The sequence below is a fragment of the Bartonella sp. CL71SXKL genome (assembly GCF_042194935.1).
In the GTDB taxonomy this organism is placed as follows: domain Bacteria; phylum Pseudomonadota; class Alphaproteobacteria; order Rhizobiales; family Rhizobiaceae; genus Bartonella.
Genome location: NZ_JBHINI010000003.1, coordinates 57,672 through 115,342, shown reverse-complemented (window position 1 = coordinate 115,342; position 57,671 = coordinate 57,672). Strand labels below are relative to the sequence as shown.

Sequence of the window (57,671 nt, the reverse complement as noted above, 5' to 3'; positions counted from 1 at the left end):
CGATACTGAGTTTATCCGCGAAACAACTTTTTGGCCTCAACTGTGTTTAATCCAGCTCGCATCACCAAATGTCACAGTTTTGATTGATCCCATAGCACCAGATATTGATTTACAACCTTTTTTTGACCTTATGATCGATAAAAAAGTTGTAAAAGTTTTTCATGCTGCGCGCCAAGATATTGAAACAATTTATCATCTTGGAGGTGTTATTCCTTCCCCTCTCTTTGATACGCAAATAGCAGGATCAATTTGTGGATTTGGTGATTCTATCTCCTATGATCAAATTGTACAACGCTGCACGGGGCATCATCTTGATAAATCCTCCCGCTTTACAGACTGGAGTTACCGCCCTTTGTCTGAAAAACAACTGCTCTATGCACTTGCCGATGTAACTTACTTAAGAGATGTTTACCTGTTATTGAAAAAAAGGTTAGAAAAAAATCAACGTGCTCACTGGATGGACGATGAAATAACAATCCTTTTAAATCCTAAAACCTATGATATGCCAGAAGATGAAGCATGGAAAAAAGTGAAAGGAAAAATTAAAAAGCCACGTGAACTTGCTGTATTACAAAAGATAGCAGCTTGGCGGGAACGTGAAGCACGAAAATACAATATGCCACGTCGTCATATCATAAAAGATGAATGTCTTATAGAAATAGCAACCCAACAACCAAAAGATGAATCTGCATTAAAGCGGTTGCGCAGTCTTAATAAGAACTGGGATAAACTCTCAATTTCTCAATCATTAATCAAAGCTGTCCACGAAGGATTAGAGGTGGATCTTTCTACTTTACCCCCCATTCCTAAACATAATCCACTCAATGATACGACGGCCGCTGTTATCGATCTACTCAAAGTGTTATTAAAAATTGTTGCAAATGAAAACAGCATTGCCCCTAAAATTATTGCAACATCTAATGATTTAGAAAAAATTGCCAATGGAGGAATAAAGAAAAATATTCCTGCTATGAATGGCTGGCGCTATGAAATATTTGGTCAAAAAGCCGAACAACTGCTAAAGGGCCAGATAGGATTTTACTTTAACGATGGAAAAGTAAGCACAAAACAGCTTTAATTTACATTTTTATTTTAAAAATCCATTATGATACATATAATCTACATCAATTGGTATGCCCTATAGGCCAACGCAAATAGGATAAATAAAACCTACTTCTGACAAAGTTAAAAACTTAAATAGTAAACTCTTATTAAAAATGACAGATAAATCTTTATTAGATCAATCAAATAGCAATCTTATTAAGAAAATCTAAAAAAACAGACAGCTCCTCATTTAAAAGTTTTAAAAAGAAAAAGCTCTGATAATAAAAGCGTATTCATTACAAAAATAGTAGCCTAGCAATCGGAACAAACAAAGATATAATGCCTCACGTCACCATATCGTATTAAAAAAAACTACCGAGATTGCAATCTAACAATCAAAAAAGATCCAGCATAACAACTAAAATACCTAACAAAGGCAATATATTTATTTATAAAGATAATCTAGCGTTATTTATATTAAATTAGCCCCCGAATATCGTAAGTTTCTCTCATTCCATCTCAATAAGACTCATAAAGTTTTACATAAGAAATTATATTATAAAGCGCTGTTTTTTTTATAGATTAAACACATTTCAAAGGATTTAAAAATCATGGTTAATAAATAGTTATGATTTATTTTTATTTTTTATAGTGGAAGGATTTTATAATGACTGAAATGATATTCTTTTGCCAGACCGTGAAAGTGCAAAACTGTTTCATATGAGTATTTCAACATTCCGCCGTCATGTAACCAATGGATCTCTTCCAAAACCTTTAAAGTTTTGTTTTTTATCGCGTTGGTTACAATCGAATCTTATCAAGATAATCGAGCAAGCTAAACAGAAACGTTATAACGACGCAGCATAAAAGAAAATCTTTTCACGTAAAAATGGACAAGGCTTTTCATTTTCACATGAAGCTTATGAAGTGAAAAATCCATCCTGTGACGCAAATAACAGAATAAAAAATTATGTTTTCTTTTATGAATGCTCAGGGCATTACAAATGCCTTGCATGGAGTCTGGCTTGGGCGTTATGGAACAAGTCCTATTGTCCAGCTCGTGATGATAGATTGCCTAGTTTATCCCTTGTCAATGGCCCTATTATAAGACATAAAACACGAATAAATTAGAAAAAAATCAAAAAATTTCAAAAGCGAGAGGTTGTTTTATTATTTTTGATAACTTCTGTAATCGTCCAAGAGGACGTTCTCCTAATAACCCAGCGTAATTCTTTGGGATCTGCAGGATAATATGATCTGCTTTTTTATGCCACAATAAATGAGGTAAAATTCCTGCAACAGAAGCACTAAAAAGATGAGCAATACGCATAGTTTCGCCAAGAATACGTGCTTTTTCAATTATATTTTGAGTTGCTAATTGAAAAATGGGAAGAGATTCTTTATCAACCAATAAACTCGTATTGCGAAAAAAAACAGCAAGCGCTGCATAAAGGCGCCCTTCATGAGAAATTCCTGGATAAGATCCTAAAGCTATTTGATTTGCTGCTTCATTGCCTCGATAATCTGGATGTATACGCCAACCAATATCTGCAAGAAGACAAGCGGCTTGACGATAACGGCATTCATTTTCAGTTTCTGAAATTCCAAAAACTTCAAAAGCATTCGTCGTAAAATCAATGAGTTCTTCTGCTTGTTTTGGTGAACGTGCCCGTAAAATAGCCATTTCTGTGCATGCTGCAATGAGAGGATCTGAAAGCCGAATCGCCTGCGGCAAACGTGAATAAAGAAAACCTTCACGAACGCCAGCACCAGAAAAGATTATCTTTTCAAACTCCATACACTGAATGAGTTCAATAAGAACTATTGCCCCATAAGATAAAAGTTTTCGACGATTCTGAGAAACCGCTGCAATCCCTCTCATATTATCAATATTGCCACGTGCTACAAGACGTAAAAAGTTCTCCATTTCAACGGCATCAACTTCATAGCCATGCATAACAGGGAGCCGATAGTGTTTCATTGCCATATGGAGTTTTGCCAAATTACGCCATGTCCCCCCTACTGCATAAAAATAACGTGCTATACCTTTACGAGTACGAACAACAGACGATTTATAAAATTGCTCATGTACAATTTTTGTAGCTACAGCACTATCATTATTTGACATATACTGTAGCCTTAAACCACCCAATGGAAGAGTTATCCCTTCACCAACATCAGAATGATCAATATCAATCAGCTCAAGACTTCCACCACCAAGATCCCCAGAAATACCTTTTGGTTGATAAAAAGTAGACACAACTCCATATGCTGAATACATAGCTTCTTCACTTCCTGAAAGAAGATATATTTTATTTTGCAAAATATCTTCAGCATGCTGAATAAATGCTACGCCATTCTGTGCATCTCGTGCTGCTGCTGTTGCTAAAGTATAGACCTCATCTGCCCCAATCTGTCGACAAAGCGTACGAAACCGTTTCAGTGTTTGCAACGCCATTTTCATCGATTTTTCTTCTAAAAATCCCGTTTTTGCCACACCATGACCGAGACCACAAAGAATCTTTTCATTAAACAAAACTGTTGGTGATCGAACAAGCCCCTCATAAATAACCAACCGAACAGAATTTGAGCCAATGTCAATAACAGCAACAGGCTTACACCCTTTTAACCGACCTTGAGCATCTCTATATGTCATTGGATTTCAGTCTTTATGTATTTCGGCTTGTTGCCGATGCAACGCAACCAAGCGCGAAACAGAAGACTCAAAAGACTCATTTTCCCCCGCAAAACTTGTATTGGCCATAAAATACTCCTGCGCATTAAATAGACTTTCACCTATCTGCGGTGTAATACGTTTTGATGTTCCATCCTTAAGTATATCAAAGCTTTGTTGATTATCAATGATATTAGCTAACATAATCTGTAAAAGAATTTTTTGACGGACTATTTTATTAAAAACTGGAACCAATATTTCAATACGATAGTCCAGATTACGAGGCATCATATCAGCAGAGCCTAAGTAAACGATTGCATTTTCATTAGGCAAATCTTGACCATTCCCAAAACAAAAAATGCGACTATGTTCAAGAAAACGCCCGACAATTGATTTTACACGAATATTATCCGAAATTCCTAGAATACCAGGACGTAAACAACATATCCCCCGCACAACCAAATCAATTTGCACCCCTGCTTGACTAGCACGATATAAAGCATCAATAATTTCAGGATCTACCAATGCATTAACTTTCATCCAAATAGCAGCAAACCTTCCCTGTTGTGCGTAAACAATTTCTTCCTCAATATGCTCTAAAATACGACCACGCAATGTTAAGGGTGAAAAAGCAATCTTCATTGTTTCATTTGGACGCTCATATTGCGCAATATAATTGAACAATAACGCAACATCATGAGCGATATCATCATCTGTGGAAAAAAAAGAAAGATCGGTATAAGTTTTAGCGTTAATGGGATGATAATTTCCTGTCCCAAGATGAACATAAGAGCAAAGACGTTTTCCCTCACGTCTCACAACCAATGACATCTTAGCATGCGTTTTTAATGCAATAAAACCAAAAATAACTTGAACCCCAGCACATTCAAGATCTCGGGCCCAACGAATATTTGCTTCCTCATCAAAACGTGCTTTAAGTTCTACCAAAGCAGTCACAGACTTTCCCTGTTCAGCTGCTTCAATCAAAGCGCCAACAATTGGACTATCATTTGATGTACGATAAAGTGTTTGTTTGATTTCCACAACATCAGGATCGCAAGCAGCTTGACGTAAAAATTGGACAACAACATCAAATGTCTCATAGGGGTGATGAATCACAATATCATTTTCACGAATAGCCGCAAAACAATCCCCTTTATGTTTACGAATACATTCTGGAACACGAGAAATATAAGGAATAAATTTGAGATCATCACGAGGAATAGAAACAATTTCTGATACCGTATTAAGCGCTAAAAATCCATCAAGAATATTAATACAATTATCAGGAACAGCGAGACTATTCGCTATAAATTGACGTAAACTCTCTGGCATTTTTGCGTCAAACTCAACTCGAATAACCTGCCCACGGCGCCGCCTTTTAAGAGCAATTTCAAAAAAGTGAACAAGATCCTCAGCTTCTTCTTCTACTTCAATATCGCTATCTCGGATTACTCTAAATGTACCAATTCCTTTAACCTCATAGTTAGGAAATACATGTTTAATAAAAAGGCAAATAACATCTTCAGATGCAATAAAACGAAAATGATTGCCTTCTTGAGGAAGAAGAATAAAACGCCTTAAAAGCATTGAAATAGACAACAACACTGTGTGTGAGTTCTGATCAGTTTCTCCAGACAATTGAAGCGCAATAGAAAGCCCTAAATTAGGAATAAATGGAAAAGGATGAGTAGAATCAACAGGCAAAGGTTTTAAAACAGGAAAAATTGTCTCAAGAAAATATTTTTCAAGCCATAATTTTTCAATTTCTGAAAGATCATCAGAACAAATAATTTCAATATCATTCTTTTTTAATTCATCACGTAAAACATTCAATTCTCGTAGTTGGTGAGCCTGCAGCTTTAAAATCTCAGCTAATACAATATCAAGTTGTTCCTGTGGAGTGTGCCCATCTGCACTGCACGCTGTAACGCGAGCACGAATTTGAGCTGCCAGTCCTGCAACACGAACCATAAAAAACTCATCAAGATTTGCAGCTGAAATAGAAAGAAATTGTAGACGTTCTAATAAAGGATGTTTCGAATTAGCCGCTTCCATCAAAACACGATTATTAAATTGTAGCCATGAAAACTCTCGATTAATAAACCGTACCGGATTTTTCATTGTTATATTCGATATAGAAATTTTATTTACCACCCTCTGTTCCATATATCCTAAATAATTTTCTTTTATATTTTCTAAAATCCTTGACGAAATATCTCACATAACATTTGATAATATGTTATCATCATAATAATATATCAATGCTTAACTTCCCTCATCATTTTTCCATTTAATATTTAAAAATACTTGGAATTATTGCTATGCGCAAAGCACTAAAAGCTAAGACAACTATTCTAATATAGCATAAAAGAAGAGAAATTTGTCTTAAAAAGCATCTTGCATTATTATACGCTTTATTACAAACTCACGCCTATAAAATAGAAGAGCCCAATCATAGCTGATGAGAAAATTTATTCTGGAGTTTGTATGCCATGGCTGATCACAATATTCCTCATTTCCAAAATGACCTTGGATATAAAACAATCGAAATTGGTGTGAAAGAATTTATGTGTGTAGGCGCTACACAACCATTCGATCATCCTCATATCTTTATCGATATGGGAACAGCAGATGAGAAAATTTGCCCTTACTGCTCAACCCTTTATCGTTATGTTCCCTCGCTATCATACGATCAAACAAACCCAACAGGATGCTTATATAATCCAGAAAAGCTATTATAATTGCGTTTTTTGGCTTTCTTAATAACCCCTCTTTTCATTCTGCTTGTTTAATATGAAATCATTTGTGGAACAATCACCCATCATCGTTGGAGGAGGAATTGCTGGTTTAAGCACTGCTTTAGCACTCGCTCATAAAGGAATTGCAAGCACCATTATAGAAAAGTGTAAGCAACTTGAAACGATAGGCGCTGGTATTCAACTGACACCAAATGCAACATCTATTCTTGCTCGCTGGAAACTTCTTAACAAACTCTCTGAAGTCGCGACAATCCCATATTTTCTTGAGTTAAAAGATGGATTATCTTTAAAAATACATCTACGGGCTCATCTTATTAATCTAACAGAAAAATATTGGAAAGCCCCTTATATGACGATTCACCGCGCGGCTTTACAAAAAATTTTATATAATGCAGTGATTGAAAATCCTTTGATCAAATACAAAGCAGGCGAAACGATTGTATCTTCTACCCAATCTGCAACCAACATTAAAATCACGACAATAAAAACAGATACGGCAACAGAACAGCTTCATTCAACGCCCCTCCTGATCGGATGTGATGGCGTTTGGTCAACATTACGGCAACAATCTCCTTTTCATGAAAAAGCAAATTTTAGTGGCTTTATTGCTTGGCGTGCAACAACAACATTTGATAACCTTCCTCAAAACTTTCGTTCTTCATTGCAAAATATGAAGACAATTACGGCTTGGATGGGACCAAAAAATCATCTTGTTGTCTACCCCATTCAATCATCAGAAAAAATTTTTAATTTTGTCGCCATTACGCATGGAGAAAATTTAAAAGAAGGATGGGCCCATAAAGGAAATAAAGAAAAACTCAAATCTCTTTTTAAAGATTGGAATTCAAAAATCTTACAAATTTTCGATCATATTGATGAATGGAGTTATTGGCCACTCTTTCAAATGAAACAAAATCGTTTTATCGGTTTAGAGAGACAAGTATTTGTTGGCGATTGCGCACATGCTACCTTACCTTTTGCAGCACAGGGTGCCGCTATGGCAATCGAAGATGCTGCCACATTAGCAAAAGCACTTTCATTGAAAGATTTTTCATTAACGAAAGCACTTTCGCTTTACGAAACAACACGCACACCCCGTATTGCAGCAGTAAAAAAACGCGGAGATTTCAATAGATTAGCCTATCATGCAACCGGTCCCATAGCAATTGCACGCAATCTCATGATGAAAATTCGTACACCAGAGAGCATTATGTCAGATCTCAATTGGCTTTATATGTATGATGCGATGAATTCTATAAAAAATAATGATAAAAACTTATAAAATCCTTCCGACACTTTAAATATTACGAAAGAACGAGATTTTTTTTAATTTTATGACACTAAAAAAATATCATAATTCACTCAAATAAAAGCAATATTTTTCGAAACCTACAATCCGATTTTAAAAGCTCAATTTTTAGCTCTCCTAAAAGCAAAAACACCACTCAAAATCAGCTCCCATCTTTAATCTTTCTTTAACTCAATTCTACATCAACAACACCCTGAATTAATTTCATAGCATTTGCGACATGTGAATTTACCTTATATCGCTTAGGAAGCGCAATTTCGACTTCTCGCAATCCATCCTCTTGAATTAAAATAAGCCCCACCTCTCCATTCCCCCCAAGATTTAAGTTTTGTTCAATTTGTGGAAGCATATCAACTGTTTTTATAAAGAGACGCATCATTTTATGCTGTTGTAATGATTCATTTTCCAAAGACTGAATTGTTTCAATTCGCAAACTAACTCCTTCAGAACGATTTTCTGCGCTCACCGTAATAATAAAAGATTTTCCGGGTTCTAGCATCTCTTCATAATCCGAGAGTGCCTCAGAAAAGAGAACTGCTTCATATTGTCCACTTGTATCAGAAAAATGAATAATTCCCATTTTTTTACCAGATTTTGTTTTGCGCACGTTTTTTGCCACAACAGTTCCAGCAAGCCGTGCAGCCGTTGCTCCCCCTTTAACGGCATTGGCAAAATTACCCCAAGTCTGAATGCGTTTTTTGTTTAGAATAGCTTGATACTCCTCCAAAGGATGCGCAGAAAAGTAAAAACCTATAGCTTGAAATTCTCGATAAAGTTTCTCAGCCGGCAACCAAGGGGTTGTTTGCGATAAAATCAATGGTTCTTTTAATCCGCCTGCCATTCCAAATATATCAACCTGCCCGCTAGAATTGTCATCGAGAATACGAAGTGCACGCGCATGAAGGGTTCCAAGATTGGCTAATAAAACCTCACGTGCAATGTTAAAACAATCAAAAGCACCAGCACAAACTAAACTTTCCATCGCACGCTTATTAACAATACGAGGATCAACACGCGCACAAAAATCTTCCAAATCCTTAAAAATCTTATTCCCACGACAAGAAACAATATGATCTACAACAGTTTCTCCCACACCTTTAATGGCAGCAAGAGAATAATAAATACAGTTATCACCAACCTCAAAAACACGATGAGATGTTTGTATAGAAGGTGCAATAACTTCAATACCCAACCTTAATGCTTCACGCCGAAAATCATTGAGCTTATCTGTATTCGTCATATCATATGTCATTGAAGCAGCTAAAAACTCAACGGGATAGTTTGCTTTCATATAAGCCGTTTGGTAAGAAACAATTGCATAAGCAGCAGCGTGCGATTTATTAAAACCATAATCGGCAAATTTTGCTAAAAGATCAAAGATAATATCAGCTTGATCTTTATCCACGCCACCTGCAACAGCTCCATTGACAAAACGCGTACGCTGTTTTTGCATTTCAGCATGAATTTTTTTCCCCATAGCACGACGTAATAAATCAGCTTCTCCAAGCGAATAACCAGCAAGAACCTGAGCAATCTGCATCACCTGTTCTTGATAAACAATCACACCTTGTGTTTCTTTGATCAGATGATCTATTTTAGGATGAATAGAAGCAATTTCCTCTTCCCCATGTTTGCGTGCATTATAGGTTGGAATATTCTCCATTGGACCTGGACGATAAAGTGCGACCAGCGCAATAATATCTTCAATACGGTCTGGCTTCATTCCAATCAACGCCTTGCGCATACCAGAACTTTCCACCTGAAACACACCAACCGTTTCACCACGTGCCATCATAGCGTAGGTTGCTTCATCATTCAGAGGAATATTTGATAAATCTATTTTAATCCCCTTTCTGGCAACAAAATCGACTGCCATTTTCAAAACAGTAAGCGTTTTTAATCCAAGAAAATCAAATTTTACCAGCCCCGCCTGTTCCACATATTTCATGTTAAATTGTGTAACAGGCATATCAGAACGAGGATCACGATACATCGGGACAAGCTCCCAAAGTGGACGATCTCCGATAACAATCCCAGCAGCATGAGTTGAAGCATGACGATAAAGTCCCTCCAACTGAAGTGCTATATCTAATGCGCGGCCAACAACGGGATCTTTTTTCTTTTCCTCTTCAAATTTAGGTTCATCCTTAATAGCATCAGCCAATTCTACCTGACTTCCTGGCGTGGCAGGAATTAATTTTGTAAGATAATCCACCTGACGATAAGGAACTTCTAAAACACGCCCCACATCACGCAAAACTGCACGCGCCTGTAACTTACCAAAGGTAATAATTTGAGCAACTTGATCACGTCCATATTTTTTTTGAACATATTGAATAACTTCTTCGCGCCGCTCTTGACAAAAGTCGATATCAAAATCTGGCATCGAAACACGATCTGGGTTGAGAAAACGTTCAAAGAGAAGAGAAAACCGTAAGGGATCAACATCAGTAATCGTCAATGCATAAGCAACAAGTGAACCAGCACCAGAACCCCGTCCTGGTCCAACGGGAATATCATGAACCTTTGCCCATTTTATGAAATCTGAAACGATAAGAAAATATCCAGAAAATTGCATACGCGTAATAACTGAAATTTCATAATCAAGCCGCTGTTCATAATCTGCAATCGTATACCCTTCAGCCAACCCTATTGTTTCAAGCCGCATCTTCAAACCAGCTTTAGCCTGATTTAACAACTCACTATCTTCTATTTCTAAAGTAGTTTCTGAATTAGCAGATTGTTCTATAAAACGAGGCAATATCGGTTTTCGAAGAGGCGTGGCAATATGACAACGCAATGCAATTTCAACACTATTTTCCAAAGCTTCTGGAAGATCAGAAAACAGTGTAACCATTTCATCTTGTGACTTCAAATAATGATCTGGCGTCACACGTTTGCGATCTGGATTAGAGACGATTTGTCCTTCTGAAACAGCCATCAGCGCATCATGGGCTTCATATCCTTCTCTTTTCAGAAAAAAAGCTTCATTTGTTGCAACAAGAGGAATTTCATGCGCATAAGCCAATTCAATAAGATCAGCTTCTACTCTCTGATCATAAGAGCCATGCCGTTGTAACTCCACATAAAGACGATCAGCAAAAGATTTTTTCAAATAAATTAAGCGCTCAACAGCATGTTCTTTTTTCTCTTCTGCCAAAGAAAGATTAATAGGTCCTCCCTTTCCTCCCGTTAAAGCGATTATTCCTTCACTGTGTTCTGACAACCAATCAGCTTTAATATGAGGAGGATCAGTATCACATTTATCAAGATAAGCACGGCTAACAAGACGAACCAAATGAGCATAACCAGTTTTGCTAGCAGCCAAAAGAACAATAGAGCAGAAATCAGAAGAATTACGCCATTTAGCCAAACGTGAATGATCATTTTCATCACGAAAGTCAACAGTAAGCTGACAACCAATAATAGGTTGGACCCCATGAGAAAGACAATGCTGTGAAAATTCCAAAGCACCAAATAAATTATTGGTATCGGTAATAGCAACCGCTGGTGCATGATCTGAAATCGCCTGTTGAATAATTTGGGGGATTTTTAAAGCCCCCTCGAGCAAGGAATAAGCTGAATGCACTCTCAAATGAATAAAGCGAGGAAGAGAATTTTTGTTCTCTTGCATTTTATTTTTTACCACTCTCACAATTTCCCACTACAAAATCAATGCTAAACAGCACCCCTTATAAAAGAAAAAACTTCTGTTTATCATAACTTTAAAGCTATAAATTCATCATCATACATAGGAGAAATATCCCAATTTTATTAATATTTATAAGAGAGTTCTATCAAGAAAATGCTTCTATTCACAGCAAATAAACACCTAAAATAAAAAGAAAAACAATATACCTCATCTAAGCACTTTAATTTTTGACCCTTTAATTGTATTTTTCTTCCTAAAGTTCAATGTGTAAATAAAGCAACCTCCTCTTTATGACGTTATCCCCAAAAAGCTCTTCTAAAAGTCTAGAAAAAACAAAAAGGGCAGGTTAAGTTTGCTCATGCCTCCAAGTCTTCTTACCCCTCTTTTTAATTCTATTCGAACTCTTTCTGGTATTACACCTAAAGTCTATGGTTTATTGACCAAACTCTTAGATGTTAATCCTACACAACGAGAAGCAACCCTTATTGACCTTCTTCAATTAATGCCCCATTCCGTTATAGACCGCAGAATGCGTCCCAGCATTGCTTGTGCAACAGAAGGAGATACTGTTACGCTCGAAATTATCATCGATCAACATCAATCACCACCCCGTGGTCACAACCGAATTCCCTATCGAGTTATTGCCCATGATCACACAGGAAAAATAAATTTAGTCTTTTTTCATGCTCAACCTCTTTGGCTAAAAAAACAACTCCCCGAAGGAAAAAAAGTCATTATATCAGGAAAAGTTGAATGGTTTAATGGACAGCTTTCAATGGCGCATCCAGACTATATTGCCCCGAGCGAACAATCAAATCAGATACCTCTCATCGAACCTGTCTATCCCTCTACTGCAGGACTAACTGCAAAGACACTAAGACGTGCCATACAAAACGCTCTTGATTTTATTCCACTCCTCCCAGAATGGATAGATGAAAATGTGAAAAAGCAGCAAAATTTTCCTTCTTTTTCTGTTGCTTTACGCCGTATCCATGCGCCCATTAACCCCGACGATCTATCCTTAGAAAGTACAGCACGCAAACGTCTTGCCTATGATGAATTGCTCGCTTGTCAATTGGCACTAGGACTCGTGCGTTTGAAAACTAAATCTCTTGTTGGCACTTCTCGACCATCAACAGGAATTTATACTAAAAAATTGCTCAATATCCTCCCCTTTCAACTCACAACCGGACAAAAAAAAGCAGTAGAAGATATCGCAAATGATCTTGCTTCACCAGAACCGATGCTAAGACTACTTCAAGGTGATGTAGGCGCAGGAAAAACTGTTGTTGCATTGATGGCAATGGCACAAATTGCTGAAAATTCAGGACAATCAGCTTTAATGGCACCAACCGAAGTGCTTGCCAGGCAACATTTTGCCACCATCGCTCCTCTTGCCGAAAAGGTCGGATTACAAACAACCCTTTTAACAGGACGAGAAAAAGGAAAGTTGAGGACAAATATCGTGAATGATATTCTGTCAGGTCAAGTTTCTATTGTCATCGGAACCCATGCTCTCATACAAAACAGCGTTACTTATAATAATCTCGCTTTAACCATTATCGATGAACAACACCGTTTTGGTGTCCATCAACGTATCGCTCTTACAGAAAAAGGCAATAAAGCTGATATGCTGGTTATGACCGCCACACCCATTCCGCGCACACTCGTCTTAACAGCTTTTGGTGATATGGATGTCTCTAAAATTACCGAAAAACCAATGGGACGACAACCCATTACAACAGCAACGCTTTCTTTGAAACGTCTTCATGAGCTTATAGAGAGAATCGCAATTGCATTAGAAAAAGGAGAAAAGCTCTATTGGATTTGTCCTTTAGTAGAAGAATCGACAGCTCTTGATCTCACTTCAATTGAAAACCGCTTTGCATTTCTCCATGAGCGCTTTGGAGCACACGTTGGTATGATCCATGGAAAAATGTCTACAGCAGAAAAAGAAGCCGCTATGGCATCTTTTAAATGTGGAAATACACGTATTTTAGTTGCAACCACCGTCATTGAAGTGGGAGTAGATATTCCAGATGCTTCGATCATTATCATCGAACACGCGGAACATTTTGGCCTTTCACAATTGCACCAATTACGTGGACGTGTAGGACGAGGCGATAAAAAATCTTCCTGCATTTTGCTCTATAAAGATCCACTGACTAAAACAGCAGCAACACGCCTTAATATTATCCGCAATACAGAAGATGGTTTTGAAATTGCTGAAGAAGATTGGCGCCTACGAGGCGAAGGAGAACTTTTAGGTACAAAACAATCCGGAGTCCCTGAATTTCATATAGCAAACCTTGCAGTTCATAGCGATCTTTTGTCAATGGCAAGAAAATATGCTCGTTTATTTTTACAACGCGATCCTCATCTTTCTTCTGAGCAAGGACAAGCTTTACGGTTGCTCCTTTATCTTTTCGGACACAACGATGCTGCACGCCTCTTACGAGCAGGATAACAAAGACCCTCTAATAAAAAACTTAAATACCTCTCTGTTCAAATATGGTTTTCTCTCTTAGAATTACCCATAAATGATCTACGCAGTCTCTTAGCATCTTTATGCTTCATGAACGAATAACAAATCAACAGCACTATCTTCTCTCTCAATCTGAATTATTCTTGCATTAAAACAGTAGAAGCAATATTGCGTCTTTTTCTACCATTATATTCACATAACTGATCTATTTTTTGATAGGTAAGAAAATATTTTTCGTTTTATCGTAAAGGATTTAGAAAGAAAAAACTTTTCTTCAGTATTCTCGTTCAACAGAGAAAAATGAAAAATAAGTTTCATTATAAATCAATTTCTTACACTTGATTATTCTCCAAAAGATTCAGAAATATACTTTTATTCAACCGTGACTGATTTTGCTAAATTACGGGGTTGATCAACATCTGTTCCTAATAAAACAGCCGTATGATAAGCGATTAACTGAACAGGGAGTGCATAAATAATAGGAGAAATAAACTCTGGAACATCTGGCAAAGTGATCGTTGATAAAGTCTTAAGACAAGCTACTTCTGCTCCTTTTTTATCGGTTATTAAAATAATACGACCATTACGCGCTACCACTTCTTGCATATTAGAAAAAGTTTTTTCAAACCACCGATCATAAGGTGCAACAACAATAACGGGTATTGTCTCATCCACCAGAGCAATTGGTCCATGCTTTAATTCACCTGCCGCATAACCTTCAGCATGAATATAAGAAAGCTCTTTCAGTTTAAGGGCTCCCTCCAAAGCAATCGGATAAGAAGTTCCACGTCCTAGATAAAGAACACTTTTTGCATTTACCAAATCACGACAAATACATTCAATTTTTCTCTCTAGTTTTAAGACCTCATTTAAAATACGTGGAACTTCTGCCAACTGTTGAACCAGTTTCTTTTCCATTTGAGCCGAAAGATAGCCACGTTGTTTAGCAGCACTAAGTGCTAGTGAAGCAAGCGTTGCCAATTGACAGGTAAAAGCTTTTGTTGAAGCAACACCTATTTCCGGTCCGGCAAGTGTTGGGAAAATAAAATCAGCCTCCCTTGCCATTGTTGATTGCTCTACATTCACAATTGTTGCTGTTTTTACACCCCGCTCACGACAATAACGCAAAGAAGCCAATGTATCAGCTGTCTCACCAGATTGAGAAACAAACAGCGATAACACATCAGACGTTATAGGAGGTTCACGATAACGAAACTCCGAAGCAACATCATTATCAACACTTAAAGCGGCAAATTTCTCAAACCAATAGCGCGCAACTAGGGTTGAATAATAAGCCGTTCCACAACTCGCAAAAAGGAGACGATGAATATTTTTCCAATCAATCAAATTCTCAAGGGGTCGAACGACATAATTTCCAAGATCAAGATAATGCGCCAAATTATGAGAAATCACTTCAGGTTGTTCAAACATTTCCTTGTGCATAAAATGACGATGATTACCCTTAGAAATCAATAAAGCCCCTTCAAGTAATGTCGTCACAGGACGTTTTACCGGTTGATTATTAGCATCATAAATTGTAACACCCTCCCGTGTGAGAACAGCCCAATCCCCATCTTCCATATAGCTAATATAATCAACGAATGGTGCCAAAGCAATCGCATCTGACCCCACAAAAAATTCATCTTTTCCATAACCAATTGCCAGAGGTGGACCAGAACAAGCCGCAATCATAAGGTTATCTTCACCTTCGAAAATAAGAGCAATAGCAAAAGCCCCCTGCAGCCTTTTCCAACTGGTGCGTATGGCTTCTTGCGGAGAAAGACCATCTTTTAATGCACGCGTTATTAAATGTGCAATAACTTCCGTATCCGTCTCTGTTTCAAAGATACAACCATCCTCTATGAGTTCCTTTTGCAGTTCTACAAAATTTTCAATAATACCATTATGAACAATCGCAAGCTTTTCAGTCACATGGGGATGCGCATTGCGTTCAACAGCAATTCCATGCGTAGCCCAACGGGTATGACCAATCCCTAAACTTCCCTCCAGAGGTGTTTTTTTTAATTTTTCTTCTAAATGAACAAGCTTCCCCTCAGCACGTACACGATAAAGATGCCCATTATGGACCGTTGCCACCCCAGATGAATCATACCCTCTATATTCAAGACGTTTTAACCCCTCAACCAAAGAGGACGAAACACACCTCTTTCCAAGAATTCCAATAATTCCACACATTAAAAAGCTCCAACCCACATCTTAAGATTTAAATCTTATAAAACAATCCAACAGCCTTTATTTAAAACTATAAATAATAAAAATAATTCAAACATGGAGTACGGCAATCTTTAAGAATAAACCTCCCATCCATCGTTAGATTAACACGAAACAAAAGAATAAGCTGAAAATAATCATTTTTTCTGTTTGTTTTCTAACAAGCGCTCTCGAAATTTTGTCGCATAGCCCTCTTTTATAACCTGTCGTGCACGCCCAAAAGCCATACTGTTCATAGGAATATTTTCAGTAATAACACTTCCTGAAGCAACATAAGAGCCATCCCCTATTATCAATGGGGAAACAAGTGCCGTATTAGACCCAACAAAAGCATGATCACCAATCACGGTTTTATATTTGTTAAATCCATCATAATTGCAAGTAATTGTACCGGCTCCAATATTGGTATGTGCACCAATTTCAGCATCACCAATATAACTTAAATGATTGATTTTAGAAGATTCTCCTACCTTAGCTTGTTTGACTTCACAAAAATTTCCAATCTTTACGGACTTCGCCAACTCTGTTCCAGGACGCAAACGTGCATAGGGACCAATCTGTGCATCTCTACCAACCACAGCACCTTCGAGATAACTAAATGCATGAATAACCGCACCAGATTGTACTTTTACGCTTAACCCAAAATAAACATTTGGTTCTATCACCACTCCTGGTTCAATTTCTGTATCATAAGAAAAATAGAGTGTTTCTGGCTTTAAGAGTGTAACACCCGATAACATTAAATCGCGCGCTTTACGTTTTTGCCACAAAGAATCAGCCTCAGAAAGCTCAAGACCATTGTTAATTCCTACAATATCTTCAAAAGGAACTTCAACAACACGCACATCTAATCCTTTGCGTGTTGCAAGAGAAGCAATATCTGTTAAGTAATATTCTTTTTTCACATTGTTATTACCAACTTTCTCTAAAAGAGAAAGTGCATGTTTTCCACGCATAGCGAGTATTCCACCGTTACAAAAAGAAATCTTTTTTTCTTCATCGCTAGCGTCTTTTTCTTCTACAATTGCAATTAATTGACCATTTTTCTCGAGAAGACGCCCATAACCTGTTGGATTTTTGGTATGAAAACCTGCAAAAACAACATCTGCTCCATCAGCAAGCTGTGCACGCATTTGGTGCAATGAATCTTGCTGAATGAGAGGAGTATCCCCAAAAACAATGAGAACATCATCCACTTCCTTTTGCAAAGCTGAACGAGCAGACAAAACAGCATGAGCTGTTCCTAAACGCTCTTTTTGTTCAAAAATCATTACATCTTTTACAAATGACTGAACAACGTGCGTAACCTCCTTAGCACCAAATCCCACAACAACTGCTAATTGTGAAGAGCCTGCCAATTCTATTTGTTTTAGAACATGGCATATAAGAGGCAATCCAGCAATTTTATGAAGTACCTTAGGCAGAGACGATTTCATGCGCGTCCCCTCACCTGCGGCAAGAACAATAGAAAGACAACTTCTAACCATAAAAACACATAAGACTAACGAGAAAATCCAAAAAAATTCATAATATTGTGCCAACGAATATCTTCAATATAACCCAACGAAGGATAATGTTCTAAAAGCCAAAATGAAAGATCCTGCATAGAACCTGTTAAAAACAAAATCCCTGTAAGAATAAGAAAAACACCAATAATTTTTTCAACTTTTCCTAAATGAATACGAAAAGCTCCTAAAAATCGCATAAAACTGCTCGAAAATAAAGCTGCTAACATAAAAGGAATAGCAAGACCTAATGCATAAACCGCTAAGAGAACAGCTCCCTCTCCCACAGTTTCTTTTGTTCCAGCAAGCGTTATAATAGGACCTAAAATAGGGCCAATACACGGTGTCCAACCAAAAGCAAAAGCTAAACCGATAATATACGCGCCTAAAGGACCAGCAGGTGTTTTTTTGGTCTGAAAACGCGCTTCACGAAATAAAAAAGCGATTTTGAAAATCCCCAAAAAATTTAAACCAAAAATAATAATGACAATTCCAGCAGCAAGAGCAAACCAATCACGATAATAACCGATGAATTTCCCAATTGTGCTAGCACTGGCACCTAAAGCAACAAAAACAGTCGTAAACCCAAGAACAAAAGCAATAACAGAAGACAGTAAAGCCCAGCGTATAAAGACTTTCTCATCAGGCTTTTCTGAACGAAAATCATCAATACCAACCCCTGCCATATAGCACAAATAAGGAGGAACTAATGGCAAAACGCATGGTGACAAAAAAGAGAGTGCCCCAGCAAAAAACACACCAACTGTTGAAATTTCAATCAAAATTCATACCCCGTCTTTCATCATAGCTTACCCCCATGAACAACAATCAATCCACATCTTCATCAATTTGTTGCATATTTTGTTCATTCGCCACCACACTTATATCTTCATCATGACCAGAAACGACTGAAAAAACTTTCTGATAGATTTTATCTTTATTTTTAGCAATTGCAATATACTCTCCCTCCGCTAACACGAGTGAAACATACGCACCAACTGTTTCATAAACGATATCACCAGAATCATTGGCAAGAGACCAACTTGTATCTGCAAGCGCTTCCCCTCCTTCTTGCCGTACCAGTTTTAAGACAATCTGAGCGGCCTGATGTTCAAGAGTAACTTCTGTTATTTTACCAGCATCCACTTGAATATCCGAACGAGCCGTCGCATTAATGGAACCATAATGGGAAGCAACATGGTAGCGGCCAGCTTTTAAACGCACAACTGATTGGGGTTTAACATTTGATATAATCACTCCCGTATCATCATTTTCTTTTTCATCCTCATAAATGGTAAAACGGAGTTCCTTTTCATTCATTACGCCATTGAGCAGTGTTGCATTTAAAATGACACCACCAGCCTCAAGATTAAAGTTTTTTACAAGACTCTGCCCATTTTCTAAACGAATATGGCGCACAGCACTCATATGACCAAATGAGACATGAACAAGATAACTTCCTGGTTCGAGATCAAAACGTGCACTTCCCCCCTTATAGGTTGCCACTAATGGTAATTTATTATCAATCCCTAGAATAGGGGCATAAACCCGCCAGACAAGCCCTTTTTCAATATCCGGATGACTATTTGTTAATCGAGCATTCAAAATGAGTTGTGTTTGAGATGCTAAATTTTCGTTTTCCTGCTCTTGAGTCTTTACAATAAAACTCCTTGATTGTCCCTGCTGCTGATCTTGCCCTTCTCCTGCTTCAGAAAAAGCACAGTGGCTCCAAGTCAATAAAGCAAGCACCACGCACAACCATATACATCGGTGCACTATTTTTATAAGAATACCCATTTTTGCATTGTTGACCAACATGATCTTTTTTTCAAGAAACAATATCACACAGCCATCATTTTAAATTGAGAAACTTACACCACAACCACATGATGAAACAGCATTGGGATTGTGGATTTGAAAAGACTGCCCTATAAGATCATCAACAAAATCAATCTCAGCTCCTTCCATGAAAGGAAGTGATAGTAAATCAATAAACACAACTGCCCCGTCTTTTTTGAGAACGAGGTCATCTTCACACATTTCAGAAACCAAGTCATATTTATAAGAAAAACCAGAACACCCACCACCTTCAACAGAAATACGTAATGCTATTTTATCGGGTTCACGCAAAAGTATCTGTGCAATTTTTTTAGCAGCAACATCTGAAATTTTCACATTCATTTTATATATCCTTGCATTAAACCATCAAGAAAGAGTATCCCACACTCAAAGATCAGTTTATTTGTCATAAACCACTCTCAATTTTAAGATGATAATGGGCAGCTTGCAATGGATATAGGCAATATCAACTTCAATTACCAATCTCGAGCAGTGTACAGTGCTCATCCACAAACAAGCCGTGGTCGGTTATACCATGAAACGATGAGCACCACACGCTCACCTTTTCAACGAGATAGAGATCGTATTATCCATTCTAATGCATTTCGACGTCTTAAACATAAAACGCAAGTGTTTATTGCTGATGAAAGCGATCATTACCGTACTCGCCTAACCCATTCCATAGAGGTTTCTCAAATTGCAAGAACATTAGCCCGTGCCCTGTGTCTTGATGAAGACCTTGCCGAAGCCATTGCCCTTGTTCACGACTTTGGACACACACCCTTTGGCCATGCTGGAGAAGATGCTCTTAATGAAGCCATGGTACATTATGGCGGCTTTGATCATAATGCACAAGCATTACGCATTGTAACAAAACTAGAACAGCGCTATGCAAATTTTGATGGACTTAACCTTACATGGGAAACCCTCGAAGGACTTGTAAAGCACAATGGCCCCCTTTTAGGTCCCCACGCGAAGAATAAGGAGGTTCCTATCGATATTTTACAATACAATGCAAAGCAAGACCTTGCACTCGATTGTTTTGCAGGACTAGAAGCGCAATGTGCTGCTATTGCAGATGATATCGCATACAATGCGCATGATATTGATGATGGTCTACGTTCGCAATTTTTAACACTCGATCAATTTGAACATGTTTCACTAACAGCAGCAATATTAAAAGATATAACAGATGAGCATCCCCATCTCGACCAAACGCGTCGCGGTTACACACTTGTACGAAGACAAATAACAACCATGGTTGAAGATGTTATCAAACAGTCACAAAAAAATTTAGCACGCATCAAACCAACAAGCATAAACGATATTCACCAAGCAAAACAAACTATTGTCACCTTTTCACCAACAATGACCGTTTATGAAAAAGAACTAAAAAACTTTTTATTTAAAAATCTTTACTATCATGAACAAGTTCTTAGTCGTCGCAATGCAGCAAAATGCATTGTACAAAAATTATTCAATTGTTATTATGAAAATCCAAATACAATGCCTGAAAGTTGGCAGAGCAAAACAGTGCACTTAAAAAATCAAGAGTTAGCACGTTTGATTGCTGACTTTCTTTCAGGCATGACAGATCACTACGCTCTACGTGAATATCACCGTTTATTTGACCATACAGATAATTTCGTTTAATGGCTTTGGCATCATCATGGAAGCTAAATATGAATATCTTTAAAAACTTCGAAAAAAAAATTAAGAGATCAATTGAATTATCTGATCTAAAAGGAAAAAATGGAGAAGATCTAGATTTATCAAAAATCACTGTTGATCCTCCACGTGATTCCTCCCATGGTCATTTATCAACCAATGCTGCTATGGTGCTTGCAAAATCTATTGGAATCAATCCACGTGCACTTGCAGATAAAATCATAGAACTTCTTAAAAATGATCCCTCTATCGAAAATATAGATGTTGCCGGTCCTGGTTTTATAAACATAAAGCTTACAAAATTATTTTGGCAAGATGCTATAAAATCCATGCTTGAATTAGGCACTTCTTATGGTCGTATTCCAATGGGACAAGGAAAACGCATCAATGTTGAATATGTCTCAGCAAATCCGACAGGACCAATGCATGTAGGACACTGCCGCGGAGCGGTTGTTGGGGATGTTCTCTCCAATTTGCTGCAATTTACGGGCTATAACATTACAAAAGAATATTATATCAATGATGCTGGTCAACAAATCGAAGTCCTCGCCCATTCTGTACTATTGCGCTATCGTGAGGCTCTTGGGCAAAAAATTAATGAAATTCCAGAAGGGCTCTATCCTGGAGAATACTTGATCCCATTGGGTCAATCGCTTGCTCAAGAGTTTGGTGACCAACTCCTCACGATGGATAAAGATGAAGCCTTATCTCTTGTGAAAGAACGTGCAATTCATGCAATGATGTCCATGATTCGCGAAGATTTGGCTGCTCTTAATATTTATCATGATATCTTTTTCTCTGAGCGAATGCTTTATGCTGATAATGCACGCGCCATTCGTAACACCATCAACGACCTCACTTTAAATGGTTATATCTACAAAGGAAAACTCCCCCCTCCCAAGGGACAAAATACAGAAGACTGGGAACCAAGCGAACAAACTTTGTTCCGTTCAACAAATGTCGGTGATGACCAAGACCGTGTTTTAGTCAAATCTGACGGTTCTTACACTTATTTTGCTGCTGATGTTGCTTATTTTCGGGATAAATTTAATCGTCATTTTGATGAAATGATTTATATTCTAGGCGCAGACCATGCTGGCTATGTAAAGCGGCTAGAGGCAATGGCAAAAGCAATTTCTGGGGATAAGGCTAAATTAAGTGTCTTCTTGTGTCAATTGGTAAAACTTTTTCGCAACGGTCATCCTGTACGCATGTCAAAAAGAGCAGGATCTTTTGTCACTCTACGGGATGTTGTCGAAGAGGTTGGACGTGATCCTGTGCGTTTTATGATGCTATACCGTAAGTGTGAAGCACCTCTTGATTTTGATTTTGCAAAAGTAACAGAACAATCAAAAGATAACCCCATCTTTTACGTACAATATGCAAGTGCACGTTGTCACTCAGTCTTTCGTCAAGCACAAGAAGCGCTTCATATTAAAAGCTTTTCAAATGATACATTGATTGCCCATCTTCATCGATTAACAGATGACCATGAAATATTGTTAATACGCAAACTTTCTGAATATCCACGTATCATTGAACAGGCCGTAGTTCATAAGGAACCGCATCGATTAGCATTTTATCTTTATGACCTTGCCTCCAGCTTTCACACACACTGGAATAAAGGGAGTGAAAATCTCAATTTACGCTTTATTCAACCTGATGATAAAGAGTTATCCTTTGCAAGATTAGGATTGATACAAGCTGTTATCAATATTTTATCATCAGGGCTTACCATCATAGGAGTCGAAGCACCCATAGAAATGCGTTGAAAAAGTTCTATAAATACATACAATAGGTACTCTATTGATAAACTTTTTCATGTATCATTGCATGAGAGGGGGAAAATTTATAATTTTAATATAACAAATCAAAATCAACCATTGATTGCACGTAAGTGCAAACCACCATGTGAGAAAAGCTATGAGCGATAACGATCGCAAAAATCTACACGAAACAAAACACGATCATGAACACCATGATCCTTTAGAAAGGCTTACGCGCATTTTTAATCCGCACAAACAAAGCGGAAACCAAAATGAGCAATCTTCTTTAAAAACAGATCGATCAACATCTCACCCCGAAATATCATCCCATGATGATGATTTTGATTTGTCCTTTCTAGAAGAGGAACTTGAAAATAATTTAGCACATGACTTACCGTTTGATGATCAAAAAAAACAATGGGACTTGTATGCAACCAGCAACGCAACAGCCTCAAATATTGCACAAGCTGCTTCTTTCAACCATTCAAAACAAAATAATTTATCTGAAGAGAAATATTCTTCACCTAGCAGTCATGATGAAGAACAAATTTTAGATGAGCTTTCTCCATTACCAATCCCAAAGAATCAATCACATCAACAGAAAACAACAGCAACCAGTGCTGATCCTTTTCTTGAAAAAAGTAATCTTATGTCACAATCAGAATCAGAAAATTTCTTTTTTGATAAATCTGAAAGGCACGAAAATAAGAGAGAGATGCCAGAAGATGTTGAACAAACCAATCGTTTTTCACAAATAAATTCACAACAACCTGAGACTACGAATATACAAAAAACTTATGATGACAATCCAAACCTCTATGACACTCCTATAAACCATCCCTATAAAATTTCAGCTGATCAAGAAAATTGGATTAAAAAAGATTATCCTGATGCCTCCTCTTCTACAGAGGAAAATGAGTTTTTCTCATCTTCTAATCTTGTGTCAGAAAGACAAAACACTGCAAGAAATCAAACAACAAGTACCTTCTCCTCACCTTTAGATTCTCCACCAGTTGATAGACAATCTTATTTAAAGGGGGCTTCACAAGAAGATCATACAACCAATTATCCCCATTTTTTTGAAGCCCCCCCCTCACAACAAGAAACTTATAGCGAAAAAGTTCCGATATATGATGAGGCTCGAGCCCAATACATCAATAATGCCGAAGGTGCCTCTAACCCAAATAGAGAAATTTCATATAATGAAAATAATTTAGATGAGTTTCTTTCCTCATCACCCTCTTTAAATACAAAACAAACGGATGGCTTTTTTGCCCATAACTATACGCACAGAGATACTCCCCCTCCCAATGTTGATACTTATAAATTTTCAGAGGAAATCGTAGAAAAAACTGGTCCTATTATGGTTCCAGAAGTCCCGTATGAAGCGCCAGAATATGATGTGCCAACTAATGGTGGTTTAGAAGAAGAATTTGCTGATGTACTCAATGTAGGAAATGTTCCAACAGATAATTTTTCTCAAAAACAACAGAAGAATGAAGTTTTTAGTGAAGTTTTTCATCAGTCTATGCAAAATTCAAAAGAAGGTGTTTATATAAACTCTAAAGAACAAAATTCCGACTATTCTTCTTCTGCCAATATGGAATATAATTTTCCCTCTTTTAGCGAGAATTCATCATACACAAGCTCAGATGAGGTTCCCACGCATCCATCAGCTCCTCCTCCCTTAAAAAGTTTTATTTTTGGTAAAACTTTCATTAAAGGTTTTTTTATACTTATTTTAATAGGAATTGGGTTTGCAGGTTATTCTCACTTTTTTATGCCATCACAAAAAAATGAAGAAACGGTCATTATCCACGCTGATAATACGCCTTTTAAATTCAAACCAGAAACAACTGAAACGAAAAATGATGTTGCACATAATTTAGATATCTATAAACAAACAACTGAACAAAATGAGAAACAAGAAAATACACAACAATTTCTTATTGATAACTCTGAACAACCTGAAAATTTAAAAGAATTAAACCCTGAAGAATCTTCAAACGTTTCCTCATCGTCTTTAAATGAATCTGATGTTGAAGATGCAGTCACAGAAGCTATAAACCATACTATTCCAATGCGAGAAGTACAAACTGTTATTGTCAATCAAGATGGTACAGTTACACTAGCCCCCGCGCATCAAACAAACAGCAAAACTGCTGCTCAATCTGAAGAAAGCATTGATCAAGTTTCTAATGAACTTCAAGATTCGTCCCTTGTTTCGTCGCATGATTCTGATATAAACGACCAAGAAAGAGATCATGATCTCAAAAATAATATTGATAAAATAATTGCAGAAAATAATTCTAGCTCAAATATTGAAGAAAAATTTATCCCTATTCCTTCTCATGCAGAAAGAAATACACAAGTTGAAACACCAGCCGCGTCTCGCTCCACATCACCAAACAGAGTTGCAGCACAAAATTCAGAAAGTTATTACGTACAACTTGCATCTCAACCAACGCATGAGCTCGCTAGAAATTCTTTAAAAAATATGAAATCTAAATTTGGATTCCTTATTGGCGCCCGTTCTTTAAATATTCAATCCGCTTTTATACCAGGAAAAGGTACTTATTACCGTGTTCGGATTCAAGCGCAAGACCGTAATGAAGCCATAATCCTTTGTGAATCCATTAAAAGTTCTGGTGGAAGCTGCTTCATCACACGCTAAACCAAACATGCAACGGTTGTTAAAACCGTTGCATGATTTATTTTCATACCATTTAATTACTTATCAAAAACTTCAGAAATTAAAATCGTTCCAATCTTTTTATGTCTTTGTGCTGACTTTATTCCTTAATCTACGTCGATTTTCGCCCTATCTAAAAGATTATATTTATGAAAAAATCACTCCGTACCCTTATAGGTAAAAATCACTCCGTACCCTTATAGGTATAAGGTACAGGAGGAAGAGAATTTAAATCTTTTTTGGGCGTTGTTACACTTTGGCTTGTTTCTGGAGTATTATAACGCGAACTATGTTCAGGAGATTTTGCAAAAAAAGATCCTAAAAAACCAAAAATAAACCAAATAATAACCATCGCAAGAAGAATAGCAAAAATACCCTTAGCGATTGAAACACGTTGTTCACGACCTTTTCTTTCTGCGGCCATACGTTCTTCATATGTGTGATAATTTTTATCAATCATAGTGGATTCCTTTTCTCAATTCCCTTACCTTTAAATTTCTAGAAAATATGCATATATGAAATTATTCAGATACTTATTATGAGAAAACGATAATTATAGACAAAAGTTCCAGCTTACTTCATAAAGTTGAGAAAAAGAGGCGAGGATAGAATTAAAATATCTACCCTACCCTAGCCTTTGAATTATATAATAAACCCCTTTGTATTCTATAATAAAACATTGACACAAAGGTTTTGTTAATAATAGAGTTATAATCAAAATATTTCATTATTTTTATTAATAAAAATGAAACATACTCAAAAGGTTTTTTATGAAATCTCCCATATCATCGCTTCCCTTTAAAATAGAAAAACACCCATCTCCTCTGTCAGAAGAAAAATATGAAGAAATTTTAAAAAGTCCCGGTTTTGGTCAATTTTTTACAGACCACATGTGTGCTATTCAATGGACTGAAGACAAAGGCTGGCACAATGCTATCATCTCTCAATACAAAGCTTTAGAAATTAACCCTGCAAGTACCGTTTTACATTACGGACAGGAAATTTTTGAGGGTTTAAAAGCATATCGTGCAAAAGATGGGCGCATCTTGCTCTTCCGTCCTGATGCCAATGCACAACGCTTTATAGAATCAGCGAGGCGTTTAGCTATGCCAGAATTGCCAAAAGATATTTTTCTGGATGCCGTTCATCAATTAGTAAAGATTGATCAAAAATGGGTTTCTGATCAGCCCAACGCTAGCCTCTATATCCGTCCATTTATGTTTGGCAATGAAAACTTTTTGGGAGTCCGCCCTTCTCAAGAATATCTTTTTTGTATCATAGCCTCTCCAGTTGAATCCTATTTCAAAGGAGAAGAAAAATCTGTCAGCGTCTGGATTGAAACAGATTATAGTCGTGCCGGTCCAAGAGGAACAGGGGCTGCCAAATGTGGTGGAAACTATGCAGCAAGCTTACTTGCACAAAAAAGTGCAACTGAAAACAATTGTAGCCAAGTACTCTTTCTTGATATGATTGAACATAAATGGATTGAAGAACTTGGTGGTATGAATGTCTGCTTTATTATGGACAATAATACACTTGTAACCCCCCCACTTAATGGAACTATCCTTCCAGGAATAACACGTCATTCACTCTTAGAGTTGGCAAAACAAATGGGATTAAAAATAGAAGAGCGTCCTTATTCTTTTGCAGCGCTTCAAGAAGATGCAAAGAGTGGACACCTTAAAGAAGCCTTTGCTTGTGGTACAGCTGCCGTTGTCACATCAATTGGTCGTTTTAGATATAAAGGAGGAGAATTTATTATTGGAAATGAAACAGTTGGAGAAGTCACAAAGCAGCTTCGTACACAATTGGTTGGCATTCAAAAAGGGAACATAGAAGATAAAAATGGCTGGGTGCATTCTGTGCAACTCTCATAATATTAAGGGTATTCCCATATCTATAAACGCTTCCATGAAAGTAGCTTCATGGGAGCGTATTTCCTAAAAAAACTCCTTTTATTTTTAGTGACAAAAAAAGAAAACATTAATCAAATTTTGAATGATCTCTATGCTGTGCTTTAATATTACGAACTGTACCCGTATGGGCGCGCATTACGAGAGTTTCCGTTTGAATGTAGTGAGGTGTAAATTTAACACCAGAAAGCATATTACCATCTGTCACCCCTGTTGCTGAAAACAAAACATCACCCTTTGCCATTTCTTCCATTGTATAAACCTTATTGGGATCACTAATCCCCATTTTAGCTGCACGAGCAATTTTCTCTTCTGTATCAAGCAGCAAACGACCTTGCATCTGTCCTCCAATGCAGCGCAAAGCAGCAGAAGCTAAAACACCTTCAGGTGCTCCACCAATCCCCATATAGATATCAATACCTGTTTCTTCTGGATCAGTTGTATCAATAACAGCAGCCACATCTCCATCCCCAATCAAGCGAATCGACGCCCCTGTCGCTCGTACTTCATCAACCAATTTTTCATGACGAGGTCTATCCATAATACAAACAACAATCTGATTAACAGCCACTCCTTTAGCCTTCGCAAGAGCATGTATATTATCAGTAGGAGAAGCATCTATATCGACTATTCCCTTTGGATAACCAGGACCAATAGCAATTTTGTTCATATAAACATCAGGAGCGTAAAGGAGATTACCCTTTTCAGCAATTGCAACTACTGCCAAAGAATTAGCAATATTTTTAGCACAAAGTGTTGTACCCTCTAGTGGATCAAGTGCAATATCGATCGCCAATCCACTTTGAAGACCCACTTTTTCTCCAATATAAAGCATAGGCGCTTCATCCCGCTCACCTTCACCAATCACCACTGTACCATCAATAGGCAATCGATTAAGTTCTTGCCGCATTGCATCTACAGCAGCCTGATCCGCTGCCTTTTCATCGCCACGTCCGCGCCAGCGTGCAGCAGCAACAGCAGCACGTTCAGTAACACGTACCAATTCAAGCGTCAAAATACGATCAAGTCCATTTAAAATCTTCTGAGTTGTGGGCATATGAAAAAATCCTACCGAATGAATACCAGAAAAATATGAGTCCTTATTAAATACTAAGAATAAAGTTTTTTGGCAAAGATGAAAATTTTTCACAAGAGATAAAAGAACTCAAGCGTGCGTTTTTATTATCAAGAAAGTTATCAATTCTTTGCCATAGGTTCAATACGAATAAATTGAGATTTTGCAACAAGATGTCCATCTTTTTCAATTTCTGCAAGTGCCTGTCGTACATTCACCTCTGTTGTTTCATGCGTAATTAAAATAATTGTTTTTTCAATTTGATCTTCTACAAAAGATCTTTGAACAATCGACTCCAATGAGATGTGATTATCAGCCATATGCCTTGCGACCGCGGCAAAAACACCAGTACGATCATGAACATTTAAACGAATAAAATAACCACCTGCATGATGCGAAATACGTGCTTTTTTATGAGGAGCAAGTTCTAATGCTGGGCGTCTTAAAACAGGTGCATACTGAAAACCAGAACGCGCTTTTGCTATATCAGCCAAATCACCAATAACGGCTGATGCTGTTGCCTTTCCTCCAGCGCCAGGACCAGAAAACAGTAATTCACCTAATAAATCACTTTGAATAGAAAGAGCATTGGTTACACCATTTATCTGTGCAATCATTGAGGATGCTGGTACCATTGTTGGATGAACGCGTTGCTCTATTCCAGAATCCGTTTTTAATGCAACCCCTAAAAGCTTAATCCGATACCCCAATTCATCAGCTGCTCGAATATCAATTTGCGAAATATTATGAATTCCTTCAACATAAACATCATCTAACGAAATAGCTGTTCCAAATGCCAAGCTTGTCAACAAAGCTAATTTATGAGCAGTATCATTTCCCTCAATATCAAAAGTTGGATCTGCTTCAGCATACCCAAGTCTCTGTGCATCTGCTAAACAATCTTTAAATGAAAGACCTTCCGTAAACATGCGTGTTAATATATAATTACAGGTTCCATTGAGAATACCATAAATTCGCGATATGCGATTACTAACAAGTGATTCTCTCATCGCTTTGATGACAGGAATCCCCCCTGCAACAGCTGCTTCAAAATGAAGAAAAACACCTTTTTTTTCTGCAATTATAGCCAGCTCTACTCCATGTCGAGCAAGAAGAGCTTTATTGGCTGTTACAACATGATGTCCCGCCTCAAGCGCTCTCTTAACAGCGGTATACACCACATCCAATTCACCACCAATTAACTCTACAAAAACATCAATCTCATCAGAAGCAGCCAACTCCACAGGTGAATCAAACCATTTTATATCACTGAGATCAAGTCCACGATTGCGGCCTTTATCGCGCGCACTAACAGCAACAACTTTGATGAATCGCCCACATTGACAAGCTAAACTATTCGCTTTTTCACATAGAGCTCGAACAACTGAAGTACCAACCGTACCAAGTCCCGCAACACCAACTTTTAAAGCTTCTGCCATTATTAACCACTGATCCCTATCTTCATTGAAAAATCGTTTAAATGATGTGCCAATCAACACAAAGAATATTTACATCCATAAGAACAAAAGAAATACCCCGCTCTATTCACTTCATTTTTTCCAATAGAATTATCCCCGCTTGTTCAATCAACATTCCTAAAAATATAATATTTATTGTCTTCAAAGATTTCAGAATCTTTATAAAATATTTAATTCAGAATGAAAATCTGTAAAACTGATAAATGCAAGTTTCCATAAAGAAAAGTTCTAAAAAATAATCAATAACAAGTTAAAGAATATTGAAGACTTAGTAAGAAAGAATAAAACATCTCTTCTAAATCAACAAGTATGGAACAAAAAACATTCTTTTATATGATAAATTAAGAGAATGGATAAAATAAAGTAGATCAGTACATAATAACACATTTCTTCCTACCATTCCATAGCTTTAAATATAAATCTTTAATGCAAAATCTTAACGCACTCATATATCAAAATAGAACCTTACATTAAAGTAAAAAACAAAACTTAATATGCGCACACCATAATTCTGAAATATTATAAATATAGAGAATAAAGTTTCAAAATTTGAATATTTTATCTCAACTTATTGCCACCTCTTTAAAAAACTAGCGAATTGAAATGAGAAAAAACTCAATCTACCCTTTATCCACGCTAATTCATTTTCAAATCAAGAACCTTCTCAATATATAAAAGAGCAAATGAAGGGTTTTTAATCTTAAATTTCTTACAGACATGTAAAAGTAAATATAAAAAATATTTTTAATATATTCTATAAAAATTAATTTAATATTTTCATTTTTATTATACAGGTATCTATTTATATTTTGTTAAATTGTAAGTAATCTATGGATTATTCATAAAAAATTTTGTATGATTGGTATTATTTGTTAATTTGGTAATAAATATTGTATTTCTACTTTATAAATTATACAGTTTTTGCTTTATGATAAGCTCAAATGAGAAATCTTCCGTATAAAGGCTCTTTCAAGCAAGTTAAATAATATTCTCATGTGACAACAAAGATAACAAACGATAAAATATGTAAAAAATAAATACATTTAAAATGCTGTTTTGATCATTTTTGCCTACTTTTCAAACTGAAAATAAATGCAAATATCATTTGCTGAGATGATACCCACATCAAAACTTTCTATCAATGATGATAACTTTACATTTTTTCTACAAAAAATCTTAGAAAATAAGATGATTCAAACAAGAGTTTCTCAAAAATTATTCAATAAAACACACTTTTTTCAAAAAAAATGACACAGAGGGCTTGCGAAGTAAAAAGATCCTCTCTATAAGCCTCATCATTGGTTTGCGCCCATCGTCTAGCGGTTAGGACATCGCCCTTTCACGGCGGAAACAGGGGTTCGATTCCCCTTGGGCGTACCATCCTCCTTTTTTCTATGTGTAATATATTCATTTTATTTGTGTTTTTAAAAATGAGGGATGCATAAATAAAAACGAGAGAACAAGATTTTAAAAGGAATTTCTTCGTAAATTAAAAGGAATCTCTTTGTAAAAAGGATACAAGAATCATTAGGTGATTAATTTCTTTGTTGCATTTCGAGGATAGTGCTTTACTGCGCACAGTTATAACAATAAGAATCTATAAAATATAAGAATTAGAGTATTCTAGCTCGCGATACGGTAATTTTATAAGTCATATTCTTGCGTATGCTGTTAATTTTTAAATTAAACCAGCCGCATCATTTATACGTTTTTTCCAACCTTCAAAACTGAAGTTTATCCCAAACGCATTTTATATGAAGCATTTCTAATTACAGTGCCTTTGTTATCACATTAAACTTTTTATAAATAAACAAACCGTAATCTTAGAGTTGAAATAGCAATATAAAAAAATAGATGCTTATTCACCTCACACAACAAATCAAGAAACTATAATTCAGAATACGATCAAATTATTAAATGGAATCTCTGATAATAAAAACGCATAATCCCCGTCCCTCGGTGATCTAACTACCTTATCTATTAAACAGATTCTTCATCAATCATAGAATACTTATAGATTTATAAACACATCACTTCTTTTCAAGGATTAAACCCTCCAACAAAATTTTACACTCTATTGATAATATATTCTAAAAGCTCATATTTGAATGCTTTTTTCCCTTGTTTTTACTTTTCATTATAAAGTTGAAAGTGTTATATAAGTAGTATCGCTTAAAAGAAAAAGGATTTCTAATGGTAAAGATCAAAGTAGAAAACCCCGTTGTTGAACTTGATGGGGATGAGATGACCCGCATCATCTGGAAATATATCAAAGATAAATTAATCCATCCCTACCTCGACATTGATCTAAAATATTATGATCTTTCCGTCGAAAATCGTGATGCAACCAATGATCAAGTAACAATCGATTCTGCCAATGCTATAAAAGAATATGGGGTTGGTATAAAATGCGCAACCATCACACCTGATGAGGCACGCGTTAAAGAATTTAACCTAAAAAAAATGTGGAAATCACCTAATGGTACAATCCGCAATATTTTAGGAGGAGTCATTTTTCGCGAACCCATTATCTGTAAAAATGTCCCTCGCCTTATTCCTAACTGGACAAAGCCAATTATTATAGGACGTCACGCTTTTGGCGATCAATACAAGGCAACAGATTTTAAATTTCCAGGAAAAGGGAAATTAAGTATTAAATTTGTAGGTGATGACAATCAAGTTATTGAACATGATGTTTTTGATGCTCCAAGCGCAGGGGTTGCCATGGCTATGTATAACCTTGATGAGTCAATTCGTGATTTTGCCCGCGCATCCTTTAATTATGGACTACAACGGAATGTTCCAGTTTATCTTTCAACAAAAAATACCATTCTAAAAGCTTACGATGGTCGTTTTAAAGATATCTTTCAAGAAATATTCGATATGGAATTTAAAACTGAATTTGAAAACCGTAAATTATATTACGAACACCGTCTTATTGATGATATGGTTGCTTCTGCATTAAAGTGGTCAGGTGGATACGTATGGGCATGTAAAAACTATGATGGTGATGTCCAATCTGATATTGTTGCCCAAGGCTTTGGTTCTCTTGGTCTCATGACTTCTGTTCTCATGACACCTGATGGTAAAATTGTTGAAGCAGAGGCTGCACACGGCACCGTAACACGCCATTACCGTCAGCATCAAAGAGGCGAAGAAACATCAACAAATTCTATTGCATCTATTTTCGCATGGACACGTGGACTGGCGCACCGTGCTAAACTAGATAACAATGAGAAATTAAAAAACTTTTCCACGACATTGGAAGAAGTTTGTATTAAAACCGTCGAAGAAGGTTTTATGACTAAAGATCTCGCACTTTTGATTGGGCCTAAACAAAAATGGCTTTCTACAACAGGTTTCCTCGATAAAATTGATGAGAATCTCAAAAAAGCAATGGGCAATTAAGTTATTAATTAAATTAAAATTCAAAGCTCTAAACAGAGCTTTGAATTTCTCTTGGCAAATTCAAAGAAGTACCTTATAAGTAAAAAGAGGATAAATTTTTATTAAATAGCAAAAAACAGTGAAACAACAGAGCTGGTCTGAGCTTTTATTGGGTAAAAATGGTCTTTGCTTTTTAACGTTTACAGGTGGTGTTATATTACACGCTACCAATGTTTATATTGTTATTACTATTTTACCTTCCCTTATAAATCATATTGGCAATGAATATTATTCTTGGGTGGCGACTGTCTTTATTACAGCTTCACTCCTTGGTACTTCACTTGCAACAAAAATATTAGGGAAATTAGGTCCTCGCAACGCTTATGTTATCTCTGGTCTTATCTTTACCCTAGGCACTTTCCTGTGCAGCATTTCTTCATCTATGCCATTATTTTTAATAGGACGCTTTATTCAAGGATTGGGAAGTGGTTCTTTGTTATCTCTATCCTATTCCATGGTACGTATTGTTTTCAGCCCATCTTTATGGTCACACGCATTAAGTGTTATCTCTGGAATGTGGGGAATATCAACCTTGTTAGGACCAGCAATCGGAGGAATTTCTGTATATTATGGCCTATGGAGAGCATCCTTTTGGATCATTGGCGCATTAGCTATATTCTTCTCACTCATAGCCTTTAAAATTTTACCCAAAAAGAATGAAAACTATGTTCCAACATCCCCCCTCCCTCTTCTCCAGCTTCTCACACTCACCTTATTGATTTTTATCATCTCTGTTGGAGGAGCTATGGACACAACAATGGCAAAAATTTGCGGATTAGTTATCGGACTTAGTCTTCTCTTTGTTTTAGCAAAAATCGAATCATATAGCTTTCATCCTATGTTGCCGCGCAAATCCTTTTCTTTCTCTTCTGAAATTTTTCCTGTTTACGCATTAATACTCGTTATGACAACAGTCGTGTACAGTATAGAACTTTATTTACCACTTTTTCTTCAAGAACTTCATGGACAAGCTCCACTTATAGCCGGTTATATAGCAACACTTATGAGCCTAGGGTGGACGTGTGGAGCCCTCTCAAGTGCTGCTGTCTCCACAAAAAAAATTCGCAACATCATTATATACTCGCCCCTATTAAAACTGTTAGGCATAGCGATTCTTTTATGGCTCATACCAACAGAAGTTTCCACGCTTGAATATATTTTTATTATTTGCTTAGCACTATTTTCTATTGGAATCAGTGCAGGCATAGCATGGCCACATTTGCTCACACGAATTTTACAATGTACAAATGATGAAGATGCTCTCCGTGCCAGTGAATCCCTTACCTCCGTACAACTATTTTCAGCTGCATTGAGTGCAACTCTAGCCGGAGTTATCACCAATCTTGCCGGACTCTTTAATCCTGGAGGAACAATAGGAATGATCTTAGCAGCAAAAACTCTTCTTGTAGTGCTCATTGGTTTTTTATTTTGTTTTGCTATTCCATTAGCGCTGCGCATTTCTTACTGCATGTTAAAAAATCCAACAGGACATTCCAATAATTAAATAAATATAAAAATACCTTCTTCATGTTAAAAATGAAAAACATTAAGCATGCTTCTCCATATACCATGAGACGCAAAAAACCATTAATCCACACAAAGTTAGAACACTTCCTAAAACAGCTGTATATTCATAACTATAACCCAATTTTAAAACTAATGCTCCAGATTCTGCACCAAGAGCGTTGGCAATATTAAAAGCAGACTGCATTAATGCTCCTGCCAAAATCTGTCCCTGTAGTGCAACATCCATAATTTTTGTTTGTATAGAAGGCATAGCAGCAAAAGAAGTTCCAACAAAAAAGCATCCTATTGCCGCTGTTAACGGAGCATAGGATAAAAAGAAAAAAATAAAAAAAACAAATACGCTCCAAAGCATAGAAAAAAATATCATCGGCGAAATACCAATTTTAACGGCTAATTTAGGCCCCAAGAGATTTCCTACCACCATTCCCAATCCAACTAACGGCATAATAAATGGTACCAACTCAAGTGAAACACCAGAAATATGCATTAATGTTGGCTTGATATAAGTGAAAACAGAAAATAATCCTGACGCTCCCACCGACACCATCAACAAAAGAAGCCACACCTGCTTTTGCTTTAATGCACCCATTTCTTGCAAAGGATTCGTTTTTGGAAAACTTGAATCACAAGGAAAAAAATTCCAAATAAGCAAACAACATAATAAAGCGATCATCCCCACAAGGACAAAAGCAATCTGCCAACCAATAAGTTGACCAATCCAAGTAGCACTGGGTGCTCCCAAAACGGTTGCAATTGTTAAGCCAAGCATAACATATCCAACAGCTTTAGAACGTTCTTTCATTTCTACCATTGAAGAGGCAACCATAGCCGCAAGTCCAAAATAGATTCCATGGGGAAGTCCACTGAGAAAGCGTAATACTACTAATATGCTAAAATCAGAAACAAAGGCACTAGCAATATTTGCTAAGGCATAAAAAAGCATCAAGCCTATCAAAACAGTTTTGCGTGATACCTGAGCTGTTGCCACAGCTAAAAGAGGTGCTCCAATCACAACTCCTAATGCATAAGCAGAAATATATTGACCAGCGGTAGGAATATCAACATAGGAACTTCGTGCCATCTCTGGCAGTAGCCCCATTGCAACAAACTCTGCAGTACCAATAGCAAAACTGCCCACAGCAAGAGCTAAAATTATTAAACGTCGTATTCTCGAATCAATTCCCAATGCAAGAACCTTTTGTTGATAAGAATCCCTCATATCATCACTTCTGGATAGGAGTTTTAACTGTAAATATCTGTAATACACACAAACAAAAATTCAAAACATTGTTATACGCATGCCCAATAGTCCCCAATAAAGTTTTAGAAATATTTTTATATATAAAGCATTTTATGGAGTTTTAAGTAAGATTCTTTAATGGAAAATCTTTGAAAACCTCAAGGTCATAGACGTATTCACATTCACCTATTTCTATCAGATATACCAGATAATAAACTTTGTCTCCTCTTTTCAGCCGTTGAAATTTTACAGTGAAAACTTTATTTTACAACGATATACTATACCCTATAAATAATTCTAAAATTTGCTGAATAATGCATTTCAAACAAGTGAACAATATCTCATCATTATCTTGATACAAAGATAAAACTTCTCCCCCAATTATTGTTGCTTTATTTTTGCTACCTAAATGCAGATCCCCCAAATCGATAAGCTATAATTTCAACTTTAGGCCATTCTTATAAATTATTATAGAGTCTTTAAAAAATTCTCATGATAATAGTGCTTGGTTTCTAGATTTATTAAATATCCTCTTTTAGGCATCTTTCCCCCTCCCTCACAGAGGAATCGCATCAGATATCTAACTCACTATCTGTAAATTAAAATATTCACGTAAATATATTATGATTATTTTCAGATAAATTCTATAAACAAAGCAGAAAACAAATATAATAAGTTTTGTTTCAATATATATATTGATATTTTATAATATATGATAATTATTGTGATTAATATTTAATTTTTATTACATTAAAACTATAGATTTTTAGTTTTACAATATTAATAATATTATATAAATCTCTGTAAATAATATTTATATTAATATATAAAAATAACAACAATATAAAATTATAACATTTTAAATATGTAATATTATTTTAGTTTTATTTTAATTTTCTAAAAATTTATCTGTTCGATTGTATATAATCCATTATTTACCTTTAATAATAAAAAACACAAAATATCTCATAAAAATACAATTTTCATACTTCTTTAAGAGTTCGCTAACGCCTCATTAACATTGTTGCTGTAAACAGTCATCAGAAACAGAAAAACTGTTTTTCTCCGGATCAGGTAGCGCGTACCGGAGTAACAGTTTCTGTTTTTATATAGTAATTAGAAACAGAATATGTGCCCTCATAAAACCGCACTGTTATATTTTAAGATAGTGAAATTTTATAATTTTGGAAGATGTTTCTGATTTCATATTTTTAACTAAATTTGTAAGTGCGAGAATAAATTCAATAAAAAAATGCGGCGCTATATTACGATTAATATTTTAGCGTCCTTGTGCCCATAGAGCACGCGTTTCAGCGCAAAAATCAGCATAACAGCCTTCCTCAATGGCATCACGAATTCCCTGCATAAGTTGTTGATAATAAAAAAGATTATTCCAAGTCAACAACATCCCCCCAAGAGATTCACCAGATTTGATCAAATGATGCAAATAAGCACAACTATAATCATGTGCTGCTGGACAAAGTGACTGTGGATCAAGAGGATGTGGATCTTCTGCATAACGCGCATTACGCAAATTAATTCTACCAAAGCGGGTAAAAGCTAAACCATGACGTCCTGCACGCGTTGGCATAACACAATCAAACATATCAACACCACGTGCAACACTTTGTAAAATATCATCAGGTGTCCCTACTCCCATAAGGTAGCGTGGTTTATCCTCTGGTAAAATCGGACAAGTAGTATCCAATACTGCTGTCATAACACTCTGCGGCTCACCAACAGCAAGCCCTCCAATAGCGTAACCTTTTAAATCCATTTCTTTTAATGCTTGAGCAGAACGTTCACGCAGTTTCATATTATCACCACCTTGAACAATCCCAAACAATGCTTTATCTGGCTGATCTCCAAAAGCTGTTTTACAACGCAGCGCCCACCGCAATGAAAGTTCCATAGCTTCTTCCATTTCTTTTTCAGTTGCTGGTAATGCAATACATTGATCCAACTGCATCTGGATATCCGCACCAAGAAGTCCTTGAATTTCGATAGAACGCTCTGGACTCATTTCATAGTAAGCTCCATTAATGTAAGAGCGAAAAATCACACCTTGTTCAGTAATTTTACGGATTCCCGCCAATGACATAACCTGAAATCCACCAGAATCGGTTAAAATAGGTCCGCTCCAGCGTGAAAATTCATGTAATCCTCCCAAACGCGCAACACGTTCAGCTCCTGGACGTAACATTAAATGATAAGTATTCCCCAAAATGATATCTGCACCAAGATCACGAATTTGATCCATATACATAGCCTTAACAGTTCCTGCCGTCCCAACAGGCATAAATGCGGGTGTACGAACACATCCTCGCCCCGTTATAATTTCTCCTCGACGTGCATACCCATCTTGAGCAATTTTTCTATAATGAAATGTCTTTATCATAACTCTCGTCTTTTTGATTCCATCAATGCATATCTCTATAGAAAGAAAAAAGATATCCCCTTACGCGCATTGTCATAAGCTTTATGAATTAATTTTTGATTCGCTCAATATTGTAACCAGCATCAAAAATTAAACGAGATAAAAGAACATTTCTTGTTAAGAAATCACCATAATAAAAGTGATAATCTAACTCTAGAAAAATAGTAAAATCCTTATAATATCATACCTCAAAATACCTACGCTTATCCTTAACAGAACTGCAAAATTATTATCACAATAATTTCATCTTCACATACTTCCATAAGCAGTAACTTTGTACCCATAAAAGAAAATTTTGAACGCATTGTACAGCTCACAATATTCTTTAACTTTTACAGATAAAAATTTTTCATCTACTGGGCACAGCGATCCTCACGCTTAATAAAAGTGCAAATGAACATAATCATTTATCCACTCACAATATTGAGATAGCTCTTGGCATTGGAGATAATTCACAAAAGAAATTAACGTGTAAATAAAAATACTTTAAAAAACTAAAAATGCTTTTTGTAAAGATTCTCAAATACCAAAAGCTCTATCGTAACATTAGAGGCTGAAAAAGCGTATGATGGTACCCGTTTGCTCCTTCACAAGCTTTAAAGATGGTGGTGCATAATATTTTATACTATTTATAGCTTTAAAACTATACATGCCATGAATGTCATCGTGGAAGTGAATGTTGATATGTACTGAGAAATGCTTCTTAAAAAAACACGTAAATATGCAACACAAGTGTATTCCGTTTGGAGCGTTCCTCTATAAAAAAACGAGAAAAATAAAAGCGTAAGTCCATGCATAATCTTCATTATTTAAAAGATATCGCGTTAGATACTTAAAAAAGTAAAGTTGAATTAAAAAGGAGATGGCAAGACTAGCCATTTATTTCACTTCTGCGCCTTTATTATATTCTTCTAAGATTAAACTGTCTTCTTATTTTAAAGATTACGCCAATATATATATATATATAAATGCTGGTTTTCCACCTTGCTAAGAAAACTGGATGAGCGAGTAAAGCTCTTATCCGTCTTAATATGTGTTTCAAACATGCTTCTGCATTAGGATTGGATGTTGATTTACAAGCAGAAACAAAAGCACACGCTCTCTCAGGAAAGTAACATCATAAAACTATTAAGACCGACAATGGATGGAAGAGAACTGCCAAATTTTTTATAAAACACTTTGCCAAACAACAACCATAATACAACAGACTTTGCGTTTTCTTATTCTGACAAGTGTTTGTACAAATCCTTTGCGTTATATTCTTAAGGAAGATCCGATTGAAGGAAATATATGGACAATGCTTAGCTCGAAATTATAAAAGGTAAGCGTGATACTACAAAAGAGTTTTGTGTGCCTTTATTGATCAGAAAAGAGTATTTTTTTCTTAGAAACTTACAATTAAAATCAGTATAGTTTATACTATTTTGCATCCGCAGCAATAATGGCTTTGGTAATTGAATCTGGATCTGAAACAGGTTCACCACGTTTAATTTTATCAACATTTTCCATACCTTCAACAACCTGCCCCCATATGGAATATTGACGATCAAGCCACGGAGCATCTGCAAAACAAATAAAAAACTGAGAGTTAGCAGAATTTGGATTCTGACTCCGTGCCATAGAAACTGTACCACGCTTATGAGAAAGATTTGAAAACTCTGCTGTTAAATTTGGTTTTTCTGCTCCCCCCATACCCGCACGTGATAAATTGAATTTTTCACTATCCTTCTTTCCAAATTGCACATCCCCTGTTTGCGCCATAAAACCATCAATAACGCGATGGAAAATAACATTATCATAAGCACCTTCACGTACCAATTCTTTAATACGTGCAACATGACAAGGTGCTAAATCAGCAAAAAGCTCAATAACAACTCTGCCCTTTGTTGTTTCAAGAATTAAAGTATTTTCTGGATTTTTATTCTCTGCCATATGGAAAGCTCCCTTGATTCATTTCTCAACTTGTAAAGTAGCAGCATTAATAACATCAGGATTTTTTACAGATCCATTATTACTTGTCGTACCTTTTTTTATTTTATCAACAACATCCATCCCCTTTATAACCTCTCCAACAACCGTATACTGACCGTTTAAAAAAGCAGCATCATCAAAACAAATGAAGAATTGAGAATTCGCGGAATCCGGATCTTGTGACCGTGCCATCCCAACTGTACCACGCTTAAACGGCTGCTTTGAAAACTCTGCCGGTATATTGGGATAATTTGAGCCACCCATACCAACGCGTTTCAAATCAAAATCTCTACTGCCTTTTTTTCCAAATTCTACATCACCAGTTTGTGCCATGAAATTAGGAATAACGCGATGAAACACAACATTATTATAGGCCCCCTCCTCTGTTAATCTTTTGATTTGCGCAACATGTTTTGGCGCCAAATCAGGACGCAGACGAATAATGACATCACCATCTTTGAGAGATAAAACAAGAAGGCTTGCATCGCTTGCTGGTCTAGGATTACCAGCGACAGCGGACAATGAAAAAAAACAAAACACACATATCAAAACAGCAAAAGTTCTACGAGACACAATTATTCTCCCCTAAAAGATTGGAATTTCGAGCTCAAAGCTTGTGCAACATTGGGCGGTACAAATGGTGTTACATCACCTCCCATAGAGGCAATTTGGCGTACCAATGTAGAAGTTATCGCACGCCCAGAAACACTTGCCGGCAAAAAAACAGTTTGCAATTCAGGAGCCATAACGCCATTCATCCCGGCCATTTGCATTTCATAATCAAGATCAGTACCATCACGCAATCCACGAATGAGAAATGAAGCACCAACTTCACGCGCCTTCTCAATGAGAAGGTTGTTAAATGAAAGAACCTGCAATCGATTAGAATCTGCACCAAACAAGTCTTTCCCGACCTGCGTAATGAAATCAACACGCTCTTCGAAGCTAAAGAGTGTTTTTTTGTCAGCCTGTATCCCTATAGCGACGACCACCTTATCAGCTAACACAAAACACCCTTTCAAAACATCAAGATGACCATTTGTAAGAGGATCAAAAGAACCCGCGTAAAGAGCAATTTTCATGACTTTACTCCTTCCTCTTAAAAATTATTTTTCTTCGCTCATATCAACTGTATCTGAATGTTTCTCACCTTCATCATCTAATGAACTCGTATCATCTTCAGGTTCAGAAATACGTTCAACCGATACGACTCTTTCACCTTTGGCTGTATTAAAAATTGTGACTCCCTTAGTTGAGCGCCCAGCAGTACGAATTCCCTCAACAGGGACACGAATAAGCTGCCCCCCATCTGATACCAACATAATTTGATCTTGCGCCTTCACCGGAAAAGCCGCTACTAATTTACCAATTTCAGCTGTTTTAGATGGATCTGTTGCGCGAATCCCCTTTCCGCCACGTCCCGAAATCCGGAACTCATAGGAAGAAGAACGTTTACCATAACCAAACTCACTCACTGTCAAAAGCATTTGTTCACGTGCATGAAGTTCTGCATAACGTTCATCTGTTAACTCTGTTTCAGCACCCCCATCTTCTTCATCAAGAGTTATAACATCTTCAACATCAGCATCTGCACCAGAAGCACGCCGTTCATTCATTACACGTTTAATATAAGCAGAACGCTCAATGGACGTCGCCTCGACATGCTCTAAAATTGTCATCGAAATGACTTTATCGCCTTTAGCTAAATTGATACCACGAACTCCCACAGAATTACGCCCAGCAAAGACCCGAACATCAACAACTGGAAAACGGATACATTGTCCATTGGCTGTTGTTAGAACAACATCATCATGTTCTGTACAGGTTTCAACAGAAAGAATTTCATCTTCTTCATCAAGTTTCATCGCAATTTTACCATTACGATTAACCTGAACGAAATCTGATAATTTATTACGACGCACAGTTCCACGTGTTGTCGCAAACATAATATCTAATGCACTCCAGCTCGCTTCATCTTCAGGCAAAGGCATAATCGTTGTAATACGCTCACCTTGTTGTAAGGGAAGCATATTGATCAAAGCCCGCCCACGCGATTGGGGTGTCCCCAGCGGCAGTCGCCAAACTTTTTCCTTATAAACAATCCCACGTGATGAAAAGAAAAGAACCGGAGTATGCGTATTGGCAACAAACAACCGCGTTACAAAATCCTCATCCTTCGTGGACATACCAGAACGCCCCTTACCACCACGTCGCTGTGCACGATAGGTATTAAGAGGCACACGCTTAATATAACCACTATGGCTTACCGTTACCACCATATCCTCTGGCGCGATCAGATCTTCACTCTCCATCTCAGCGCTACCAAAGCCAAATACGGTACGTCGCGGCGTTGCAAACTCCTCACGAAGAGCACTCAACTCATCCTTAACAATACACATAATCCGCACGCGTGATGCCAAGATCTCAAGATAGTCAGCGATATCCACGCCAATTTTATTCAATTCATCAGCAATTTCATCACGCCCAAGGGCTGTCAATCGTTGCAAACGCAATTCTAAAATAGCACGCGCCTGTTCTTCAGAGAGATTATAAGTACCATCCTCATGAATAATATGACGAGGATCATCAATAAGTTTAATCAAAGGCGCAACATCCATCGCTGGCCAGCGTCGCTCCATTAACTGTGCACGTGCTGTCTGCGGATCAGGAGCTTTGCGAATAAGCGCTATAATTTCATCAATATTGGCAACAGCAAGGGCAAGACCAACCAAAACATGTGCTCGCTCACGCGCTTTACGCAAAAGATATTTTGTTCGCCGACTGACAACTTCTTCCCGAAAAGAAACAAATGCACGAAGCATATCAAGCAACGTCATCTGTTCGGGTTTCCCCCCATTCAAAGCAACCATATTACAACCAAAGGAAGTTTGCAGCGGCGTATACCGATATAATTGGTTTAAAACAACTTCCGCAACAACATCTTTCTTCAGCTCAATAACGACCCGATATCCATCACGATCAGATTCGTCACGCAAATCAGAGATTCCTTCAATGCGTTTATCGCGCACTAATTCGGCCATTTTCTCAATCATCGTTGCCTTATTAACTTGATAAGGGATCTCACTCACAATAATTGCTTGTCGACCACTGCGAATCTCTTCGATCTCAACTTTAGCACGCATAATGATTGAGCCACGCCCTGTTTCATAAGCTGCACGAACACCAGAATGTCCGAGGATAATGCCCCCTGTAGGAAAATCCGGACCAGGAATAATTTCAATTATTTTATCGAGTGTGATATCGGGATTATCAATCAAAGCGATACAACCATCAACGACTTCACCAAGATTATGGGGAGGAATATTGGTTGCCATTCCCACAGCAATCCCCCCTGACCCATTAACCAAAAGATTGGGAAAACGCGCTGGCAAGACAACCGGTTCACGCTCACGCCCATCGTAATTATCCTGAAAATCAACAGTATCTTTATCAATATCAGCTAAAAGTTCTTCTGAAACTTTTTCTAAACGACACTCAGTATAGCGCATGGCCGCAGGTGGATCACCATCAACGGAACCAAAATTTCCCTGACCATCAATTAATGGATTTCTTAAAGAAAAGTCCTGCGCCATACGCACTAATGCATCGTAAATTGAAGCATCACCATGGGGATGAAATTTCCCCATAACCTCACCAACAACACCAGCAGATTTACGATACGACTTATTGAAAGAAAGCCCCATCTCATTCATAGCATGAAGGATACGTCGATGAACAGGCTTAAGACCATCACGGACATCAGGGAGTGCACGTGAAACAATCACGCTCATCGCATAATCGAGATAGGAGCGTTGCATTTCATCAATAATACTGATTGGTTCAATACCGGTTAGCACATCACGTTCTGGGTGTGGAGTAAGATCGGTCACAATTTCAAAACTTTCAAAAAAGAATCATTTCACTTTATTTATAGCGAAAAATACACCAAAATGCTAATTTCTCTCCCATGACAAAAAAGAAATTTAACAATATTTTTCAAGATGTTATTAATTTATATTTTAAATTACCAATAATAATTAACAATTTTCACTTCGCTAAACTTCAAAAATCTGAAACAAGCAAACCATAAAATGATCATAATACTGCAATTTAAAGACTCTTAAAAAGGGACATCATCATCTAATTTGTGTGAAAAACTTTCTCCCAATTGATTATTATTTTGACCAAAAGTATTTCTCTGATTTGAGTGACTATCGGCAAAGCCACCACTATAACTCCCCCCTTGACTTGCTCCTTGCTCCCCGCTCGCAGCTCCCCGCCCATCAAGCATTTGTAATTCGCCACGGTACTTTTGCAAAACAATCTCTGTTGTATAACGGTCATTTCCATTTTGATCTTGCCATTTTCGTGTCTGTAACTGCCCCTCAATATAAATTTTGCTGCCTTTTTTTAAATATTGCTCTGCAACTTTGACAAGGTTTTCATTAAAAATAACAATACTATGCCACTCAGTGCGTTCTTTTCGCTCATTTGTATTCCGATCGCGCCAACTTTCTGAAGTAGCAATACGCAGATTTGCCACTTGATCACCAGAATTCAAACGGCGGATTTCAGGATCGGCACCAAGATTACCAATCAAAATAACTTTATTAAGGCTACCAGCCATCGTATAAACTCCAAAATTTTAATTCGTAAAGTACTCTGTTCTATAACAGTTATAACCATCTTGACCTTCAATTTACATGTCGCAATTGACCATCAATATGGGTATGCTATCCTTTCTCAATACTGTATTGAGTGTAATTATACCAAAAGATGATAAAAACACATAGTTTATTCCACCACGAGAGAATAAAAAGCTGCTCATTTGTATTTTTTTCACAAAACTTATACCTTCCTTTTGCATTAAAGCAGTTAAACACATTGTAATTCTAAAAAAACAGTTTTATTCCATTTTAGGTGCTCAATTTTTGCCACATATGCCAAGGATAAAGTATGACTCATCAAAAATATATCTCCATTCGCGGTGCACGTGAGCATAACCTTAAAAATATTGATCTTGATCTGCCTCGTGACAAACTCATTGTTATAACAGGACTTTCTGGATCAGGGAAATCATCTTTAGCGTTTGATACAATTTACGCTGAAGGACAACGCCGCTATGTCGAAAGCCTTTCAGCCTATGCACGCCAATTTTTGGAAGTCATGCAAAAACCCGATGTCGACCGCATAGACGGTCTCTCTCCAGCTATCTCCATTGAACAAAAAACAACCAGTCGCAACCCTCGTTCAACGGTAGGTACCGTTACTGAAATCCACGATTACATGCGTCTTCTCTTTGCACGTATTGGTATTCCTCATTCTCCTGCAACAGGACTTCCTATTGAAAGCCAGACAGTAAGTCAAATGGTGGATCAAATTATGTCCTTACCAGAAGGAACGCGAATTTTTATTATGGCACCCTTAGTGCGAGGACGAAAGGGAGAATATAAAAAAGAGCTAACAGAACTTTTAAAAAGAGGATTTCAACGCGCTAAAGTTGATGGAAAATTCTATGAAATCGCTGATATTCCACCTCTTGATAAAAAATATAAACACGACATCGATGTCGTGGTAGACCGTATTGTTGTACAGAAGGATATCACCTCTCGCTTGGCTGATAGTATAGAAACCTGTTTACAGCTAGCAAATGGGCTTGCCATAGCTGAAATGGCAGACCAACCCTTAGCACAAAAAGAAACGACAAAGGAATCTGCTCATAAATCAAAAAATGATACACACAAACGGCTCATTTTTTCAGAAAAGTTTTCCTGCCCAGTATCGGGTTTCTCTATTCCTGAAATTGAACCACGCCTTTTTTCGTTCAATAATCCTTTTGGGGCCTGTCCTCTCTGCGATGGATTGGGTATCAAAAAGGCAATGGATCCACTAAAAATTGTGCCAAATAAAAACCTTACCCTAAAGAATGGAGCCATTGCTCCTTGGGCTAAATCGGATTCACTTTATTATAGTCAAACCTTAGAAGCATTAGGAAAAGCTTACGGTTTCAAACTCACAGATCAATGGTGTGAACTCTCTAGTGAAGCACAACAGGCTATTCTCTACGGTACAAAAAGAGATGAAATTTCTTTTATCTATAAAAATAATTCTGGTTCGCATAAAATGACCCAACCCTTTGAAGGAATCATCCCTAATATGGAGAGACGCTGGAAAGAAACCGATTCTGCTTGGTCTCGAGAAGAAATCGAACGTTATATGTCTTCTTCGCCCTGCCCAGCTTGTCACGGTTATCGTTTAAAACCAGAGGCACTTGCTGTAAAAATAAACGGAATGCATATTGGGCAAATATCAGATCTTTCTATTCTAAAGGCAGATGATTGGTTTGCCAATGTTCATCAATATCTCACAGAAAAACAACGTAATATCGCCGTACGTATTTTAAAAGAAATTCGTGAACGCTTGGCTTTTTTAAATCATGTAGGATTGGAATATCTTACCTTGTCTCGAAATTCAGGAACGCTTTCAGGGGGAGAAAGCCAACGCATTCGGTTGGCATCCCAAATTGGTTCTGGTCTTACAGGTGTTCTTTATATTTTAGATGAACCATCTATCGGTTTACACCAACGCGATAATGAACGCCTTTTGGAAATGCTGCGTCATTTGCGCAATCTTGGCAATACAGTTATTGTTGTTGAACATGATGAAGATGCTATTCTCACAGCAGACTATGTTGTTGATATGGGGCCTGCCGCAGGCGTTCATGGTGGAGAAATCATAGCGCAAGGGACACCGCAGGAAATTATAGAAAATTCAGCCTCTCTCACAGGCCAATACCTTTCAGGAAAAATGGCTGTTAAAATGCCGACAAAGCGACGCAAAATATCAAAAACGAAAACACTTAAAGTCATTGGCGCCAAAGGCAATAACCTCAAAAATATCAATGCGAATATTCCTCTTGGAACCTTCACATGCATAACTGGTGTTTCTGGAGGAGGAAAATCAACATTTCTTATTGAAACGCTTTTCAAAGCAGCATCACATCATATCATGGGCTCTCATCACAGCCCTGCCAGCTATGACAAAATTGAAGGATTAGAATTTCTTGATAAAGTCATTGATATCAACCAGTCCCCTATTGGACGCACCCCACGCTCTAATCCCGCAACCTATACAGGTGCTTTTACACCGATTCGTGAGTGGTTTGCTGATCTTCCAGAATCAAAAGCCCGCGGTTACAAAGCTGGGCGTTTTTCATTTAATGTTAAAGGAGGACGGTGCGAAGCATGCCAAGGCGACGGAGTCATCAAAATTGAAATGCACTTTTTACCTGATGTCTATGTTACTTGCGATGTCTGTAAAGGAAAACGCTATAACCGAGAAACACTAGAAATAAAATTCAAAGGACAGTCTATAGCCGATATTTTGGATATGACAATTGAAAAGGCAGAAGAATTTTTCCAAGCTATTCCCGCTATTCATAATAAAATGGAAACTCTCATTAAAGTAGGATTGGGTTACATAAAAGTAGGACAGCAAGCAACCACACTTTCTGGTGGGGAAGCACAACGTGTAAAACTTGCGAAAGAACTTTCTCGTAAAACAACGGGACGTACACTCTATATTTTGGATGAACCGACAACAGGTTTACATTTTCACGATATTTCCAAACTTCTTGAAGTGCTTCACGAACTAGTCGAGCAAGGCAACACAGTTATAGTCATTGAACATAACCTTGATGTTATAAAGACAGCCGACTGGATTATTGATTTAGGACCAGAAGGTGGAGATCGCGGTGGTGAAATTGTTGCAATTGGACGCCCTGAAGACATCATTAAGGTTCCCGCTTCCTATACGGGAAAATTTCTAAAAGATGTTTTACTACGCCCATCTCTCTATAATTCCAATTCTTAGAAACGCTTTTTATTGTAAAATACAGCATACTAACAAAGCCTGTACTTTTACTATTACCTGTAAACCAACACCTAATTCCAGTGATGCAACACGTTTGAAGCAAAGACTAAAAACAATTTAGCGCTTTATAAGCTGTTTCAGTTGTCGTATTGCCAAATAAGAATGCGCGCATAATTGCATATTTATTCTCTGTTTTGTTTATACCTGAAACGACCAGACAGCCTAAACTGGAAAGAATACGAAGTTTTAAAGGTATAAATAAGTTCCTATCTTTACATCACTTCTTAATTTATCTTTATGATTTCAAAGGAATCCGCGGCAATATCTTATAATGAAGATTGCCATTGCTTCACGCTTTTATTCATCGCGTTCCTTAATGGGATCATATTCCTCACGAAGGGACAAAACGCCCCAAACGGAATATATTTGCATTGCCAATTCACACATCTGTTTTAAAGAAACATTTCTCAATGCTCCCAAGCCCATTTCACAACAGCAGCTATGAATGCTATAATGATAAACTCATTTATTGTACACCACCATTTTTACGTTTATGAAGAAGCATAATCAGCAACATCACACTCTTTTCCAATATTTATCTCCCCTACTCCCTAATATTGTAAAGCCTTTAGTGATAGAAAGCTTTCATAAAAAACATTTTATTTCTTTTTTCAAATGTTGTTACCCACACACTCGTACTATTTATGATATATAAAGGTATTGTTTTGATTGATTGACGACAAAAAGATCTAAAATGAGAAAATCCTACGCTATTAGAGTTTCTCATTTAATGTGGAAAATGTCTAATTATCCTTATAAGTAAATGTGTTATCTAAAAAAAAAGAAACAAAACTCTTTTATTGTATAATTTGAATTCTTGTAAAAGAATTGTAAGGTTTTTTCCCAAAAAACAGTATTTGGCTGTATTCTACAAAAGAAACTCTCCTAACAGAGCTTAGAGTGTCATTATTTGCGACTTTTTGTGCACAAAGTATCTGTTGGACATCTTACAGTTGTCAATATAATGTGATGCAGTCTAAAAAGACAAAATAACGTTGGAGATAATTTCAGCATGAAAAAAATTGAAGCCATTATAAAACCTTTCAAACTTGATGAAGTGAAAGAAGCGCTTCAAAAAATTGGGTTACATGGTATTACAGTAACAGAAGCGAAAGGTTTTGGTCGTCAAAGGGAACATACAGAACTTTATCGTGGTACGAAATATGTTGTTGACTTTCTACCTAAAGTAAAGATTGAAATTGTTGTGTCCGATGAAAAACTGGAACAAACTGTTGATGCAATACGTAAAGCAGCTCAAACCAAACATATAGGAGATGGAAAAATATTTGTCTTTTCCATTGATGATGCAATTCGTATAGGCACGGACGAAACCGGTATCGATGCCCTTTAATAAATAACGAGAAAATTCACTTTTTTATCCACCTCAACGCCACATTAAGGAAATTGAATATGACAACCGCATCAGATATTATCAAACAGATTACAGACAACGAAATCCGTTTTGTTGATTTACGTTTTACTGATCCACGAGGAAAATTGCATCACATTACAATGGATATCGCAGAGATCAGCGAAGATACTTTTAGTGATGGTGTCATGTTTGATGGTTCTTCAATTGCTGGTTGGAAAACAATTAATGAATCTGACATGGTTTTAATGCCAGATCCAGAAACAGCACACATTGATCCTTTTTTTGCTCAATCTACTTTGGTCATATTTTGTGATGTACTTGATCCTGTCTCTGGTGAATTTTATCGTAGAGATCCTCGTTCTATCGCCAAAAGGGCTGAGGTTTATATGAAATCTTTAGGCATTGGAGATACAATCAATGTAGGTCCAGAAGCAGAGTTTTTTATCTTTGATGATGTGCGCTATAAAACGGACCCTTACAACACAGGGTTTAAACTCGATTCAAGTGAACTTCCCTCCAATGATGATACGGAATATGAAACAGGAAATCTAGGGCATCGCCCACGAATAAAGGGAGGCTACCTTCCTGTTCCGCCAATTGATTCCTGCCAAGATATGCGTTCTGAAATGCTCACAGCACTCAAGGATATGGGCGTACAGGTCGAAAAACACCATCACGAAGTAGCAGCAGGCCAACATGAATTGGGTATTCGTTTTGATACACTTGTTCGCGAGGCTGACAAGATGCAAATTTTTAAATATGTTGTACATCAAATAGCAAATAGTTATGGGAAAACAGCAACCTTCATGCCAAAACCAGTTTTTGGTGATAACGGCTCTGGAATGCATGTCCACATTTCCATTTGGAAAGATGGCAAACCCATTTTTGCAGGAAATGAATATGCCGGACTATCAGAAACCTGTCTGTTTTTTATCGGTGGTGTTATTAAGCACGCAAAAGCAATAAATGCTTTTACCAACCCATCCACAAACTCCTATAAACGTTTGGTTCCTGGTTATGAAGCTCCTGTTCTTCTTGCCTATTCAGCACGTAATCGTTCTGCATCTTGCCGTATTCCTATGAGCTCCTCACCAAATTCAAAACGCGTAGAAGTGCGTTTTCCAGACCCAACAGCAAATCCCTATTTGGCATTTGCAGCCCTTTTAATGGCTGGTCTTGATGGCATCAAAAACAAAATTCATCCCGGACATGCTATGGATAAAGATCTTTATGATCTTCCCTTAAAGGAACTTAAAGAAATCCCTACTGTTTCAGGAAGCCTGCGTGAAGCGCTTGAAGCACTTGACAAAGATCGTGGCTTTCTTAAAGCTGGCGACGTTTTTGATGATGATCAGATTAATTCCTTCATTCAAGTAAAGATGCAAGAAGTCTTGCGTTACGAAACAACACCCCATCCTGTTGAATTTGATATGTACTATTCTGTTTAAACAATCAATACGCATTCTTTTGATTTTTAAAATGGAGGCAAAAGCCTCCATTTTTGTGGATATTCTTCTCATGCAAAAGCGCAAGAGGCTTTTTGCTCGTCCGCTTTTCCTTTATAATGTGTTGAATCTCTTCAAATGAATTAACAAAGGTTTCTAATGCCGCGAATTTGTTTTCTCGTTCCCGTTCTTTTATGCATTGTCTTTATCACATCAACAACTAAAGCACATACAATAACCAACCAAAAACTTACAACTCTTGAGAAAGCAACATCTGCTTATAGTAAAGCACTTAAAAATGCCGATGCAAATGCCATCTTAAATGCTATTCCTCCCCAAGTCATCAACCGCTTAACCGCCAAAAAAAATCTTAATCAATCACAATTTCTACAAATCATGAAAAGCCAAATAGAACGGTTGGCAGAAAGTTACAAGATTGAAACGATCAACATTGATCAAAAACAAAAACGTGAAGGTACCCTTGATAATGGTACCCCTTATTTTGTTATACCCGTGGAGCTTGTAACCACAACAAATGCTGGAAAAAAATGCTCTATTCAAACTGAAATTATTGCCCTACTTCACGATAACCAATGGTATTTTATCCGTGGTAATGACGAAGCGCTCTTAACCATAACCAATGAACTATTTCCTGGACTTGATAAAGTAAAAACCAATCCTCAAAAAGTCACAAAAATACTCTGAGCCAAAAGAATGCACGTAAATAAAAGATTTTCCCCTATAAACAAGTTGTAACAATTGTAGCAGCAGCCTTAAATTCAACTTTTTTATGAGCACGACGTACCATTGTTTCTTTATCTATTCCCCATTGTTCCATCATCCAATCTTCATCTAAATGGGCAATAGACCAAGCATGATCAGCATCAATGTTTCCCGCAGCAACAGCAAGAGCAATGAGAGCAGATCCCGTTAAGGTTGTCATCATATGAAGTGCAGCAAGCATATAAGCAGACTCAACGCTACGTAAATAATGACTCACAGCTTGAAGTGCTTCTGGTGATTGTTCCACATGCATCAGCCCTTCTGTCAAATAAAACCTTGCACCCAGTTTTTTTTCTGCCCAATCTAATAAAGGATCCCATTGCTCAGATTGTTTTTGCACCAACTCTTTAGGTGTCTGTGCACGATAAAAGATCATATCACATGCAACGAAACGCAATAAATCTTCAAAAACCACCTGCATATCATCAGCGATACCATCAATAACAGTATTAACCAAACGCGTCATCGGCATTTTTGCAGGATCAACAACGTGCTTTTGGTTCTCAAATTCCTGAGCAACATATTCAGCAAACACTTCTGTTGGCACATGAAAATGACGCCTTGCGGGCGTTTTTACGGGACGTTCATCCAACAAAATCGTAAAGCCGACCTCCTCACAAGCGATCTTCACTTGCTTATAAAACCGTTTTGGGTGTGATTGGCATGAAAGATTTTGAATCTTTTGAACAGAACTCTTCTTATTCAATGGTATATCAAAACGATCCAAAATCTCACGCATATTGTTTACCTCTGATCTTTTCAAAAAAACGACTGTTTTTTTAGGTTCTGTAGCTTCAATAAGGTTTAATCTGACCTTCTTAACGATTCCAAAGAAGAAAAAAGACCTTACCACCCCCCACTCTAATTTAAGAGTTATATTTCATGTTTCTTTTACAAACAAGACAATGATGATTGCCTTTTATATATTCAATACAATCATAATAGTAAAACAATTTTTTAAAGTATGATCTTAATTAAGAAATTAAATATATTGAGTTTTATAGCAAAGATGTTCACGCCTTACCAATTTGCTTATTATTCATCTACAATAGTATTATCAATATGAATAGATTCAAAAACGCTGCTCATCCAAAAAATGATAGAGCAGTACGGTTTACGTGTCATTCACCTTCGCTTAACCATTCCAATAATTCTCTAACATATCCAATAAATACCCTGCATAGAATTTTTCCTGCTCAATCACTCCCCTAAACGACGATGTTTTACGGCATGATAGAATAATGACAAGACAAAATTATATCGTAAATTTTCTTTCACATATACATGATTTTATAAAGCACTAAATTACTTAACGCATTGTTCTTTATATACTCTATCATATTACACTAATTTGAATTTAGTCGCATAATTAAAAGAATAGAGATCATGTAATCTGAAAATAATGCCTTTACACTTGTCCCTGCAGATACTAACTGTGCAACTACAGAATAATGGTGGCTTAACAATCACAATAAAAATATTTTGTCCACTGACTCGAGATCCCGTATTATCTTATACGCAACTCTTGAAGAAGCATTTAATGAACTTGCTCAAAAAAAAGATAGGTATCTTCTAAGCCGTGCTGCTTACCCTGATTTACATACACTCATATTTACCCGTTTAGGTGATATGCAATTATTTGACAGCTTTATCATGCCTACTCACTCTATGGTTTTAGCTAAACGCAATAACGCTGATGAAATTAAAACCGTAGCGACTCATCCTGCCCCACAATCTCTGGTAGCTCATCAATATGACAAAGTATTTGCCAACAGCAATGCTGATGCAGCCGTTCTTTGTAAGGCTGAAAAAGCAAGATTCTTGTATCACAACATCGGTTGCGGCAAATCGCTATAGGCTGAATATTGTCGAAAATTTTGGACAAGTGCCAATGGCCTTTTTGCTCCACTCACTAAAGTCAACTAATCATGAAAAAATCTGAAGCGCTTCTTTCCATTGTTAACTTGGTTGACAAATTCCGTATGCGCCAAGAACGAGATGGGAGCATTAAAGAACCAACTTCAGCAGATAATAATATGATCAATGAATTGATCACTCTGCTGAACCACCATGCCAATATTCTTGACGGATTATCTCCAAAACTTTTAGCGACCATTTCTGATGATCTTCATCAGTGGATAATCAGCGGTTTAACGACCCCTCCTAAATTTGATAACACTTTGGCTGCTTTCAAAGCCCCATTACCAGATGCTCCCTTGTTTTTCTTGGCTCCAATGCGTGCAACAAATGGACCTGATCCAGAAGGATTCCGGCTGGAATTAGTTACAGGATATCGTCATGAAACGGCCTATCTTGCTGACGCCTCAAAATATACAAATAATTATGTATCACCTTTTCAATGTATAAAAATGGGAATAGCATCAAGAGGTTTTTTAGAAGGCAATTGCATTGTTCTATTCTCAGAATCTGTAGCGGCTGCTCAAAAAATTGATAAGCAAGCATTTGCTTTGTTTTTTTTTCAGTAAATTCTTTGATATTTACAACAAGCAAACAATTGTGGAAGCTGAACGTTTACTCGGTCGAGATAGTAAATTCCTGTTCGGTCAATTGCATAGTCGTAACTTATCTAAAGAAGACATTTACGATGCTCGCTGTTTGTGGGGCTATTATCATGACTATGCACATCATACCGGACCGCGGCCATTGGATAAAAATCTGTATATAAAATTAAATTGGTTTACAGGTCTTCTAGAAGAAACTAAAGTTGATTTAATTATAGTGCGTATTATGCTACAAAATCATCCAAAATTTTGGAAAGAAATAACTGAATTTATCCTATTAGAACGCATATTTCGTTATCCAAAAGATTCTGATCAGCATATGACATTCGATGCTGGTACAGGGATCTTGCTTTTTGAAATATTGATGCGGAACAAAGCATTGATTGAAACAAATCAAGGTTATCTTCAATTTGATTTGGAGCGTCTTGAAAAAGTAATAATATTGATGATAGCAGATATAGAAGCACTTGAAGCATTAGATGATGACGCTTATTTGGCAGGAGATAAAGATTATATCCAAAATAATCTTGGAAAACCACAGACCTCAAAGTCACGATTTAATTTTTCAACATCATCTTATGCACAGCGAGTGATTAGAGGATTAAATCATTGAGTTTTATAAAAGGACGATTATTATTATTTACTTTTGCCATTCTAGCATTGTTTTCCATAAGTTGGTTATTATCTAAGAATTTGGTTAGCAATATACCCGTCATGCATGCGGTTGGACTTAGGTTGTTTGCCACCGCTGCCACCTTATGGCTGATTGCAATATTTCGTGAGAAAGCTGTTTTCAGATCCCTACCATTGCTTTCCATGATACCTTCTTTTTTAATTCTCTCAGTGTTAGGATTTTCGCTGTATTTTGTATGCAGTTTTGGTGCATTAAAATCACTCAAAGCCAGTGATTTAACCATGGTGCTCGCTACTATTCCAGGAATTACTTATATATTAGGTGCATTGACAAATGTCCTTAAATTCTCATGGCTGAAGCTTAGTGGAGTGATAATTGTCAGTGTAGCAGCTGTAGTATTCAATATAAATAGTGGAGAAGGTGGATATTATAACCTGATAGGAGTAGTGCTTGCCTTAACAGCAGCACTTTCTTATTCTGCTTATGGCTTATTGTCTAAACGTTATCTTAAAAATCTACCTTTGCTCACCTCATTGGCTTGGATCACGACAATTTCTGCAGCATCATTTATGCCATTATTTATTTTTGATCCCACTCCACTCTTCTATCTTAAGTTAGAAGATATATTGAAAATATTGATTTTAGGAACTGTTTGTTCGGCACCAGTTTACGTATTATATCAAAAAGTTTTAGCCGAAGGAGGCGTATTATACGCCAACACTATCGGCGTATTATCCCCTTTTGCAGTGATTGCATGTGAATGGATAATCGGCTCGAGCCCTTCTCTCAATATGATCAAAATAATTGCTATGATTGTAGTTGTTATAGGGATGACACTCTTATTTATAGATGCATCAAAGGTATCTACATGGCAACATAAACGCCATTCTCAAAACTCCAAATTTAATGAGGAAACAAAATGAAAAAACTCGCGTTAATTTGCCAGCGCAATGCAAAATTACCATTTATATTTGAAGCAGCACAAGCAGCTAATATCGAATTAGTAATGATCTATGATACCGCTGAAAGCGTTCCCTCTCAACACCCTGCAGCAGTAACTTCAACTTGGCAACTTCCTGTTTTTGATAACCCAGAGGCAGCTCTAGACACTTTTGCAACGGGAGCAAAAGAACGCAATATTTCTGGGGTTATGACCCTTCGCGAAGAAGCCATCCTATGGACAGCTTTGGCTGCAAAAAAAATCAATACTCCAAGTATTGAACCAGAAGTAGCAGCATTAACCAGAAATAAATATCTCATGCGTCAAGCTTTCGCTAAAGCAGGCTTAAGAACACCAGGATTCTTTTATATAGATCATCCAGAAGACCTATCACAAACACAAGCCTTGGATTATCCACTCGTTATTAAACCCGTCTCTGGATGGGCAAGTACAGGCGTAATGTTAGCTAAAAATTCCGCCGAACTTCCTGATCTCATTAAAGCCGTATGGAATGTTCAGCATAAAGACATGGCACGTTTTAATGATAAAAGTAAACCTGTAGGTTTAGTCGTAGAACAGTATTTGCCAGGAAAAGAGTTTGTCGTAGAATGCTTTGTTGATACAGCAGGTGTACACGTTCTGGCCGTTGGAGACAAGGGACAGCCTGAGGGACCATGGTTTGAAGAAACAATTTATCGTCAACGCTGTGATATAGATGATCCTTTAATTATTGCTTTATGTGAGGCTGCATGCTCTGGAGTTAAAGCTCTTGGTATAAATATAGGTGCTGCCCATGTAGAGCTACGCCTAGATGCTCATAATTTACCTTATATCATTGAGATTGGCGCTCGTATAGGTGGATCGGGTGTCTCCCATTTTATTGTTGAGCAAGGTACAGGGATTTCATTTGCAAAACTATGTATGAATGCCGCTTTAGCTGAACAAACCCCAGACCTTCCCGATATACTCCCAGCTGAAAAAGTGGCGGCAAATTATATTATTCCTCTTCGTGGTCATGGACGGTTTTCTGGATTTTTAGGTCTAGATAAGGTTGCACAGCATCCTCAAACCGCCAGAACTATCATTTTCTTTGAAACCAATCATCTTGCACCACCTCCACCAGCATTTGGTGGATATCCTGGTTTTATTTTCTCTGTTCATAACTCAAACGAAGAAGCACGCAATTACCACAAATGGCTCGATGACACCTTAAGCATCATATGGAAACACCATGTTTATCAATAGTCCGATAAAGATATTTTTACTGCCCCTGAACTTTAATATAAATCTTATCGATACAAACGAACTCACAATGCGAATGCGATTG

Annotated in this window: 39 protein-coding genes, 1 tRNA gene and 1 pseudogene (1 of these 41 only partly in view); 22 read left to right on the top strand and 19 right to left on the bottom strand. The window is 37.0% G+C overall.

The annotated features are described in order from the left end of the window. Both rnd and ACFILA_RS02600 read left to right on the top strand, forming a co-directional pair. A protein-coding gene (gene rnd, locus ACFILA_RS02605; protein WP_375660597.1) for a ribonuclease D crosses the window boundary here: on the top strand, positions 1-1,078 show its 3' portion. The gene continues 77 nt to the left of window position 1, outside the view; 1,078 of the gene's 1,155 nt are visible here — the last part of the coding sequence; its start codon lies off the left edge, out of view; the stop codon is at positions 1,076-1,078. Positions 1,079-1,725: 647 nt separating this feature from the next. Beyond that, complete coding sequence (locus ACFILA_RS02600; protein WP_375643226.1) at positions 1,726-1,911, top strand: helix-turn-helix transcriptional regulator; 186 nt, start codon at positions 1,726-1,728, stop codon at positions 1,909-1,911. Positions 1,912-2,182: 271 nt separating this feature from the next. On the opposite strand, the gene ppx is transcribed toward ACFILA_RS02600, so the two are convergent. Both ppx and ACFILA_RS02590 read right to left on the bottom strand, forming a co-directional pair. Beyond that, complete coding sequence (ppx, locus tag ACFILA_RS02595; protein WP_273791189.1) at positions 2,183-3,700, bottom strand: exopolyphosphatase; 1,518 nt, start codon at positions 3,698-3,700, stop codon at positions 2,183-2,185. Positions 3,701-3,706: 6 nt separating this feature from the next. After that, a complete protein-coding gene (locus ACFILA_RS02590) occupies positions 3,707-5,887 on the bottom strand; it encodes an RNA degradosome polyphosphate kinase (RefSeq protein WP_375660596.1) in 2,181 nt (726 codons plus the stop codon). 326 nt (positions 5,888-6,213) lie between these two features. Between ACFILA_RS02590 and ACFILA_RS02585 the strand changes: the two genes are divergently transcribed. Then, entirely contained in the window at positions 6,214-6,462 is a 249-nt protein-coding gene (locus tag ACFILA_RS02585) for a zinc-finger domain-containing protein (RefSeq protein ID WP_273791191.1), read from the top strand. Positions 6,463-6,514: 52 nt separating this feature from the next. Next, positions 6,515-7,762, top strand: a complete 1,248-nt coding sequence (locus ACFILA_RS02580; protein WP_375660595.1) for an FAD-binding protein — start codon at positions 6,515-6,517, stop codon at positions 7,760-7,762. Between the two features lie 193 nt (positions 7,763-7,955). Here the strand turns inward: ACFILA_RS02580 and dnaE are convergent, their stop codons facing one another. Beyond that, on the bottom strand, positions 7,956-11,423 hold the full coding sequence (gene dnaE / locus ACFILA_RS02575; RefSeq protein WP_375660594.1) for a DNA polymerase III subunit alpha: 3,468 nt from the start codon (positions 11,421-11,423) through the stop codon (positions 7,956-7,958). A gap of 376 nt (positions 11,424-11,799) precedes the next feature. On the opposite strand from dnaE, the gene recG reads away from it, so the two are divergent. Continuing rightward, a complete protein-coding gene (gene recG, locus ACFILA_RS02570; protein ID WP_375660593.1) occupies positions 11,800-13,908 on the top strand; it encodes an ATP-dependent DNA helicase RecG in 2,109 nt (702 codons plus the stop codon). A 390-nt stretch (positions 13,909-14,298) separates the two neighbouring features. On the opposite strand, the gene glmS is transcribed toward recG, so the two are convergent. From glmS to ACFILA_RS02545, 5 genes are all read right to left on the bottom strand, one after another. Further along, on the bottom strand, positions 14,299-16,122 hold the full coding sequence (gene glmS / locus ACFILA_RS02565; RefSeq protein WP_375660592.1) for a glutamine--fructose-6-phosphate transaminase (isomerizing): 1,824 nt from the start codon (positions 16,120-16,122) through the stop codon (positions 14,299-14,301). Positions 16,123-16,295: 173 nt separating this feature from the next. Then, a complete protein-coding gene (glmU, locus tag ACFILA_RS02560) occupies positions 16,296-17,645 on the bottom strand; it encodes a bifunctional UDP-N-acetylglucosamine diphosphorylase/glucosamine-1-phosphate N-acetyltransferase GlmU (protein WP_375657879.1) in 1,350 nt (449 codons plus the stop codon). Between the two features lie 14 nt (positions 17,646-17,659). Continuing rightward, positions 17,660-18,448: a cytochrome c biogenesis CcdA family protein gene (locus ACFILA_RS02555; protein ID WP_375660616.1), complete on the bottom strand. Its 789-nt coding sequence runs from the start codon at positions 18,446-18,448 to the stop codon at positions 17,660-17,662. Between the two features lie 43 nt (positions 18,449-18,491). Further along, on the bottom strand, positions 18,492-19,481 hold the full coding sequence (locus ACFILA_RS02550) for a carboxypeptidase regulatory-like domain-containing protein (protein ID WP_375631277.1): 990 nt from the start codon (positions 19,479-19,481) through the stop codon (positions 18,492-18,494). A 39-nt stretch (positions 19,482-19,520) separates the two neighbouring features. After that, a complete protein-coding gene (locus ACFILA_RS02545) occupies positions 19,521-19,844 on the bottom strand; it encodes a HesB/IscA family protein (protein ID WP_375660591.1) in 324 nt (107 codons plus the stop codon). A gap of 108 nt (positions 19,845-19,952) precedes the next feature. On the opposite strand from ACFILA_RS02545, the gene ACFILA_RS02540 reads away from it, so the two are divergent. The 3 genes from ACFILA_RS02540 (at position 19,953) to ACFILA_RS02530 (ending at position 25,610) form a co-directional block, all read left to right on the top strand. Next, positions 19,953-21,155 carry a deoxyguanosinetriphosphate triphosphohydrolase gene (locus tag ACFILA_RS02540; protein WP_273791198.1) on the top strand — a complete coding sequence of 401 codons (1,203 nt, stop codon included), beginning with the start codon at positions 19,953-19,955 and terminating at the stop codon, positions 21,153-21,155. Positions 21,156-21,184: 29 nt separating this feature from the next. Further along, on the top strand, positions 21,185-22,942 hold the full coding sequence (gene argS / locus ACFILA_RS02535) for an arginine--tRNA ligase (RefSeq protein ID WP_273791199.1): 1,758 nt from the start codon (positions 21,185-21,187) through the stop codon (positions 22,940-22,942). Between the two features lie 151 nt (positions 22,943-23,093). After that, on the top strand, positions 23,094-25,610 hold the full coding sequence (locus ACFILA_RS02530) for an SPOR domain-containing protein (RefSeq protein WP_375660590.1): 2,517 nt from the start codon (positions 23,094-23,096) through the stop codon (positions 25,608-25,610). A gap of 202 nt (positions 25,611-25,812) precedes the next feature. Here ACFILA_RS02530 and ACFILA_RS02525 read toward each other — a convergent pair whose 3' ends face one another. Continuing rightward, positions 25,813-26,088, bottom strand: a complete 276-nt coding sequence (locus ACFILA_RS02525) for a hypothetical protein (RefSeq protein ID WP_273791201.1) — start codon at positions 26,086-26,088, stop codon at positions 25,813-25,815. A gap of 310 nt (positions 26,089-26,398) precedes the next feature. On the opposite strand from ACFILA_RS02525, the gene ACFILA_RS02520 reads away from it, so the two are divergent. Further along, the gene (locus ACFILA_RS02520) at positions 26,399-27,505 is read left to right on the top strand and encodes a branched-chain amino acid aminotransferase (RefSeq protein WP_375660589.1); all 1,107 of its coding nucleotides are present in this window, start codon (positions 26,399-26,401) and stop codon (positions 27,503-27,505) included. A gap of 106 nt (positions 27,506-27,611) precedes the next feature. Here ACFILA_RS02520 and glpX read toward each other — a convergent pair whose 3' ends face one another. Both glpX and ACFILA_RS02510 read right to left on the bottom strand, forming a co-directional pair. Then, positions 27,612-28,598: a class II fructose-bisphosphatase gene (glpX, locus tag ACFILA_RS02515; protein WP_273791203.1), complete on the bottom strand. Its 987-nt coding sequence runs from the start codon at positions 28,596-28,598 to the stop codon at positions 27,612-27,614. A gap of 140 nt (positions 28,599-28,738) precedes the next feature. Next, a complete protein-coding gene (locus ACFILA_RS02510) occupies positions 28,739-30,055 on the bottom strand; it encodes a homoserine dehydrogenase (protein ID WP_273791204.1) in 1,317 nt (438 codons plus the stop codon). A gap of 1,344 nt (positions 30,056-31,399) precedes the next feature. Between ACFILA_RS02510 and ACFILA_RS02505 the strand changes: the two genes are divergently transcribed. The 3 genes from ACFILA_RS02505 (at position 31,400) to ACFILA_RS02495 (ending at position 35,045) form a co-directional block, all read left to right on the top strand. Next, positions 31,400-31,474: transfer RNA gene (locus tag ACFILA_RS02505), tRNA-Glu, on the top strand. 813 nt (positions 31,475-32,287) lie between these two features. Next, the gene (locus ACFILA_RS02500; RefSeq protein ID WP_375631315.1) at positions 32,288-33,502 is read left to right on the top strand and encodes an NADP-dependent isocitrate dehydrogenase; all 1,215 of its coding nucleotides are present in this window, start codon (positions 32,288-32,290) and stop codon (positions 33,500-33,502) included. A gap of 118 nt (positions 33,503-33,620) precedes the next feature. Next, positions 33,621-35,045 (top strand): MFS transporter, encoded by a 1,425-nt coding sequence (locus ACFILA_RS02495; RefSeq protein ID WP_375631314.1) that lies wholly within the window; start codon positions 33,621-33,623, stop codon positions 35,043-35,045. Positions 35,046-35,087: 42 nt separating this feature from the next. Here the strand turns inward: ACFILA_RS02495 and ACFILA_RS02490 are convergent, their stop codons facing one another. Continuing rightward, positions 35,088-36,287: an MFS transporter gene (locus tag ACFILA_RS02490; protein WP_375660588.1), complete on the bottom strand. Its 1,200-nt coding sequence runs from the start codon at positions 36,285-36,287 to the stop codon at positions 35,088-35,090. A 1,300-nt stretch (positions 36,288-37,587) separates the two neighbouring features. After that, a complete protein-coding gene (tgt, locus tag ACFILA_RS02485; RefSeq protein WP_273791486.1) occupies positions 37,588-38,706 on the bottom strand; it encodes a tRNA guanosine(34) transglycosylase Tgt in 1,119 nt (372 codons plus the stop codon). Positions 38,707-39,889: 1,183 nt separating this feature from the next. Between tgt and ACFILA_RS02480 the strand changes: the two genes are divergently transcribed. Beyond that, positions 39,890-40,063 (top strand): integrase, encoded by a 174-nt coding sequence (locus tag ACFILA_RS02480; protein WP_375660587.1) that lies wholly within the window; start codon positions 39,890-39,892, stop codon positions 40,061-40,063. Between the two features lie 101 nt (positions 40,064-40,164). Here ACFILA_RS02480 and ACFILA_RS02475 read toward each other — a convergent pair whose 3' ends face one another. From ACFILA_RS02475 to ssb, 5 genes and pseudogenes are all read right to left on the bottom strand, one after another. Next, positions 40,165-40,677, bottom strand: a complete 513-nt coding sequence (locus tag ACFILA_RS02475; protein ID WP_273791487.1) for a peptidylprolyl isomerase — start codon at positions 40,675-40,677, stop codon at positions 40,165-40,167. 18 nt (positions 40,678-40,695) lie between these two features. Further along, a complete protein-coding gene (locus ACFILA_RS02470; RefSeq protein WP_375660586.1) occupies positions 40,696-41,289 on the bottom strand; it encodes a peptidylprolyl isomerase in 594 nt (197 codons plus the stop codon). Next, positions 41,279-41,798 (bottom strand): annotated as a pseudogene (gene coaD, locus ACFILA_RS02465) (pantetheine-phosphate adenylyltransferase). The gene ACFILA_RS02470 and the pseudogene coaD overlap by 11 nt, the downstream one beginning before the upstream one ends. Positions 41,799-41,822: 24 nt before the next feature. Next, positions 41,823-44,606, bottom strand: a complete 2,784-nt coding sequence (gyrA, locus tag ACFILA_RS02460; RefSeq protein WP_273791490.1) for a DNA gyrase subunit A — start codon at positions 44,604-44,606, stop codon at positions 41,823-41,825. 230 nt (positions 44,607-44,836) lie between these two features. Beyond that, the gene (gene ssb / locus ACFILA_RS02455) at positions 44,837-45,343 is read right to left on the bottom strand and encodes a single-stranded DNA-binding protein (protein ID WP_273791491.1); all 507 of its coding nucleotides are present in this window, start codon (positions 45,341-45,343) and stop codon (positions 44,837-44,839) included. Positions 45,344-45,672: 329 nt separating this feature from the next. Between ssb and uvrA the strand changes: the two genes are divergently transcribed. The 4 genes from uvrA to ACFILA_RS02435 all read left to right on the top strand — a co-directional run bounded on the left by uvrA (position 45,673) and on the right by ACFILA_RS02435 (position 52,170). Then, the gene (uvrA, locus tag ACFILA_RS02450; protein ID WP_375660585.1) at positions 45,673-48,588 is read left to right on the top strand and encodes an excinuclease ABC subunit UvrA; all 2,916 of its coding nucleotides are present in this window, start codon (positions 45,673-45,675) and stop codon (positions 48,586-48,588) included. Positions 48,589-49,660: 1,072 nt separating this feature from the next. Further along, positions 49,661-49,999, top strand: coding sequence for a P-II family nitrogen regulator (locus ACFILA_RS02445; protein WP_015856528.1), 339 nt, complete (start codon positions 49,661-49,663; stop codon positions 49,997-49,999). Positions 50,000-50,058: 59 nt separating this feature from the next. Further along, positions 50,059-51,468, top strand: coding sequence for a type I glutamate--ammonia ligase (gene glnA / locus ACFILA_RS02440; protein ID WP_273791493.1), 1,410 nt, complete (start codon positions 50,059-50,061; stop codon positions 51,466-51,468). Positions 51,469-51,624: 156 nt separating this feature from the next. Next, a complete protein-coding gene (locus tag ACFILA_RS02435; RefSeq protein ID WP_375621407.1) occupies positions 51,625-52,170 on the top strand; it encodes a hypothetical protein in 546 nt (181 codons plus the stop codon). A gap of 34 nt (positions 52,171-52,204) precedes the next feature. Here the strand turns inward: ACFILA_RS02435 and ACFILA_RS02430 are convergent, their stop codons facing one another. Further along, positions 52,205-52,987 carry an ATP12 family chaperone protein gene (locus tag ACFILA_RS02430; RefSeq protein ID WP_273791495.1) on the bottom strand — a complete coding sequence of 261 codons (783 nt, stop codon included), beginning with the start codon at positions 52,985-52,987 and terminating at the stop codon, positions 52,205-52,207. A 743-nt stretch (positions 52,988-53,730) separates the two neighbouring features. On the opposite strand from ACFILA_RS02430, the gene ACFILA_RS02425 reads away from it, so the two are divergent. The 5 genes from ACFILA_RS02425 (at position 53,731) to ACFILA_RS02405 (ending at position 57,589) form a co-directional block, all read left to right on the top strand. After that, positions 53,731-54,105 (top strand): hypothetical protein, encoded by a 375-nt coding sequence (locus tag ACFILA_RS02425; protein ID WP_375660584.1) that lies wholly within the window; start codon positions 53,731-53,733, stop codon positions 54,103-54,105. Positions 54,106-54,176: 71 nt separating this feature from the next. Continuing rightward, complete coding sequence (locus ACFILA_RS02420; protein WP_375660583.1) at positions 54,177-54,734, top strand: hypothetical protein; 558 nt, start codon at positions 54,177-54,179, stop codon at positions 54,732-54,734. A 31-nt stretch (positions 54,735-54,765) separates the two neighbouring features. After that, positions 54,766-55,383: a DUF6421 family protein gene (locus ACFILA_RS02415; protein ID WP_375660582.1), complete on the top strand. Its 618-nt coding sequence runs from the start codon at positions 54,766-54,768 to the stop codon at positions 55,381-55,383. Then, a complete protein-coding gene (locus tag ACFILA_RS02410) occupies positions 55,380-56,327 on the top strand; it encodes a DMT family transporter (RefSeq protein ID WP_375657868.1) in 948 nt (315 codons plus the stop codon). The genes ACFILA_RS02415 and ACFILA_RS02410 overlap by 4 nt, the downstream gene beginning before the upstream one ends. Next, entirely contained in the window at positions 56,324-57,589 is a 1,266-nt protein-coding gene (locus ACFILA_RS02405) for an acetyl-CoA carboxylase biotin carboxylase subunit family protein (protein ID WP_375660581.1), read from the top strand. Before ACFILA_RS02410 ends, ACFILA_RS02405 begins: the two co-directional genes overlap by 4 nt. Positions 57,590-57,671: the final 82 nt, after the last annotated feature.

Coding starts and splice junctions, on each gene's coding strand:
- ppx (WP_273791189.1), bottom strand. CDS start 3,700: ATGACATATAGAGATGCTCAAGGTCGGTTAAAAGGGTGTAAGCCTGTT.
- ACFILA_RS02590 (WP_375660596.1), bottom strand. CDS start 5,887: ATGGAACAGAGGGTGGTAAATAAAATTTCTATATCGAATATAACAATG.
- ACFILA_RS02585 (WP_273791191.1), top strand. CDS start 6,214: ATGGCTGATCACAATATTCCTCATTTCCAAAATGACCTTGGATATAAA.
- ACFILA_RS02580 (WP_375660595.1), top strand. CDS start 6,515: ATGAAATCATTTGTGGAACAATCACCCATCATCGTTGGAGGAGGAATT.
- dnaE (WP_375660594.1), bottom strand. CDS start 11,423: ATGCAAGAGAACAAAAATTCTCTTCCTCGCTTTATTCATTTGAGAGTG.
- recG (WP_375660593.1), top strand. CDS start 11,800: ATGCCTCCAAGTCTTCTTACCCCTCTTTTTAATTCTATTCGAACTCTT.
- glmS (WP_375660592.1), bottom strand. CDS start 16,122: ATGTGTGGAATTATTGGAATTCTTGGAAAGAGGTGTGTTTCGTCCTCT.
- glmU (WP_375657879.1), bottom strand. CDS start 17,645: ATGGTTAGAAGTTGTCTTTCTATTGTTCTTGCCGCAGGTGAGGGGACG.
- ACFILA_RS02550 (WP_375631277.1), bottom strand. CDS start 19,481: ATGTTGGTCAACAATGCAAAAATGGGTATTCTTATAAAAATAGTGCAC.
- ACFILA_RS02545 (WP_375660591.1), bottom strand. CDS start 19,844: ATGAATGTGAAAATTTCAGATGTTGCTGCTAAAAAAATTGCACAGATA.
- ACFILA_RS02540 (WP_273791198.1), top strand. CDS start 19,953: ATGGATATAGGCAATATCAACTTCAATTACCAATCTCGAGCAGTGTAC.
- argS (WP_273791199.1), top strand. CDS start 21,185: ATGAATATCTTTAAAAACTTCGAAAAAAAAATTAAGAGATCAATTGAA.
- ACFILA_RS02530 (WP_375660590.1), top strand. CDS start 23,094: ATGAGCGATAACGATCGCAAAAATCTACACGAAACAAAACACGATCAT.
- ACFILA_RS02525 (WP_273791201.1), bottom strand. CDS start 26,088: ATGATTGATAAAAATTATCACACATATGAAGAACGTATGGCCGCAGAA.
- ACFILA_RS02520 (WP_375660589.1), top strand. CDS start 26,399: ATGAAATCTCCCATATCATCGCTTCCCTTTAAAATAGAAAAACACCCA.
- glpX (WP_273791203.1), bottom strand. CDS start 28,598: ATGCCCACAACTCAGAAGATTTTAAATGGACTTGATCGTATTTTGACG.
- ACFILA_RS02510 (WP_273791204.1), bottom strand. CDS start 30,055: ATGGCAGAAGCTTTAAAAGTTGGTGTTGCGGGACTTGGTACGGTTGGT.
- ACFILA_RS02500 (WP_375631315.1), top strand. CDS start 32,288: ATGGTAAAGATCAAAGTAGAAAACCCCGTTGTTGAACTTGATGGGGAT.
- ACFILA_RS02490 (WP_375660588.1), bottom strand. CDS start 36,287: ATGAGGGATTCTTATCAACAAAAGGTTCTTGCATTGGGAATTGATTCG.
- tgt (WP_273791486.1), bottom strand. CDS start 38,706: ATGATAAAGACATTTCATTATAGAAAAATTGCTCAAGATGGGTATGCA.
- ACFILA_RS02480 (WP_375660587.1), top strand. CDS start 39,890: ATGGAAGAGAACTGCCAAATTTTTTATAAAACACTTTGCCAAACAACA.
- ACFILA_RS02475 (WP_273791487.1), bottom strand. CDS start 40,677: ATGGCAGAGAATAAAAATCCAGAAAATACTTTAATTCTTGAAACAACA.
- ssb (WP_273791491.1), bottom strand. CDS start 45,343: ATGGCTGGTAGCCTTAATAAAGTTATTTTGATTGGTAATCTTGGTGCC.
- uvrA (WP_375660585.1), top strand. CDS start 45,673: ATGACTCATCAAAAATATATCTCCATTCGCGGTGCACGTGAGCATAAC.
- ACFILA_RS02445 (WP_015856528.1), top strand. CDS start 49,661: ATGAAAAAAATTGAAGCCATTATAAAACCTTTCAAACTTGATGAAGTG.
- glnA (WP_273791493.1), top strand. CDS start 50,059: ATGACAACCGCATCAGATATTATCAAACAGATTACAGACAACGAAATC.
- ACFILA_RS02435 (WP_375621407.1), top strand. CDS start 51,625: ATGCCGCGAATTTGTTTTCTCGTTCCCGTTCTTTTATGCATTGTCTTT.
- ACFILA_RS02430 (WP_273791495.1), bottom strand. CDS start 52,987: ATGCGTGAGATTTTGGATCGTTTTGATATACCATTGAATAAGAAGAGT.
- ACFILA_RS02420 (WP_375660583.1), top strand. CDS start 54,177: ATGAAAAAATCTGAAGCGCTTCTTTCCATTGTTAACTTGGTTGACAAA.
- ACFILA_RS02405 (WP_375660581.1), top strand. CDS start 56,324: ATGAAAAAACTCGCGTTAATTTGCCAGCGCAATGCAAAATTACCATTT.